At 31.6% G+C, this 57671-nt stretch carries 54 protein-coding genes and 1 pseudogene (1 of these 55 running past the window's edge); 30 read left to right on the forward strand and 25 right to left on the reverse strand.

Annotated features, from left to right (window positions below; all coding sequences use genetic code 11):
* Positions 1 to 134 precede the first annotated feature (134 nt).
* The 4 genes from CD116_RS09820 to CD116_RS09835 form a co-directional block, all read right to left on the reverse strand.
* Positions 135 to 491 carry a DUF4889 domain-containing protein gene (locus CD116_RS09820; protein ID WP_047425851.1) on the reverse strand — a complete coding sequence of 119 codons (357 nt, stop codon included), beginning with the start codon at positions 489 to 491 and terminating at the stop codon, positions 135 to 137.
* Between the two features lie 264 nt (positions 492 to 755).
* Positions 756 to 1178, reverse strand: coding sequence for a pyridoxamine 5'-phosphate oxidase family protein (locus CD116_RS09825; RefSeq protein WP_047529916.1), 423 nt, complete (start codon positions 1176 to 1178; stop codon positions 756 to 758).
* A 64-nt stretch (positions 1179 to 1242) separates the two neighbouring features.
* Positions 1243 to 3348 carry an AraC family transcriptional regulator Rsp gene (gene rsp / locus CD116_RS09830; RefSeq protein ID WP_047529917.1) on the reverse strand — a complete coding sequence of 702 codons (2106 nt, stop codon included), beginning with the start codon at positions 3346 to 3348 and terminating at the stop codon, positions 1243 to 1245.
* A 1493-nt stretch (positions 3349 to 4841) separates the two neighbouring features.
* Entirely contained in the window at positions 4842 to 5225 is a 384-nt protein-coding gene (locus tag CD116_RS09835; protein WP_047549835.1) for a YbgA family protein, read from the reverse strand.
* A gap of 181 nt (positions 5226 to 5406) precedes the next feature.
* Here CD116_RS09835 and CD116_RS09840 point away from each other — a divergent pair, with 181 nt between their 5' ends.
* Positions 5407 to 6849 (forward strand): sucrose-specific PTS transporter subunit IIBC, encoded by a 1443-nt coding sequence (locus CD116_RS09840; RefSeq protein ID WP_047549832.1) that lies wholly within the window; start codon positions 5407 to 5409, stop codon positions 6847 to 6849.
* Between the two features lie 95 nt (positions 6850 to 6944).
* Here the strand turns inward: CD116_RS09840 and CD116_RS09845 are convergent, their stop codons facing one another.
* The gene (locus CD116_RS09845) at positions 6945 to 7889 is read right to left on the reverse strand and encodes a magnesium transporter CorA family protein (protein ID WP_047425861.1); all 945 of its coding nucleotides are present in this window, start codon (positions 7887 to 7889) and stop codon (positions 6945 to 6947) included.
* Positions 7890 to 7934: 45 nt separating this feature from the next.
* Positions 7935 to 8558 (reverse strand): TetR/AcrR family transcriptional regulator, encoded by a 624-nt coding sequence (locus CD116_RS09850; RefSeq protein ID WP_047529919.1) that lies wholly within the window; start codon positions 8556 to 8558, stop codon positions 7935 to 7937.
* A gap of 160 nt (positions 8559 to 8718) precedes the next feature.
* Here CD116_RS09850 and CD116_RS09855 point away from each other — a divergent pair, with 160 nt between their 5' ends.
* From CD116_RS09855 to CD116_RS09875, 5 genes and pseudogenes are all read left to right on the forward strand, one after another.
* Entirely contained in the window at positions 8719 to 9996 is a 1278-nt protein-coding gene (locus CD116_RS09855) for a YhgE/Pip domain-containing protein (RefSeq protein WP_047529920.1), read from the forward strand.
* 201 nt (positions 9997 to 10197) lie between these two features.
* The gene (locus CD116_RS09860; protein WP_001253466.1) at positions 10198 to 10629 is read left to right on the forward strand and encodes a DUF2871 domain-containing protein; all 432 of its coding nucleotides are present in this window, start codon (positions 10198 to 10200) and stop codon (positions 10627 to 10629) included.
* 118 nt (positions 10630 to 10747) lie between these two features.
* A pseudogene (locus CD116_RS09865) lies at positions 10748 to 10846 on the forward strand (hypothetical protein); the annotation flags it as partial.
* A gap of 13 nt (positions 10847 to 10859) precedes the next feature.
* A complete protein-coding gene (locus CD116_RS09870; RefSeq protein WP_047549829.1) occupies positions 10860 to 11894 on the forward strand; it encodes an NAD(P)/FAD-dependent oxidoreductase in 1035 nt (344 codons plus the stop codon).
* A 35-nt stretch (positions 11895 to 11929) separates the two neighbouring features.
* On the forward strand, positions 11930 to 12331 hold the full coding sequence (locus tag CD116_RS09875; protein WP_047549825.1) for a GNAT family N-acetyltransferase: 402 nt from the start codon (positions 11930 to 11932) through the stop codon (positions 12329 to 12331).
* Positions 12332 to 12376: 45 nt separating this feature from the next.
* Here the strand turns inward: CD116_RS09875 and CD116_RS09880 are convergent, their stop codons facing one another.
* Positions 12377 to 13381, reverse strand: a complete 1005-nt coding sequence (locus CD116_RS09880) for an oxidoreductase (protein WP_047529922.1) — start codon at positions 13379 to 13381, stop codon at positions 12377 to 12379.
* A gap of 194 nt (positions 13382 to 13575) precedes the next feature.
* Here CD116_RS09880 and CD116_RS09885 point away from each other — a divergent pair, with 194 nt between their 5' ends.
* Complete coding sequence (locus tag CD116_RS09885; protein WP_047549821.1) at positions 13576 to 14097, forward strand: GNAT family N-acetyltransferase; 522 nt, start codon at positions 13576 to 13578, stop codon at positions 14095 to 14097.
* A gap of 309 nt (positions 14098 to 14406) precedes the next feature.
* Positions 14407 to 15027, forward strand: a complete 621-nt coding sequence (locus tag CD116_RS09890; RefSeq protein WP_047425878.1) for a hypothetical protein — start codon at positions 14407 to 14409, stop codon at positions 15025 to 15027.
* Between the two features lie 151 nt (positions 15028 to 15178).
* Here CD116_RS09890 and CD116_RS09895 read toward each other — a convergent pair whose 3' ends face one another.
* Positions 15179 to 16852, reverse strand: coding sequence for a CDP-glycerol glycerophosphotransferase family protein (locus CD116_RS09895; RefSeq protein ID WP_078101720.1), 1674 nt, complete (start codon positions 16850 to 16852; stop codon positions 15179 to 15181).
* A 316-nt stretch (positions 16853 to 17168) separates the two neighbouring features.
* On the opposite strand from CD116_RS09895, the gene CD116_RS09905 reads away from it, so the two are divergent.
* Positions 17169 to 18767 carry an L-lactate permease gene (locus tag CD116_RS09905; protein ID WP_047549814.1) on the forward strand — a complete coding sequence of 533 codons (1599 nt, stop codon included), beginning with the start codon at positions 17169 to 17171 and terminating at the stop codon, positions 18765 to 18767.
* Positions 18768 to 19148: 381 nt separating this feature from the next.
* Positions 19149 to 20627, forward strand: coding sequence for a malate dehydrogenase (quinone) (gene mqo, locus CD116_RS09910; RefSeq protein ID WP_047549811.1), 1479 nt, complete (start codon positions 19149 to 19151; stop codon positions 20625 to 20627).
* Between the two features lie 114 nt (positions 20628 to 20741).
* On the opposite strand, the gene CD116_RS09915 is transcribed toward mqo, so the two are convergent.
* Entirely contained in the window at positions 20742 to 21824 is a 1083-nt protein-coding gene (locus CD116_RS09915; protein WP_047549807.1) for an ABC transporter permease, read from the reverse strand.
* On the reverse strand, positions 21821 to 22549 hold the full coding sequence (locus CD116_RS09920) for an ABC transporter ATP-binding protein (protein ID WP_047549804.1): 729 nt from the start codon (positions 22547 to 22549) through the stop codon (positions 21821 to 21823). Before CD116_RS09920 ends, CD116_RS09915 begins: the two co-directional genes overlap by 4 nt.
* 132 nt (positions 22550 to 22681) lie before the next feature.
* Here CD116_RS09920 and CD116_RS09925 point away from each other — a divergent pair, with 132 nt between their 5' ends.
* Positions 22682 to 23245 carry a TetR/AcrR family transcriptional regulator gene (locus CD116_RS09925; RefSeq protein ID WP_047549801.1) on the forward strand — a complete coding sequence of 188 codons (564 nt, stop codon included), beginning with the start codon at positions 22682 to 22684 and terminating at the stop codon, positions 23243 to 23245.
* A gap of 174 nt (positions 23246 to 23419) precedes the next feature.
* On the opposite strand, the gene CD116_RS09930 is transcribed toward CD116_RS09925, so the two are convergent.
* The 4 genes from CD116_RS09930 to CD116_RS09945 all read right to left on the reverse strand — a co-directional run bounded on the left by CD116_RS09930 (position 23420) and on the right by CD116_RS09945 (position 26518).
* Positions 23420 to 23875, reverse strand: coding sequence for a DUF3021 domain-containing protein (locus CD116_RS09930; protein ID WP_047549798.1), 456 nt, complete (start codon positions 23873 to 23875; stop codon positions 23420 to 23422).
* A complete protein-coding gene (locus CD116_RS09935; protein WP_078101718.1) occupies positions 23872 to 24315 on the reverse strand; it encodes a LytTR family DNA-binding domain-containing protein in 444 nt (147 codons plus the stop codon). The genes CD116_RS09930 and CD116_RS09935 overlap by 4 nt, the downstream gene beginning before the upstream one ends.
* Positions 24316 to 24477: 162 nt before the next feature.
* Positions 24478 to 25851: a sensor histidine kinase gene (locus CD116_RS09940; protein ID WP_047549795.1), complete on the reverse strand. Its 1374-nt coding sequence runs from the start codon at positions 25849 to 25851 to the stop codon at positions 24478 to 24480.
* Positions 25844 to 26518 (reverse strand): response regulator transcription factor, encoded by a 675-nt coding sequence (locus tag CD116_RS09945; RefSeq protein ID WP_047529941.1) that lies wholly within the window; start codon positions 26516 to 26518, stop codon positions 25844 to 25846. The genes CD116_RS09940 and CD116_RS09945 overlap by 8 nt, the downstream gene beginning before the upstream one ends.
* Positions 26519 to 26652: 134 nt before the next feature.
* Here CD116_RS09945 and CD116_RS09950 point away from each other — a divergent pair, with 134 nt between their 5' ends.
* Together CD116_RS09950 and CD116_RS09955 are read left to right on the forward strand one after the other, a co-directional pair.
* Entirely contained in the window at positions 26653 to 27708 is a 1056-nt protein-coding gene (locus tag CD116_RS09950) for an ABC transporter permease (protein ID WP_047549792.1), read from the forward strand.
* The gene (locus CD116_RS09955; RefSeq protein WP_047529945.1) at positions 27708 to 28373 is read left to right on the forward strand and encodes an ABC transporter ATP-binding protein; all 666 of its coding nucleotides are present in this window, start codon (positions 27708 to 27710) and stop codon (positions 28371 to 28373) included. The genes CD116_RS09950 and CD116_RS09955 overlap by 1 nt, the downstream gene beginning before the upstream one ends.
* A 269-nt stretch (positions 28374 to 28642) precedes the next feature.
* Here CD116_RS09955 and CD116_RS09960 read toward each other — a convergent pair whose 3' ends face one another.
* Entirely contained in the window at positions 28643 to 29614 is a 972-nt protein-coding gene (locus CD116_RS09960) for a YdcF family protein (protein ID WP_047549789.1), read from the reverse strand.
* A gap of 191 nt (positions 29615 to 29805) precedes the next feature.
* On the opposite strand from CD116_RS09960, the gene CD116_RS09965 reads away from it, so the two are divergent.
* The 3 genes from CD116_RS09965 (at position 29806) to CD116_RS09980 (ending at position 33724) form a co-directional block, all read left to right on the forward strand.
* Positions 29806 to 30261: a MarR family transcriptional regulator TcaR gene (locus tag CD116_RS09965; protein WP_000238541.1), complete on the forward strand. Its 456-nt coding sequence runs from the start codon at positions 29806 to 29808 to the stop codon at positions 30259 to 30261.
* Between the two features lie 239 nt (positions 30262 to 30500).
* Positions 30501 to 31883 (forward strand): glycopeptide resistance protein TcaA, encoded by a 1383-nt coding sequence (gene tcaA / locus CD116_RS09975; protein ID WP_047549786.1) that lies wholly within the window; start codon positions 30501 to 30503, stop codon positions 31881 to 31883.
* Between the two features lie 623 nt (positions 31884 to 32506).
* Positions 32507 to 33724: a putative multidrug effflux MFS transporter TcaB gene (locus tag CD116_RS09980; protein WP_047549783.1), complete on the forward strand. Its 1218-nt coding sequence runs from the start codon at positions 32507 to 32509 to the stop codon at positions 33722 to 33724.
* Between the two features lie 194 nt (positions 33725 to 33918).
* Here the strand turns inward: CD116_RS09980 and CD116_RS09985 are convergent, their stop codons facing one another.
* The gene (locus tag CD116_RS09985) at positions 33919 to 34473 is read right to left on the reverse strand and encodes a TetR/AcrR family transcriptional regulator (RefSeq protein WP_047529952.1); all 555 of its coding nucleotides are present in this window, start codon (positions 34471 to 34473) and stop codon (positions 33919 to 33921) included.
* 120 nt (positions 34474 to 34593) lie between these two features.
* Here CD116_RS09985 and CD116_RS09990 point away from each other — a divergent pair, with 120 nt between their 5' ends.
* Positions 34594 to 35241, forward strand: coding sequence for an HlyD family secretion protein (locus tag CD116_RS09990; RefSeq protein ID WP_000738250.1), 648 nt, complete (start codon positions 34594 to 34596; stop codon positions 35239 to 35241).
* A 12-nt stretch (positions 35242 to 35253) separates the two neighbouring features.
* Complete coding sequence (locus CD116_RS09995) at positions 35254 to 37185, forward strand: DHA2 family efflux MFS transporter permease subunit (RefSeq protein WP_047549780.1); 1932 nt, start codon at positions 35254 to 35256, stop codon at positions 37183 to 37185.
* A gap of 292 nt (positions 37186 to 37477) precedes the next feature.
* Here the strand turns inward: CD116_RS09995 and CD116_RS10000 are convergent, their stop codons facing one another.
* Positions 37478 to 38116 carry a hypothetical protein gene (locus CD116_RS10000; RefSeq protein WP_047549776.1) on the reverse strand — a complete coding sequence of 213 codons (639 nt, stop codon included), beginning with the start codon at positions 38114 to 38116 and terminating at the stop codon, positions 37478 to 37480.
* A 207-nt stretch (positions 38117 to 38323) separates the two neighbouring features.
* Here CD116_RS10000 and CD116_RS10005 point away from each other — a divergent pair, with 207 nt between their 5' ends.
* A complete protein-coding gene (locus CD116_RS10005; RefSeq protein WP_047425912.1) occupies positions 38324 to 39247 on the forward strand; it encodes an alpha/beta hydrolase fold domain-containing protein in 924 nt (307 codons plus the stop codon).
* A gap of 119 nt (positions 39248 to 39366) precedes the next feature.
* On the opposite strand, the gene CD116_RS10010 is transcribed toward CD116_RS10005, so the two are convergent.
* Together CD116_RS10010 and CD116_RS10015 are read right to left on the reverse strand one after the other, a co-directional pair.
* Complete coding sequence (locus CD116_RS10010; protein WP_047425915.1) at positions 39367 to 39777, reverse strand: hypothetical protein; 411 nt, start codon at positions 39775 to 39777, stop codon at positions 39367 to 39369.
* Positions 39777 to 40265, reverse strand: a complete 489-nt coding sequence (locus tag CD116_RS10015; protein WP_078101727.1) for a thioesterase family protein — start codon at positions 40263 to 40265, stop codon at positions 39777 to 39779. Before CD116_RS10015 ends, CD116_RS10010 begins: the two co-directional genes overlap by 1 nt.
* A 96-nt stretch (positions 40266 to 40361) precedes the next feature.
* Here CD116_RS10015 and corA point away from each other — a divergent pair, with 96 nt between their 5' ends.
* Positions 40362 to 41309 carry a magnesium/cobalt transporter CorA gene (gene corA, locus CD116_RS10020; protein ID WP_047449511.1) on the forward strand — a complete coding sequence of 316 codons (948 nt, stop codon included), beginning with the start codon at positions 40362 to 40364 and terminating at the stop codon, positions 41307 to 41309.
* Positions 41310 to 41339: 30 nt separating this feature from the next.
* Complete coding sequence (gene fni / locus CD116_RS10025) at positions 41340 to 42389, forward strand: type 2 isopentenyl-diphosphate Delta-isomerase (protein ID WP_047425919.1); 1050 nt, start codon at positions 41340 to 41342, stop codon at positions 42387 to 42389.
* A 40-nt stretch (positions 42390 to 42429) separates the two neighbouring features.
* Here fni and gltS read toward each other — a convergent pair whose 3' ends face one another.
* The gene (gene gltS, locus CD116_RS10030; protein WP_047529749.1) at positions 42430 to 43638 is read right to left on the reverse strand and encodes a sodium/glutamate symporter; all 1209 of its coding nucleotides are present in this window, start codon (positions 43636 to 43638) and stop codon (positions 42430 to 42432) included.
* Positions 43639 to 44091: 453 nt separating this feature from the next.
* Positions 44092 to 44700 carry a DNA-3-methyladenine glycosylase gene (locus tag CD116_RS10035; protein ID WP_047529746.1) on the reverse strand — a complete coding sequence of 203 codons (609 nt, stop codon included), beginning with the start codon at positions 44698 to 44700 and terminating at the stop codon, positions 44092 to 44094.
* Positions 44701 to 45114: 414 nt separating this feature from the next.
* Between CD116_RS10035 and CD116_RS10040 the strand changes: the two genes are divergently transcribed.
* The 5 genes from CD116_RS10040 (at position 45115) to CD116_RS10060 (ending at position 49681) form a co-directional block, all read left to right on the forward strand.
* Positions 45115 to 45735 (forward strand): DUF805 domain-containing protein, encoded by a 621-nt coding sequence (locus CD116_RS10040; protein WP_047549773.1) that lies wholly within the window; start codon positions 45115 to 45117, stop codon positions 45733 to 45735.
* Positions 45736 to 45963: 228 nt separating this feature from the next.
* Positions 45964 to 46863, forward strand: coding sequence for an ABC transporter ATP-binding protein (locus CD116_RS10045; RefSeq protein ID WP_047549770.1), 900 nt, complete (start codon positions 45964 to 45966; stop codon positions 46861 to 46863).
* Positions 46856 to 48088 (forward strand): ABC transporter permease, encoded by a 1233-nt coding sequence (locus tag CD116_RS10050; RefSeq protein WP_047549767.1) that lies wholly within the window; start codon positions 46856 to 46858, stop codon positions 48086 to 48088. Before CD116_RS10045 ends, CD116_RS10050 begins: the two co-directional genes overlap by 8 nt.
* Before the next feature lie 217 nt (positions 48089 to 48305).
* The gene (locus CD116_RS10055; RefSeq protein ID WP_047449514.1) at positions 48306 to 48632 is read left to right on the forward strand and encodes a YnfA family protein; all 327 of its coding nucleotides are present in this window, start codon (positions 48306 to 48308) and stop codon (positions 48630 to 48632) included.
* Between the two features lie 29 nt (positions 48633 to 48661).
* Positions 48662 to 49681 (forward strand): aldose epimerase family protein, encoded by a 1020-nt coding sequence (locus tag CD116_RS10060; protein ID WP_047549764.1) that lies wholly within the window; start codon positions 48662 to 48664, stop codon positions 49679 to 49681.
* Between the two features lie 254 nt (positions 49682 to 49935).
* Here CD116_RS10060 and CD116_RS10065 read toward each other — a convergent pair whose 3' ends face one another.
* Positions 49936 to 50589, reverse strand: a complete 654-nt coding sequence (locus tag CD116_RS10065; protein WP_047529735.1) for an MOSC domain-containing protein — start codon at positions 50587 to 50589, stop codon at positions 49936 to 49938.
* A 171-nt stretch (positions 50590 to 50760) separates the two neighbouring features.
* Between CD116_RS10065 and CD116_RS10070 the strand changes: the two genes are divergently transcribed.
* The gene (locus tag CD116_RS10070; protein ID WP_047549761.1) at positions 50761 to 51447 is read left to right on the forward strand and encodes a ribose 5-phosphate isomerase A; all 687 of its coding nucleotides are present in this window, start codon (positions 50761 to 50763) and stop codon (positions 51445 to 51447) included.
* A gap of 58 nt (positions 51448 to 51505) precedes the next feature.
* On the opposite strand, the gene sdpC is transcribed toward CD116_RS10070, so the two are convergent.
* On the reverse strand, positions 51506 to 52768 hold the full coding sequence (gene sdpC, locus CD116_RS10075) for a peptidoglycan release complex CPBP-like subunit SdpC (protein WP_047549758.1): 1263 nt from the start codon (positions 52766 to 52768) through the stop codon (positions 51506 to 51508).
* 288 nt (positions 52769 to 53056) lie between these two features.
* On the opposite strand from sdpC, the gene hutG reads away from it, so the two are divergent.
* Positions 53057 to 53992: a formimidoylglutamase gene (gene hutG / locus CD116_RS10080; RefSeq protein WP_047425940.1), complete on the forward strand. Its 936-nt coding sequence runs from the start codon at positions 53057 to 53059 to the stop codon at positions 53990 to 53992.
* A 248-nt stretch (positions 53993 to 54240) separates the two neighbouring features.
* Here the strand turns inward: hutG and fosB are convergent, their stop codons facing one another.
* Together fosB and CD116_RS10090 are read right to left on the reverse strand one after the other, a co-directional pair.
* Entirely contained in the window at positions 54241 to 54660 is a 420-nt protein-coding gene (gene fosB / locus CD116_RS10085; protein WP_047529730.1) for a FosB/FosD family fosfomycin resistance bacillithiol transferase, read from the reverse strand.
* 240 nt (positions 54661 to 54900) lie between these two features.
* The gene (locus tag CD116_RS10090; protein ID WP_047549754.1) at positions 54901 to 55773 is read right to left on the reverse strand and encodes a LysR family transcriptional regulator; all 873 of its coding nucleotides are present in this window, start codon (positions 55771 to 55773) and stop codon (positions 54901 to 54903) included.
* Positions 55774 to 55930: 157 nt separating this feature from the next.
* Between CD116_RS10090 and hutU the strand changes: the two genes are divergently transcribed.
* On the forward strand, positions 55931 to 57592 hold the full coding sequence (gene hutU / locus CD116_RS10095) for a urocanate hydratase (protein ID WP_047529728.1): 1662 nt from the start codon (positions 55931 to 55933) through the stop codon (positions 57590 to 57592).
* Positions 57592 to 57671, forward strand: partial view of an imidazolonepropionase gene (gene hutI, locus CD116_RS10100; protein WP_047549751.1) — the 5' end (the start) only. The gene runs 1159 nt beyond the window's last position; only the first 80 of its 1239 coding nucleotides appear in the window; the start codon lies at positions 57592 to 57594; its stop codon lies beyond the right edge, outside the window. The genes hutU and hutI overlap by 1 nt, the downstream gene beginning before the upstream one ends.

Below are 57671 nucleotides of genomic sequence, written 5' to 3' on the forward strand. Positions count from 1 at the left end.
TTAAAGCCATTCAATATGAAGTATTTCATATATATAAAAGCAGCAGTAAAATGATTTCAAATTCGAAATCAACTTACCGCTGCTTTTGCTGTTATATTACCGTGAAACTATTTAAATTATAATTTAAATCACAATTAATGTTTCATATGCATTTTGCCCATGTCATGAATTTTCATCATTAAACCGTGAGGAACGTCATCATGGTCAACTTTTTTAACTTTAACAATTTTATCTGAATCTGCTAATTTATAAACAATTACAAAATCACCCTTTTTAACTGTAACATCTGCATCTGAAGGTAATTTAACATTTTTTTCAATACTTTCATCTTTTTCACTAATCATTTTTTCAATAGTAGTATTATCTTTCATAATTCCATAATATGTATCTTTCTTTCCACCAGTCATCATCATGATTACTAATACAATACATACAATTAACATGATGGCGATTAAACTAATACCAAGACCAAAACCTTTTTTCTTTTTCATGGTTCATCAATCTCCTTAAATGTAGTTAATTCTGTTATACCTAAAAGTGCAACAGTTTGCAAATGCAGTATTTATATTACATAAAATTAATTTAAAAAGACACACCTTAATCACGTTAAATGTGAATAAAGTGTGTCTAAAAAACAATATGTTGAAAATTTAATTGTAAAGATATTAAACACATTAATAATAACAAGTTACTTTAAGTATTTAACATTGTTATAACTAGTCTTCATTAAACTTATTTCCTATAGACATTTTATGTTATAAATCGATTGTGATAGGTGTTTCTAATGATTTGTCATTCATCAATTTAACAGATTGTGGTATCACCTGTAAAACACAAAGTTCTGGATCATCTTTTGAGCTGAAAAAACTTTTATCTTGAGTCTCCCATAACCAATCTACTACTTTTTGATCAGTAACTACTTCTATCGTAGCTTCCATTTCAACGAAACTGCGATTTGTCGTGTCGTTGTAGCCTAACAATACATAGGCTGAAGGGTTTTCTTTAATTTCTTTTACCTTAGCTGAATGAATATTTGTCTTAGTGTACAATGTGAGTCCGTCATTATAGAAAACCATATATCTACTATTAGGTTTATTATTAAATGCAGTTGATAAAACGCCAACTTTTGACGTTGATAAAACCTCTTCTATTGCTTGAATTGCATGTTGCTTACTCATATTATACCATCTCCTTACAATATAAATAGCCTCTAATATAAGATGCTAAACACGAGAGTTTCTTTTAGCTTGGTTTGAAGCAAATATATTTTACTTCATCATGGTTCAACTTAAGTTCGAAAGTTCTACCTGATTCTTCCTGGACGGCAAGTTCTGTTTTAGGATAATTAGTTTTATCTAATTCATCTAATATTTCTTTTTCAATATAGACAAGTTTGTCACTCATTGGCAGCAAATGTTGAATTGAACCATGTTCATGATTTAAAGTCTTAATAATCATTAATGAATCTTGTGGTAGTTCATTATGAAAAATGAAATCTTGTTTTACATCTGACATATAACGATCATTAATTTTATTGAATAATAAGAAGTGGTAATTATTATCTTTACGACTTAATACATAATTATTTGTTATTTCTATATCCTCATTTACAAAAGGTCTGAACATCTTATATAGATGCATTAATGGAAGGGGACTGCCATACTTGTTATATAAAGATATATAATTCGAATGATCATCTAATAATTGATAACTTATTCCGCCACCATAACGTAATAATGCGATTAAATGATATACGATGTCAGACAATTGAATTGGATTTTTACCATCGTTAGTATATTTAAAACCACTTACTGACAGATTGTTATATACAAACTGAGTTGATGATATACCTGAATCTAATATAAATTTTTTGTACTGTTCAAAATGTGTATCAGTCTGATGATAGTGCTGATTTTTAGTAATTAGCTGTTCTGCTGTTTTTGAATTTTCAATATCAATAAAGTAATAATGGAATTTAAGACGGTGCATGACATCATAAACTTGTTCAACAGTTGAATATGTTTCTAAAAATCCATCAACAGTTACACTATACTTGATTTCTTTATTTTTATTTTTAATTTTAAGATGACATAGATGAATTTCTTCAGCTGTCATAGAATTTGAGCAAAATACCAACATGAATTTGACTAGTTTTTTGCTTGTTTTATAATCTTGGTTACCTTGTAAAAAGGTTAAAATCAGTTGTTTCATCGTTTCAAATTGTTGTGTCGATTTGATAGCGATGGCTAAGCCTATATTTTTTTCGAAAAGCTTTTCAAAACATCTATTTAAAAGATTGTAATTGGTTTGACTCACTTCAATATCGTGAATATCATCAATAAAAACGACGGGCTTTGGTAAATGTTCAAAGTTTATATCATAATACTCATTGAAAATAAATTGAAAGAGTTCATTAAAATTACTAAAACGAACAAATACTTTTGCGCGTTGACTTCGATCTTTCGGGTCAAAATCATCTATATTAATATCTGTTGTATTTGTTGCTAGCTGAGCTGTTAAATCAATTTTTGAAATTAACTCAGTAAACTGTGATACGTTATCTTGTTGGAAATGTATTTGCGGTGGTTCTGTAATTTTGGAAACGAGTGAACGGAACTGCTTCGGACTGGAGTTTAAGTAATTTTTAAATTGATTAGCAAAATTTGTATGACTGTTGAAACCAGCCAATTCAGAAACAGTTGTAATAGAATGTTTTGTAGAAAGTAATAAATTGATGGCATTAACGAGTTTGATACTTGTAAAATAATCTTTAAAGTTCATACTCAAATATCGAACGAATAAGTTTGAACAATATGATTCTGAAATGTTACAATGCATCGCAATATCTTTTAAAGATAAATGTGCATCAATATTACTATGAATATAATTTACGCAATCAATAAATACGGGATTACTTAAGGCTATATTCGGTAAATATTCATGATCGATTTTTATAAAAGCTTCTTTAAGTAAAGTGTCAATAATACTTTGTCCGATATTTTTTCCCATTAATGATGAGCTTGTCGGGGTACTTATTAAATCGGCGATTAAAGATTTAATATAGTTACTAGATTGTAGCAAGTGACGATCTAAGTAACCGTTAAAGAAATCCTCGTCGTGCTGGTAAAAATAAAAAACTGGTATCTTTAATTCGATAATATTTTCACCGTGATTGATATTATAAATATCACCGTGGTTGATTAAAATTATATAATTACTTACGTCTTTGGTTTCACCATTAATCGTAATGTTAAGTTTGCTTGTTAGTGAAAATAACACCATAATTTGATTGATATTACGACTTGGTACTGTTGATAATGTATGGTGTATTTTAAGTTGGCATGTCATATTTCTCTCTCCTGCCTAATATATATTGAAATCTATCATTTGAATTTTAAACATGGTATTTTTCAAATCATGGATAGTATAACTATTATAGTTGAATATTTTTGAAAAGGTAATAGTGAAAAATAAAAGAAAATAATGAAAATTACTATGAAAACGCTTATTATTATTCATTGTGCGCAATATAAAAGTAAAATTAGAAAGATAGTAAGCAAATTTTGGAAATTTTCGATAGAGTCTAATTAAATTATTTGGTGCATAATTAATATAGATTTCAAACCTATGTATTTCATAAAACAATACATGACCATTTTGAAGTAATATGCTAATATTTTTTTGATATTCAACTATGTTATAAAAAAAGCATGTTGACCAAAATGGAAGTTTGAATCAAAAATATTAAATGTACCCATTACTTAAATTTTATCGCCATTATTTAAGTTTTGACATACACTTAAGTCATCGAACGCTAGAATTTAGTACGATTGAAATCACTTCTTGTTTATAAAAATTCTTAGTAGCCCTGTTACAAAGTATTCGCTACAAAATTATTCAAACCAACAACAATAACCATCAACTAAGAAATTTTAAACAATCTACAAAATAAAAGCGTTTAAAAAGTTCTGTTTAGAAAAACATCAAGATAAGTATAAACATCTAGAAAAGTGAACATCTAAGAACATCCATCTTGTTATTGCCGTAACAATTAGAATAATCATTAGAAAAGTGCATTAGACAACGAGAATTCACCATCGAGATAATGAGACAACAAGAATTAGCACACAACAATGAATTAACATCTTAGATTCATCATGAGAAAATGCATGACACAACTAGATTTACCATCAAGATAATTCTTAAGCAGCGAAGAATTAACATCTAGAAATGCATAAACAACTTAGATTCACCATCAAGAGATGCGATAAATGATAATCAACTAGAAACGTCACCAAGAAAGTGTACAACATAGAATCAGCATCTAGACATCGCACTAACATCTATGAATCAACATCAAGTATTTTATTAACATCAGAGATAACTTCATCAAGACAGGCATCCACATCTAAGAAACTCATCTAGAATAGCTAACACCTAACATCAAAGAATATTCATCAAGAACAGTAACTAACAGAACTTTTTGACTATATATGAATTAATTATGTTACTAGCTAAATCATCTATTATTAACTTTCACACTCAATTTCTACATCAAAATATCAATTTATTAACAATAGAATTAGCAGCAACAAAATATTACTTAAAATTACTCCCCCGAATTTAAAATATAAACAATGTAATAATTAAGAATATAAATTGATTTATGCAGTAACTAATTAAAGGTGTATGATATCTTCCTAACATCATGAAACGCACTTTAATATAGATATGTACATTTAAAACCTTGAGAGATAGATTAAAGTAAACTTTAGTACAAAGTATGAATTGCTGAACTCCAATGACTACTATTTGTCCGTTACAACTAAAGTTTCAAATGTCTATCTCTTTCTTTTTGTCTTCAAAACACGACTCTCAATTAAGTAACGTACTTTGTATTTAGTAGCTAAATCTGCTAAAAAGTCTAACACAACGCCACTTTCTATCTTTCCGCTAACAAAATCTGATTTGAGCAATTTAGCATACTCTTTTTCATCTTCGTTAGCGCATTTTTTAAAATAACCCCACATATGATCAAACGCATTACAAATACTTCCGATAGTTGGCTCAATTAATAATGCTTCATCAATCATTTGTTGTAATTGATTAAGTGAAATGTCTTTTTTTAAAGCATTTCTAATTGATTGATAGCTTTGTTGACTGTGTAATAATACGTGATACTTTTCTTCGCGCCAAAGCTGTTCGACATAACCACGATCTTTCATAAAACGACCTCCAAATACAAATGTAATATACATATACATGCAAAAGCAAGATTATTGAATGCGTTAACATTAAGGGGATAAGTGAATGTGAAAAATTACCAACACAGTATTGCAAATAATTTTGGAACCGGTTACAATTAAATAGAGTAATGGAACCGGTTCTAATTAGGAGGCTAAATAAATGAACTATAAACAATCCGCAGAAGATATTTTAAATGCGATAGGTGGAGAAGAAAATTTAGACGCAATGGCACACTGTGCGACAAGATTACGATTAGTGTTAAATGACGAAAGTTTAGTAAATGAAGAAGCGCTAAATAATATGGATGTAGTTAAGGGGACTTTTTCTACAGGAGGACAGTATCAAATTATAATTGGATCTGGTACAGTCAATAAAGTATTTAGTGAACTTGAAAAATTAACGGGTAAAGAAGCGTCAACAACTTCTGAAGTAAAAGCCCAATCAGCTAAAAATATGAATCCGTTACAACAATTTGTAAAAATGTTGTCAGACATATTCGTTCCTATAATTCCTGCCATAGTTGCTGGTGGTTTATTAATGGGACTAAATAACATTTTAACTGCAAAAGATTTATTCTTTGCAGGGAAATCATTAATTGATGTATATAGTCAATTTGCTGGTTTAGCAGAAATGATTAATATTTTTGCCAATGCACCATTTACATTGTTACCTATTTTAATTGGATTTAGTGCAGCCAAAAGATTTGGCGGAAATCCATTTTTAGGTGCTGCATTAGGTATGATACTAGTTCATCCAGCACTAATGAGTGCGTATGATTTTCCAAAAGCAATTGAAGCAGGCAAGGCAATACCATATTGGGATGTTTTCGGTTTCCACATCAATCAAGTAGGTTATCAAGGTCAAGTGTTACCTATGCTTGTAGCAGCTTACGTATTAGCTTCAATTGAAAAAGGATTACGTAAGGTAATTCCAACTGTGTTAGATAATCTATTAACACCATTGTTATCTATTTTTATAACAGCATTTTTAACATTTTCATTTGTGGGTCCTATCACTAGACAATTAGGTTACTGGTTATCAGATGGCTTAACTTGGCTTTACGAATTCGGTGGGGCAATTGGTGGATTAATTTTTGGATTATTATATGCGCCAATTGTGATTACAGGTATGCATCATAGCTTTATTGCTGTAGAAACAACACTTATTGCGGATGCGGCTAAAACAGGCGGGTCATTTATATTCCCGATTGCCACAATGTCTAACGTTGCGCAAGGTGGGGCAGCTATTGCAGCATTCTTTATTATAAAACAAAACAAAAAATTAAAAGGTGTAGCATCAGCTTCAGGGATCTCAGCATTACTTGGTATTACTGAACCTGCAATGTTTGGTGTTAATTTGAAACTAAGATATCCATTTATTGGTGCTATAGTTGGATCAGGAATCGGTTCAGCATATATTGCTTTCTTCAAAGTAAAAGCAATCGCATTAGGTACTGCTGGATTGCCAGGATTTATTTCAATTAATCCTGTACATGCAGGATGGTTACACTATTTTATAGGAATGGCGATATCATTTTTAGGTGCCGTTGTAGTAACGTTAGTACTTTCGAAAAGAAAATCAAATAGAGAAATTGTAGAATAACAAAAAGGTATGACAGTTATGGAAATATAAGCGATTACACTTAGAATTAGTGCAATAGACATTATACTTCAGACTGTCATACCTTTTATTTTTAGCTATAATTTTTGTTTACGCCATAAGAAAATACTAACAATTACGACAAGAATTAATGAAATACCTACCACGATAATCCAAGATATATAACTATGATCGTCAATTGGCAACGGTACATTCATACCGAAAAAGCTAAATACGAGTGTTGGTAACGTTAGTAATACTGTGAATAACGTTAATGTTTTCATAATCGTATTCATATCATTAGATAATAAAGAAGCATATGATGTTGTGATGCTCTCTAGGATACGTTGGTGTAACTCAGTTGTTTCGATGGCTTGGTTATTTTCAATGATTAAATCTTCTAGTAATTCTTCATCTTCTTCAAAGCGTTTAATTGCAGGTAATCGGAATAATTTTTTAATAATTGTATCATTACCTTTTAATGCGGCTAAAAAGTATACTAAACTTTTTTCGACTTCCATCAATTTGAAAAGTTGCTTGTTAGTAATGTTATTTTTTAGTTCTTTTTCAATACGAATTCTACTTTTGTTTAATAGTCGTAAGTTACGATTATAATGATCGGCAATAGTAATTAAAATTTCTAAAGCAAATCTGCTGTGAAATTTTAAATTAATATCACGTTTTGGCAAGTTTTCTAAAAATTCATTTTCAGCGTCGCAAACAGTTACTATAAGACCATTACCAATAATAATACCTAGTGGAATTGTCACGAATGATAGTACACTACGATTGGTTGAATTGACAATAGGTAAGTCAATAATGATCAATGAATAACCAGTATCTTCATCATATTCGATACGTGAACTTTCTTCTGAGTCCAAAGGATCACGAATAAAATCTTCAGGTATATTATATTGTTCCATAAGATTTTCAATTTCTTCGCGATCTGGTTCTACTACATTGATCCATGACGCTGTATGATCTAATGGTGTTTTTATAATATGTTTATCTATATCTTCAGAATGTCTGAATGAAGTAATCATGATATATAGTTCCTTTCTAAAGGATTTAGGAAAAGCAAGTATTGCTTATGTTAGTGAATCAAGGTTTGATTTATGCAAACGGTTTTCTGCCATAATTCTTAATGGACCATTAAAAATAATATTATGCACATGTTTAGCTAATTCATCAACTGAAATGGGCTGTTTGTCCATTACCCAATATTTAATGATTGAAATTGTTGCTCCTGAAACATAACTATAAAAATACATCTCTGGAATGCCTCCGATAGTATGATCGATACTAATGTAACGTTGCATATTACCTTTAATATGTTCGTTGATTTTCAACTCTAATTGACTCGTACGTTCCAATTGCAAAATAGTATGATAAAACTCTAAATTATCATGAATATGTTGAAAAATATTTTTAAGTATACGATTTACAAAAGTATTAGCAATGTCTTCAATTGAAGAACCATGTAACAAATCAAATTGCGTATATGTTGATAATTCAGAAATATATTCATCTTCCATATCAGCAAGCAACATATATTTATCTTCATAATGTAAGTAAAATGTTCCTCTATTGATATCAGCGCGAGTTGTTATGTCACGAATGGTAATCTTATCTAAATCTTTTTCTTGTAGTAATTTTGTGAACGCATGTTTGATGGAGGACTTTGTCTTTCTAATTCGCCTATCTTCTTTCAAAAATGAATCAACCTCCTTAATTTATTCAACAATGTGGGCGGATATGTCTATTAATAAACGTATTGATGAACATTGTGTATTGTTTATTCCCACCTACATATTATAATAGACAACATGCGAAATATTCAACACATTGTCTAATAAGGAGGTAATAAATAAAATGAATATATTTAAAAATAAAATGTTATGGATTGCGCCGATAGCAACCATGGTTATCCTTGTTATCTTTTCTTTAGCTTTTTATCCAGCATACAACCCCAAACCAAAAGATTTACCAATTGGTATATTGAATGAGGATAAAGGCACAACGATTCAAGATAAAAATATTAACATTGGTAAAAATTTAGAAGATAAATTATTAGATAGTGATTCTAATAAAATTAAATGGGTTAAGGTTGATAGTGAGAAAGATCTTGAAAAAGATTTGAAAAATCAAAAAATCTTTGGTGTAGCTATTATTGATAAAGATTTTTCAAAAGATGCTATGAGTAAAACACAAAAAGTGGTTATGGATAGTAAAAAAGAAGAAATGAAGCAAAAAGTTGCTTCTGGCGAAATTCCACCACAAGTTGTTCAACAAATGCAACAAAAAATGGGGAATCAGCAAATCGATGTTAAACAGGCTAAATTTAAGACAATTGTAAGCGAAGGATCAAGCTTACAAGGTTCTCAAGTTGCTTCGGCTGTATTAACTGGAATGGGTGATAATATTAATGCCCAAATTACGAAACAAAGCTTAGAAACATTAACAAGTCAAAATGTTAAAGTTAATGCATCAGACATTAATGATTTAACAAACCCTGTTAAAGTAGATAACGAAAAACTTAATAAAGTTAAAGATCACCAAGCAGGTGGCAATGCACCATTCTTAATGTTTATGCCGATTTGGATAGGTTCAATCGTAACGTCTATCTTATTGTTCTTTGCATTTAGAACAAGTAACAATATTAAAATTCAACATCGTATTATTGCATCAGTTGGTCAAATGATATTCGCAGTTATTGCAGCATTTGCGGGTAGCTTTGCTTATATTTACTTCATGCAAGATGTACAAGGATTTGATTTTGGACACCCTAATCGTATTGCAATCTTTGTAGCATTTGCAATTTTAGGGTTCGTCGGACTTATTTTAGGTGTCATGGTATGGTTAGGTATGAAGTCAATTCCAATTTTCTTCATTTTAATGTTCTTTAGCATGCAGCTTGTAACATTACCTAAACAAATGTTGCCTGATAGTTATCAAAAATACGTATACGATTGGAATCCATTCACGCATTATGCAACAAGTATAAGAGAATTATTGTACTTAAATCATCATATTGAATTAAATAGTACAATGTGGATGTTCATTGGATTTATGATTTTTGGTGCTGTATCAAGTTTAGTATCAGCTATTGTTAGAAAACATAGCACAAAACGTACTGAAGTTCCGTCATAATATAATAAATGTAAAAATAGCTATACAAGACGTTTGTAGCGAGCGTCATTGTATAGCTATTATTGTTATTTAGTTTAAAACGATGTTGTACTGGATGAAATAGATTATGTTAAGCGAAAAGGTTGTACGATTTCTTCGCGATTTTGTCACTGTTATAATCATTATAATCGGATATAATGAAAAGGTGAGGGAGGATTCAAAATGCGTAGGTTATTATATTCATTTCTTTTTTATATGATCATAGGGCTATTCAGTGGCTTCTTTTATAGAGAGCTAACAAAAGCATATGATTTTACGGGTACAACTCAATTATCACTTGTACACACACATACACTTATTTTAGGTATGTTTATGTTTTTAATATTATTACCATTGGAGAAGTTATTTAAATTATCAAGTTATTACTTATTCAATTGGTTTTTCTATGTATACAACATAGGTGTTATCGTCACAATAGGTATGATGGTGACTAAAGGATTCTTCCAAGTTACAGGTAAATCATATTCTCCAGAAGCATTTGCGGGATTTGCAGGTATAGGGCATACGGGTATGCTTGCAGGTTTATTATTGCTGTTTTTCTTATTAAGACAAGCAATCCTTAAAGAACCACGTGATGAGTCTTTAAAAAAATAAAATAATTAGAATTGAAAATATACACATCTTTCAAAGAAAACAATTTTGTTTGGAGCTTTGGAAGGTGTGTTTTTTTATAGTGATGAAATCATTTTGATATTTCAAAGCTAACTATGCGATTTATTTTAACAATGCAAGCATTAATAGTATAATGGTTTTAAATGATAATTATTATCAATTTGAGTGCGTTAATGAAAGAAATGAATATAGAGAATCACAGGAGGCACATAATGAAAGACGTAACAATCATTGGTGGCGGTCCGTCTGGTTTGTATGCAAGCTTTTATGCTGGATTGCGAGATATGTCTGTAAGATTGATAGATGTTCAATCTGAATTAGGGGGTAAGATGCGAATTTATCCTGAAAAAATTATTTGGGATATTGGCGGTATTGCGCCGAAACCTTGTCATGAAATACTAAAAGATACAATTAAGCAAGGTTTATATTTTAAACCGGACGTGCATTTGAATGCACGTGTGATAGATATTAGGAAAAAGGCTGAACGTCATTTTGAGGTCGAAACAGAAGCGGGAGAAATATATTCGTCGAAAGCAGTTATCATTGCTATTGGTGCAGGTATTATTAATCCAAAACAATTAGATGTTAAAGGTGTAGAAAGATATCAATTAACTAATTTACATTATGTTGTACAAAGTTACAGACGTTTTAAAGATAAAGATGTTTTAATTTCAGGTGGAGGTAATACAGCATTAGATTGGGCGCATGACATTGCTAAGATTGCTAAAAGTGTGACAGTTGTTTATCGAAAAGAGGATGTAAGTGGTCATGAAGCGATGAAAACTCTGGTGACAGATTTAAATGTGAAATTATGCCCGAAAACACGTATTAAATATTTAGTCGGTAATGATGACGAAACGCATATTAGTGAAGTCGTTTTGGAACATGTTGAAAGTGGTGACACGCAAACAGTTAAATTTGACGATGTCATTATTAGTCATGGTTTTGATCGCTGTAATACATTATTGAGCGAAACATCTTCAAAGTTAGACATGCATGATGATTGTCGTGTTAAAGGGTTTGGCAATACGACAACAAGTATACCTGGTATCTATGCGTGTGGAGATATTGTTTATCATGATGCAAAATCACATCTAATTGCAAGTGCATTTAGTGATGGTGCAAATGCAGCGAACCTTGCTAAAACTTATATTCAACCGGATGCGAATGCAGAGGGCTATGTTTCAAGTCACCATGAAGTGTTTAAAGAAGCGAATAAGACTATTGTAGATAAACATTTATACTGAGTTGATATATTGTATGATGAAAAGTGGGGGAAATGATGGTTAAAGTGATATATGATATTCCGACGTGCGAGGATTATTGCGCATTAAGGGTTAACGCAGGTATGAGTCCAAAGACGCGCGAAGCAGCTGAGAAAGGACTACCTAATGCCTTATTTACAGTAACCTTGTATGATAACGATATATTGATTGGTATGGGTAGAGTGATTGGTGATGGTGGAACTGTTTTTCAAATTGTTGATATTGCAGTTTTGAAAAGTTACCAAGGTCAAGGTTACGGCAGTTTAATTATGGAACATATTATGAAATATATTAGAAATGTATCTGTCGAAAGTACATACGTTAGTCTGATTGCAGACTACCCAGCGGATAAATTATATACAAAATTTGGTTTTATACATACGGAACCAGATTCAGGTGGTATGTATATCAAATACTAAATTAAAAAAGACATCTCGCATAACGGGATGTCTTTTTTACGAATACTATTTATCTACACCGAAATCGATAACGATGCGACCTTTATTTTCATGATTAATTACTTTATTAAGTTGTTCTGGAAGTTCATCAAATGTTATCACTTGCTTAATTTCATGTAAATTTTCAGGCTTTAAATCTTTTGCGAGACGACGCCAAACACGTTGTCTTAATTTCATGGCTGTAAATACAGAATCGATGCCTAAAATATTTACACCTCTTAAAATGTGAGGGAATACAGAGTTAGTATAAGTATTACCAGCAGTCATACCAATAACTGCAATTGAGCCACTATGATTTAAACGCTTAGTAACATAATTTATACCTTCACCACCGACTGGATCTACACAAGCTTGCCAAGTTGATGATGCCAATGGTTTTTTATGATCATCTTCAATAGGAAGTCGGTCGATAACTTCTTTGGCACCAAGTTCAAGTAATTGATTACTAACATCTTGTTTACCTGTACTTGCGATAACTTTATAACCAAGTTCGTTAAGCATGAGTACAGCTAAGGTGCCAACACCGCCTGAAGCACCACGAACGAGTACGGGACCATCTTCAATGTTCATTCCAACTTTTTCAAGTCGTTCAATCGCTAAACCCGCAGTATAACCGGCCGTACCATAAATCATTGCTTCTTCTAATGTTAAAGTATCAGGAAGTTTGATAATCCATTCTGATTTAACCCGCGCATATTCACTAAACCCGCCATAATGGCTGACACCTAAGTCATAACTTGTTACAATCACTTGATCTCCTTGTTGATAACCTGGGACATCTGATTCAACAATTGTACCAGCCAAATCTATTCCTGGAATCATAGGATATGATTTTACGACTGCATTATGATTTTGTGTTGCTAAAGCATCTTTATAGTTTATACCAGAGTAATGTACTTTAATCAGTACATCTCCTTTAGGTAAATCAGTAGGAGACAATTGTTTGAAAGTTGATGTCACTTTACCACTTTCATCCTTATCAATAACAAATGCTTTAAATGTTTCTACCACAACGATACATCCTCTCTTTTTCTCTTTTCAAATACGATCATTTTACTGGAATAAATGTATCATTTATTGATGTTACACACAATAAATACAATTTGTTATTGCTTTGTGTTAATGTATTTTTACATAGTTGCTTAGAAAATGAACTCATGAACAAACATTTTTAAAATAACATAAAGCTCGTTGGAGGGGAAAGTATGACAGGGGAAGTAAAAGTAATTACAGATAAAGATGTGTTGGAGTTAGTTACATTAGCTAAACAAACATTTTACGCTACATTTGGAGAATACTATGATGATAAAGATTTCGAACTGTTTTTTAATGAAAATTATACTGTAGAAAAATTTACACAAGATATTAACCATGTAGATTCATTTCATTATTTTTATCAAGAAGATGGTGCGAATGTTGGTTATATAAAGATGAATATTAATAGTGCTCAAACTGAAGAAATGGGGGAGACCTATTTAGAAGTGCAGCGCATATATTTTTTGGAAGACTTTCAAGGTGGCGGCAGAGGTTCACAATTGATTGCATTGGCCGAAAAAATTGCACAAGAACATGATAAACATAAAATTTGGCTAGGTGTATGGGAACATAATCCTCGTGCGCAAGCATTTTATCAGCGCCATGGATTTTCTGTAGTTGGGGAGCATCATTTTCAAACAGGTGAAGTTACAGACACAGATTTAATAATGGAAAAAGAGCTACAATTCTAGTTGTTTATTGAAAAAGTTCAAAAATAAGGCATTGCGATTTTAATTAGTGCATTAAGTTTTAAGATTTGTGATTAAGTATTTAAAGGAAATGATTAAATGCATAAAAAACATAAAATTCACAAAAATTAAATAATAAAAATTAAAAATTAGGGTATAATAAAAAGAACCTTAGATTGTGGTTGTGATTATTGTGATAATTCAAATCATATTAATGTTGACGTCTTTGGTAACGCGCCATGAAATGATAGACATGGTAGATATGTATTTCAAGCTTTATTCAATGAATTAGAATTATAGGAGGAGATATGTATGAAGAAGTTAGTTACAGGTTTATTAGCAGTGTCATTATTTTTAGCGGCATGTGGTCAAGATAGTGACCAACAAAAGGATAACAACAAAGAAAAAAATGATAAAGCTAAAACGGAACAACAAGATAAAAAAACTAATGATACATCAAAAGATAAAACAGAAAAGAAAGATGATAATAAAGATGTAAACAAAGACAACGATACGAATGATAATCAACAACAATCTAATTCAAATGCAACAAACAATAATCAAAACCAAACAAATAATAATCAAACTAGCAACAATCATGCGACTAATAACCAAAAATCAAGTTACGTTGCACCATATTATGGACAAAATGCCGCACCAGTTGCACGCCAAATTTATCCATTTAATGGTAATAAATCACAAGCATTACAACAGTTACCAAATTTTCAAACAGCTTTAAATGCGGCTAACAATGAAGCGAATAAATTTGGTAGCAATAATAAAGTATATAATGATTATTCTATTGAAGAACATAATGGTAACTATAAATATGTATTTAGTTTCAAAGATCCAAATGCCAACGGGAAATATTCAATCGTAACAGTTGATTATACTGGTCAAGCAATGGTTACTGATCCAAACTACCAACAATAATGTTAATGTAATTATGATGCAAGTTAAAAATTTAAAACGGTAAACTCTATAATATGAATTAGGGTTTACCGTTTTTGCGTATATTAAAGTATAAAGGTTTGCGTTCTATAGTACTTTTAAACCTCATTCACAGCCACTGAGGATTTAAACGCTATTGATTAGATGTCATATTAGACAATATAAGTTGTGAAATTGATTCCAATGGTTGTTCTTTATGTTGTATTTGAGGATATTTAATAACAGGTATTGCCTGGGAAATTAAATTATTAATTAATAATTGTCGGTCTGTATACCAAATTTTTGATAGATGGCGCCAAATATCCTCGTTAATACCTTGTTCCTCAATATATTGACTGTGATTTGGTGTATATAAAGCTACTGTTTTGTCTATAGCCGTCGCATCAAATATTATATTTGAATAATCTGTAATAATAATATCTGACATTAGAATCAAGTCTTGAACACTAAGATATTCTGGTGCGACGATTACTTCTTCCGGTAATATTGATTCGTCAACACCTTGTACAACGACGTGGTAGGCTTTGAATAAAGCATCTGATAGTGGTAATTGTTGCGCACTCACTAATCCAATAGGTGCATATAATAGTATTGGTTTACTATCATCTATTTTAAATGAACTCTTATATTGTTGTTGGATTTTCATTTCATTGCGCTTTTGTGATAAGTACTGTTGTTTAGCGTTACCGTACGCTAAAATATTTGCTTGATGACTTGGGAAAGCAGTTTCATAAAAATGACTGATATCATCAGCAGAATGGATAACATAATCGAATTGCAACCAGCGATTATACCTTTTAGCACGATAAAAAGGTATTTCTAAATTTTGAATAGGTTCTTTACTATCTAAAAATAACTGCATTATTGGTGTGCCTTGATGTAATTGAATTAAAGTACCATTTGGTTGTAATTTTTCAGGTATATCATTTTCAACTAAAACTACACGTGCGCTGTTTATTAATTCATCAGCTTCTTCAGACTTAGGTGATATGAAATGTGGTCCGCGACGATCGTCAGTAACAAAATAACAGGCAGTCATTGGATTATGTTTAACGAAGTAGGTGAATAAATATTTTGAATTACCTATATATTGATAATGATCACCAATAAAAACGATATGATCTTTTAGAGCATTTGGTTGCTTCGTATACAAGCCGAAGTGTTGCAATCGTTTGTTATCAGCACGTTGCTTTGTCATTTTATATAACCATTTAGGTAGCATGAATTTGGTAGAATACAACCAATTATCTGGTGAATTAAGTTGATCTGAATCCTCGATAAAAAGGTTGCGGAAAGGTATAGGATGATGATCAATATATGCCATTTTATTCAAATAAAACTGAGACATCATATCAAAATCTTCAATCGTTTTAATAGCTTCCCATATTGAATCACTTGTAGCTAAAGGTGTTTTGAAATCGAAAATGACGTGACCATCGATTGATAAATCGCCTTTCAGAAGTGTCAATAAAGCTAAATCGAAAATCGTTTCTACTGGGTAATAATGTATTAAATCAAGAGTCTGTTGAATCGCATATATCAAGTTAGGATAATAATTATTGTTTTGAGCCCATTCAGCAAAGTTAATCGATTTTTGTCCGAAATATCGGCAATCATTTTTGTATTGACCATCTATAGTATAATCGACCACGATTGATGTGGGACGCAATTGAACAGCTTCTAACATCGATTGATAAATCATTATCTCATTGGCATATGGAACGACATGTGTATAACCTTCAGACTGAGCTTTCATTAATTGAGATTCAAACTTTTGCATATTAGAAACATTTATCTGTTTAATCATAGCTATAACTTCCATTTCTCATCGTAGTATCATTCTTATTTTATCACGGTTTTATGTAAAATTCATGAATGGTATAAGTAGCTTCATTACATTAAGTACAATTCATTTTGATGAACAGATTTAAAATGAAAAATAAAACAATTAAATGGGAAAGTGATATTGTTAATTGTCTGAAAAAATGGTATATTTTAATTGTGAAAAAAATCACATTAATCTCAATGTTCTGTAAAATGTTATCGATAACAAAATGCTATAGCCAGAACATGATTTTAATGAAGCAATTACACTACTACTTTATGGAAAGAAGAGTCAGCCTATGTTAGTAAATACGTTTAACCCATTTGATAATTTATTATTATCGTCTTTAATTGCAGCAATACCGATTGTACTGTTTTTACTTTGTTTAACTGTTTTTAAAATGAAAGGTATTTATGCAGCCATTACAACACTTGTTGTTACATTACTAATTGCAATACCATTTTTCAAATTACCAGTTGGTATTGCTTCTGGTGCAGTAGTCGAAGGTTTCTTCCAAGGTATCATTCCGATTGGCTATATCGTTATGATGGCAGTATTGTTATACAAAATCACTGTTGAATCTGGACAATTTTTAACAATTCAAGATAGTATTACAAATATTTCGCAAGACCAACGTATTCAAGTTTTACTTATTGGATTTGCATTCAATGCATTTTTAGAAGGTGCAGCAGGCTTTGGTGTACCGATTGCAATTTGTGCACTTTTATTAACACAATTAGGATTTAATCCACTAAAAGCTGCAATGTTATGTTTAGTCGCAAATGCAGCGTCTGGTGCTTTTGGTGCGATTGGTATACCAGTAGGTGTTGTAGAAACATTGAAATTACCCGGAGATGTTTCAGTATTAGGTGTTTCTCAATCAGCAACATTAACATTGGCTATCATAAATTTCATTATTCCATTCTTACTTATCTTTATTATTGATGGCTTTAGAGGTGTTAAAGAAACATTACCAGCAATTTTAGTAGTTTCAATCACGTATACACTTACTCAAGGATTATTAACTGTTTTCAGCGGACCTGAATTAGCAGATATTATTCCGCCGTTATTAACAATGTTAGCATTAGCAGTATTTTCTAAAAAATTCCAACCAAAACACATTTATCGTGTTAATAAAGAGGAAGAAATTGAACCTGCAAAATCACACTCTGCAAAAGCAGTATTACATGCATGGAGTCCGTTTATTGTATTAACAGTAATTGTAATGATTTGGAGTGCACCATTCTTTAAAAACTTATTCTTACCAAATGGTGCATTATCATCATTAGTATTTAAATTCAACTTGCCTGGAACAGTCAGCGAAATTACTCATAAACCATTGGTATTGACTTTAAATATTATTGGACAAACCGGTACAGCTATTTTACTAACTATTATTATTACAATTTTAATGTCTAAAAAGGTTAACTTTAAAGATGCTGGCAGATTATTCGCCGTTACATTTAAAGAATTGTGGTTACCAGTTCTTACAATTTGCTTCATCTTAGCAATTTCTAAAATCACAACTTATGGTGGTTTAAGTGCAGCAATGGGTCAAGGTATTGCTAAAGCAGGAAATGTCTTCCCAGTTCTATCACCAATCTTAGGTTGGATAGGTGTGTTTATGACAGGATCAGTTGTAAATAACAACTCATTATTTGCACCAATTCAAGCCTCTGTTGCACAACAAATTGGTACAAGTGGTTCACTGCTTGTATCTGCTAATACAGTTGGTGGTGTAGCGGCAAAACTGATTTCACCACAATCAATTGCAATTGCAACTGCTGCAGTTAAACAAGTTGGTAAAGAATCAGAATTATTAAAAATGACATTGAAATACAGTGTATGTTTACTAATATTCATCTGTATTTGGACTTTCATCCTGTCATTATTATAAATTTACGACTTAAATATATGATGTATCAATAAGGGTGGGATGTTTAATAGCATCTCACCTTTTTTGATATATAGCTAAAAATCAAAATCTTGCTATTATAATAATGATAGCGCTTTATGTTAAAATAATGAATGAGTAATTAGCAATCAGTGTCAATTGGCTGTTAGCCGTTAAGTTTCATGGTTTTGCCTTTGTCCTATCGCATATAAAGTATATAATTAAAGTAGTTTCGCTATTATAAAATATTGATATACATAGTAGATAGTAATAGAGCATCACTATGGGAACCTATTGAGACACTTTTGATTCAAAGTGGTATTAAATATGTCTTATTTCTCGAACGTTCCATTATTCATTTTAAAAAGGGGGACTGTATTTGTTATGACAACACAACATAGCAAAACAGATGTCATCTTAATTGGTGGCGGTATTATGAGTGCAACTTTAGGAACATTACTAAAAGAATTATCACCTGAGAAAAATATTAAAGTGTTTGAAAAATTAGCACAACCTGGCGAAGAGAGTTCAAATGTATGGAATAATGCCGGTACAGGGCATTCAGCACTTTGTGAGTTGAACTATACAAAAGAAGGTAAGGATGGCACAGTAGATTGTAGTAAAGCAATTAAGATAAATGAACAGTACCAAATTTCAAAACAGTTTTGGGCATATTTAGTTAAAACAGGACAATTAGATAACCCAGGTCGCTTTATTCAAGCGGTGCCACACATGAGTTTTGTCATTGGCGAAGACAATGTAGCTTTTATAAAAAGTCGTGTTGCGACGTTAAAGAAAAGTGTTTTATTCGAAAAAATGAAATTGTCTCAAGATAAAGAAGAAATGAAGTCTTGGGTCCCGTTAATGATTGAAGGTCGTTCATCTGATGAACCAATAGCCTTAACTTATGATGAAACTGGTACAGACGTTAACTTTGGTGCGTTAACTGCAAAGTTATTTGATAATTTAAAGCAACGTGGTGTGGATATTCGATATAAGCAGAATGTATTAGACATCAAGAAACAGGAATCTGGTGCATGGGTAGTTAAAGTTAAAGATTTAGAAACTAACGAAACGACAGTATATGAATCTGAATTTGTATTTATTGGTGCTGGTGGTGCGAGCTTACCATTACTCCAAAAGACTGGAATTAAACAGTCAAAACATATTGGTGGTTTCCCAGTAAGTGGATTATTCCTGCGCTGTACAAATCAAGAAGTGATTGATCGTCATCATGCTAAAGTATACGGAAAAGCAGCAGTAGGTGCGCCACCAATGTCAGTGCCACACTTAGATACACGTTTTGTAGACGGCAAGCGTTCATTATTATTTGGGCCATTTGCAGGGTTCTCGCCTAAATTTTTAAAAACAGGTTCACATATGGATTTAATTAAATCGGTTAAACCCAATAATATCGTAACGATGTTATCTGCAGGTATTAAAGAAATGAGCCTTACGAAATATTTAGTGTCACAATTGATGTTATCTAATGATGAGCGCATGGATGATTTAAGAGTCTTTTTCCCAAATGCGAAAAATGAAGATTGGGAAGTGATTAAAGCGGGACAACGTGTACAAGTAATTAAAGATACTAAAGATGCTAAGGGTAATTTACAATTTGGTACAGAAGTTATTACATCAGATGATGGTACATTAGCAGCATTACTAGGGGCATCACCTGGTGCGTCAACAGCTGTTGATATTATGTTTGATGTTTTACAACGTTGCTATCGAGATGAATTTAAAACATGGGAACCGAAGATTAAAGAAATGGTACCGTCCTTTGGCTATCGCTTAACAGAACATGAAGACTTATATCATAAAATTAATGAAGAAGTGATAAAGTATTTACAAGTTAAATAATAAACGAAACGGTAATTTCTAGTTCAATGGGATAGAAATTACCGTTTTTTAGTTTGAGATATAGAATTTTTAAAACTATAAAGTAGTTACTATACTTAGTATGCTAAATAAAATTTATACCTGTCTGTACCGTTTTAAACCAACAATATTCAATATTATAAAGATTAAGATAAAAATCATTAGAACTAGTAAATCGAACCATATATTACTCCAACCTTGTCCCTTAATCATAATATTGGTTAAAGCATCACCAGCATATCTGAGAGGGAAGAGGTAGCCGATGTTACCTAGCCAATCAGGCATATTTTCAAGTGGGAAAATTCCTGAAAAGAATACCTGAGGGACAGCAACTAGTGGAATAAATTGAATCATTTGAAACTCAGAATTAGCAAACGTTGAAATGAAAATCCCCATGGATAATGCTGTAATAGCTAAACAAATATTAATCAAAATAACATACCATAAACTACCTGCTAAATTAATGTTCAATAAATATATTGAAAATAGGACTATGATTAATGTTTGAATGATTGCGAATATACCATAACCAATCAGATAGCCGATGACGATTTCACTTCGACGAATTGAAGTTGATAATACACGTTCTAACGTACCTGTTGTGCGTTCACGCAATAAAGCTATACCTGATATTAGAAATACAAATAAAAATACGAAGAAGCCCATTAGTACTGGAAACATTTTATCGAAATAAGTACTATCAGAATTACCGTATAAATAGGAATGTGCAACCTTAATATCTTGTTTGTTTGGTGCTTTCATGGTCGGAGGTGCTTTTTCAATTAAATGCTTTATACTGCTTATTTTATCTTGTTGTATAGCTTTGCCAATCATTTGTTTGATCATATTAGATTTGTTAGGGTCTTCATTTGTATAAATGACATGTAATGTTTGATTTTCTTGGTAAATATAACCATCAAGATGATTATTCTCGATTTTAGATTTGATATTTTCATGAGAATGGAACGTTTGAGTTTTTATGTCTGATGATGGCAATTGTTTGGTTATATTTGATGAGACAGATGTATCGATACCAATTTTTAAATCGTTTTCATCACCATTAAAAATAAAATACATTAGCGTCAGTATCAAAATTGGTTCTAGAAACATTAGCGCAAGTGTACGTTTATCACGTAACATTTCTTTTGATACCCGTCTAACAATAGCTAAAATTTTCATGATTGACGAACCTCCTCAGCTTTAATAAATACCGCTTCAATTGTATCTACATTAAATCTTTGTTTTAAATTAGCTGGCGTATCTAAAGCGAATATTCTTCCATCGACGATGAGTCCAACTTTGTCGCAACGTTCTGCCTCATCCATAACATGTGTTGTGATGACGACACTCTTTCCGTTTTGGGTCATTTTCTTGAATTGTTGCCATATATGTTGGCGCAATTTAGGGTCAATGCCTACAGTCGGTTCATCTAATATGATTAATTCTGGTTCTGCCAACAATGTTATTGCTAAAGATAATCGGCGTTTCATGCCTCCTGAAAACTTTGCAACTTTTTTATTTAACGCTTGCTCCAAATTTACTAGAACTACATGTTTTTCAATATTATCTTTTAATTCATTTCCTTTAAGTCCTGATAAACGACCGTAAAACTCTAGGTTTTCATAAGCGGTTAAGTTTTCGTATAATGCATCAGTTTGCCCCATATAGCCTAATCGATTTAAAGCTTTACGATTAGGCATCTTATGAGCGAAAATTTCTGCAGATCCAGAATCTATCTTTTCCATACCTAGTAAACACTTTATTGTTGTTGTTTTACCAGAACCGCTAGGACCTATTAATCCAAGGAGTTCACCTTTATTGATTGACATACTAATTTCGTTTAATACGTGAAGTTTGTTATACGTTTTTACGACGTTATCTAACTTTGCGATAGTTGCTCCCACGACAATCCCTCCTAAATTGATATACATATCACTTTATTTATATATCATCTTAAGCGTATATTAAGGTTGCGAATAAAATATTAATAGATAGTGAACATATTTGCTTTAAGTGTTCAGAAAAAGGTGGGGCATATGGATCAAACAGCGTTTACGGATAGTCGTGTAACTAAAACGATAAATCGCATACATGATGGGATGGTAAATCTATTAAAAACGAAGACATATGATGATGTAACTGTTAAAGATATATGTGAAGCGAGTCAAATAAGTCGGACAACCTTTTATGCACATTACAAAACTAAAGATGATTTTATATACAGCTATATAAATACATCGTTAAAACAAGCTAAAAAGAAATTTCTTATAAATGAAACTCTGTCACAAGCAACATTTTTAAAAAAGATGATTTATTTTTGGCTAAGCGAGGGTCAGCTAATTTTGATGTTATTAGGTGATGAGAGTGCTTATAAATTACATCAAGTCATTAAAAAATCAATACAACAACGTATCGAAATTAATGTTGTACCAGTATTAAACACAAAAATGTTAACGACTAAGGAAAAGTATTTTTTACTTATTTTTATGAGTAATGCAATCATTGGTGTGTTACAAGATTGGGTCAAAAGAGGATACAAAGAGAGCCCTAAAGAAGTAGCTGAAATTATGAATAAAATATTTGAAAATGCATTTCGTTAGGTTTTTATCATGGTACGATGATGTCGTAAAAGATAGTTATAGTTACAATTCAATTTAAGATAGGAAAAACATATTATTCAGTTCATGCGTATTTAAAATAAATACTACATAAAGCTATACATTGCAGAAGAGACTATCTTAATGCAATGTATAGCTTTTATAATTTTAATAAAGTTATTTTAATTGTTTCAGTTGCTTGTTAATAGTGTCTACGTATTTCTTGTTTTTAAAGAATTGAATAATCCAAATCAATGTGTAAACCACAATAAAGATAATTGTAAATATGATTAGGTAATTCATTGTTAGTGGAAACCAACCGGCAAGTATTGCTAAAGGTAAGAATCCGACATACGTTGTTATGAAATGCATTATAGTTACTTTAGTAATACCCCAATCTGTGTATTTAAAGATGAAATCTCCAAGGAAGAAGACGACGCCTATGAGTAACCATAAAATGATAGAAATCAACATTACGGTAGTTTCTGTGAAATGAGTGTAATAAAATATGCCAATAGTAGAATGAGGATTGAGTGGATAATATTTGCCGTCTGAAAATAACATACTAAAGAATAGTGAAAGGGACAAACCAATGATTAAGCTAATAAATAATGAGTTTTTAAAATTTTTCATATTGATAAGCGCTCCTTTATAGATTTTAAATAGCGTCTAGAAGAATAGGTGTAGTGTGCATCTTTAAGATACATGCGTATAAGTCCATTTGGCTCTAATAATAATTTTTCAATGTAATACTTGTTGACGATTTCTGATTTGGAAATGCGAATGAAATGTTGAGGTAATTGTTTTTCTAGTTCGTAAAGACGTAATTTTAATTTAAAATTTTGATTACTTGTAATGGCTGTTACATTTTTATTAATGACTTGGAATGTTATAACGTCTGATACATGAATGATATGGATTTCTTTGTCTATGTATCCGACTAATGTATGCGATTTGTCTAAATCATTGACTGCGTTAATAATGCTTTGAACATGATTATTCATTTTAGGTGCATGTATATCAATATAAGATTCCGTCTCATTTGCATTGATATATAAATTGAGTTTCATCATAGGTTAATGCCTCCTTCAAAATTATTAAACCATAAACGGCTATCGATATATTTAAATGATGTTGAATGGTAGAAATTGAAAGTTAAGTGGCTAGAAATCACTCATCAATATAAAAGCTACCTCCTGAAATAAAAGCAGAAATGTTTTTTCAGGAGGTAGAGATTAATGTGAATTATTTGGCAGTGTAATAGTAAAAGTGGTTACGTATTCGTTACTTTGTGTAAATTGAACTGTACCATGATGCAATTCAATGATTGATTTTGTAATTGCGAGACCTAGACCATTGCTATTATCATGTTTGCTCACTTTATAAAATCGATCAAATAAATGTGCTTCAGTTTGTGGGCTAATTGGTGAACCGTCATTGCTTATTGTGAAAATGATGTTGTTGAGGCTAAGTTGTAAAGTGATGTCAACGGCTCCACCAATATCTGTATATTTAATGGCATTTATTAATAAATTACTCAGTGCTTGATGTAACAAACGTTGATTTCCTAGGAAATTGATTGGTTCTAAGTCAGCTAAAATGATTAACGACTTTTCATCAGCAGCAAATTGTTCATGTCGAATGATGTCTTTAATGAGCTTATCGACTTGTATCTTATCATCGAATGCTAAATGTTGGTGATTATCTAATTCGGATAAGAGTAACAATTCAGTTGTTAATCCACTCAGCTGTGTCGTAATGGTATAAATATCATTTATATATTGTTGTTGTAATGTTTTATCAGAAGTTTGTTGTAGCTCGCTTAATAAATGATGGATATGTGTTAATGGTGTTTTGATTTCATGAGATACATTTTGTACAAAATGCTGCCTCATTTGATCAACTTGTCCCAATGATTTTCTCATCTTATTAAAGTGGTACTGTAATGTTCCAATTTCATCTTTTCGTGTTTGTCTGATAGGTGTTTCAAAATCACCATCAATTAAGCGCTCAGTCGCTAGCTTTAACTTTTGAACTGGACGAATAATTGAATAAGTTGAAGCGATTACTAAGGAAATTGAAATGAATAATAATAATATCAATAATACAGCTAAGAAAGTTCTAAATTCACTAAACGTCTCACCAATATCTGGGCGCATGAATACAGCTAATGATCCTTCTTTTGTTTTAAAATGAACACCAACTGTATTATCTGTCTCATTATCAAAGAAACCAGTCACAAATAATTCAAAGGGTTTATTTTTAATACCATGATAGTCTTTGTTGTTTAATACATCGTTAATCGCTTTTTTAGATAGCGTATCTTCTCTAAAGGGCTCTCCATAAAACGCTTTATGACCTTTTTGATCAATCGTCATGATTTGATAGTTCATTTGTCCTAAATGTTTAAAGTATTGTTGGATATCTGCTGGTTTGGATTCTTGTTCGTATTGTCTTGCTTCTTTAAGTGTCCTCATGATTTTAGCATCATTTGCAGCTTTCAAATTAAAATGATAGTAAACATTGGTTAATACAAAGCTTATTAGTGCGCTAAATAAAATGACTGTAATGGAATAAATTGCAATTCTAGCATAGAGCGTTTTAAACATGATTCTCCACCTTATAGCCTTGTCCTCTTACTGTTTCAATGGTAAGTGTGGCATTTAATTTTTTTAATCTTTGACGTAGTCGCTTAATATGCACGTCAACGGTTCGTTCATCTCCCTCATAATCATAGCCCCATATTTTTTCGATAATATGTTCACGCGAGAAAATTTGTTTAGGATGGGAAACAAGCATAAATAATAATTGAAACTCTTTATTTGGTAATGTCATTGTTTTATTTTCGACTTGGAGTTCCATATATGACTGATTTAAAGTTAAATTACCAACAGTCATTTCCGTATTTGTATTGATATTATATCGGCGTAATACTGCGCGAATTCTGAAAATGAGTTCTTTAACTTCAAAGGGTTTCGTTACATAGTCGTCAGTACCACTTATAAATGCACGTTCTTTGTCACTGAGTGCATCCCGTGCAGTTAACATTATAACTGGTATATCATAATCATTTTTTAATGTATTACATAATTGAAACCCGTCCATACCATCCATCATAATATCTACCACTGCAATATCGACACGCTGTTTTTCTAAAAGTTTTAATGCAGCTTCGCCACTTGGTTGTATGCATGCATCAATGTGCTCTGTTTGTAAATGGCTAGCTACATAATTTAGGATTTGAGGGTCGTCATCGACAACAAGACATTGCACCATAGTTATATACTCCTTATCTTTTTCATTTATTATACATGTAAAATAATTTTGCGTAAAAAACCAATTGTTCATATTGAGTTCACAATTCAATCCTATACTAACTTTAAATTAGAAATAGGGAGAAGTGAGGTAAAGTGAAATTAGCGATTAAAGAGATTAAGTTTTATAAGTTTCGTTATATTTTAATTACTGTAATCATTATGTTATTAAGTATTATGGTGTTATTTATTAGTGGTTTAGCTCAAGGGCTTGGTAGGGAAAATATTTCTTTGTTTGAGCATTTTAAAAATGATCAATATATTGTTCAAAAAATGAAAGAACCGCAAATTGAAAAATCTCAACTTAATGCTGAACAACAACAGCAAATAAAAAATGTAATTCATCAAGAATCGCTTAAAATGAATTTTCAAACATTGAAAATGTCAGACAAAGATCAAGATGTGATTACAATGAATGACGTTAAACAACAACGTTTAAAATTAATAAAAGGGGAGTATCCGAAAAATGAACATGAAGTAGCTATAAACGATAAGTTAGCTGCTGAAAACATTAGAGTCAGAGATAGAGTTCGTTTTAAAAATAATTCAACAACTTATAGAGTGTCAGGCATCTTAAGTGACACAATGTATGCACATAGTTCTATCGTGTTATTGAATAATCAAGGATTCAACGAAATGAACAAAAGAAGCACATCATTTTATCCGGTGAAAAACTTAACTCAACAACAACGTGATAATATTAATAAAATTGATGGTGTCCAAATTGTTAATGAAAATGATTTAACGAACAACATTGCGAGTTACCAAGCAGAACAAGCACCGTTGAATATGATGATTGTTAGTTTGTTTGTCATTACAGCTATTGTTTTAAGTGCCTTTTTCTATGTCATGACAATTCAAAAGATTTCACAAATCGGTATTTTAAAAGCAATTGGCATTAAAACAAGACATTTACTAAGTGCCTTAGTTATACAAATTTTAACGTTAACAATCATTGGTGTAGGTATTGCTGTAGGAATTATTGTTGGACTATCGTTTATTATGCCTGTGACTATGCCATTTTACTTAACAGTTGAAAACATTGTATTAATGGTAGGGTTATTTATCGTAGTCGCAATTATAGGTGCGACATTATCATTCATCAAATTATTTAAAGTTGACCCTATAGAAGCAATTGGAGGTGCGGACTAATGACTTTGATAGTGAAAGATATTGTTAAAAATTTTGGGGAAGGTTTGTCAGAAACAAAAGTGTTGAAAGGTATTAATTTTGAAGTGAAACAAGGAGAGTTTGTAATCTTAAATGGTGCATCTGGTTCTGGTAAAACAACTTTACTTACAATTTTAGGTGGGCTATTGAGTCAAACGAGTGGAGAAGTTTTTTATAATGATGCACCATTATTTGATAAACAGCATCGGCCTAGTGATCTAAGGTTGAATGAAATAGGTTTTATTTTTCAATCTTCACATTTAGTACCTTATTTAAAAGTAATTGAACAATTAACATTAGTAGGTCAAGAAGTGGGTATGTCTAAACAAGAAAGTTTAACAAGAGCTACAGAGTTATTACAAAATATTGGTTTAGGACATCGTTTGAATGTATTTCCCCATCAATTATCTGGTGGCGAAAAACAACGCGTTGCGATTATGAGAGCTTTTATGAATCATCCTAAAATTATTTTAGCTGATGAACCAACTGCAAGTCTTGACGCGGATAGAGCGACAGAGGTAGTAGAAATGATAAGTCACCAAATTAAAGAACATCAAATGACTGGAATTATGATTACTCATGATAGAAGATTGTTTGAATATGCAGATCGAGTTATCGAGTTAGAAGATGGGAAAATAACTGATTAGTTATGTGAATCAAACTCCGAATGACAATTATTCAAAGGATTTGCACTTCAATATCATTGATAGAATATGATGTGGAAATTCGACAAAAATATATCGTAATTGCGAGAAATTATAACAAAGTAAAAAAAGACAATTCCTACCAGGATTATAGGTAGGAATTGCCTTTTTTATTTTATGATACATATCATAATGGCTTTAAAATGTAATGGCTGTTAGGTATGATTGACGCAATGTTGGAAACAACATATAATGATAGTTTGCTTGTCAACTTATTGGCTATAAATAAATGCACAATAAAAACTTATAAACCAACTACTTGCACAATAAAGTGTGAGTAATAATTTATATTGATACATCACACCTAGATAATCTTTAATAAGAGCATGTAAGAAAAAGTGGTACGGTGTATGGCTACCGACACCATCGACAGATAAATTGAGTTTTTGAGCCAATCGCAGTGCTCGCAAGATATGAAATTGACTTGTTACACAAACGATTTTAACTTTCTTTGAGAAAAATTTTGCGATGATTTGTTTAGAATATAAAAAGTTTGTGTATGTATTTATTGAGTGGGATTCTATTAAAATATCAGCTTCATTCACGCCTTGAGCAATCAAATAACGTTGCATAGCTAAGGCTTCGGGAATTGGTTCATCAGGTCCCTGACCGCCGGAAACTAATATTTTAGTTGATGACGTTTGAATTTGATAGATAGTAAGTGCACGATTTAAGCGTGCGGCGAGCATCGGTGTTACAGATTCAGTGAAAATACCAGCGCCTAACACAATAATTACATCAACCTCATTATTATATGGTCGATGGCCATAAGATGCTGTCCAAATGAGATAACAAATAAAGGTTAATAACAGGGAAATGCATAGTATAACTAACCACATAGATAAACCTTTCACAATAGGTGACTGAATCGTACTTATAAATAGAAGTGCTGATGTGTAGAGTACGAATTTATATGAAAAAGATAATAATTTTTTAATAAATAAGTGACCAGAAGTATGAGAAAATAAGTATCTATGTTTAAGTAGCATGATAATGCTGACTATTAAAAATGTTACAAACATAGACCAAGGGATAGTATAGGTCATGATGCTATAGATGAGTGACAAAAATATGGCTATAACAACGGAAATGTAGCATGTTAAATTCAACGTTAACGTGTTGTTAAAAAGTAACGGACAAATAACGCTGAGTATAAATATTGATAATAATAAATTCAATAACATACTGACACCTCGTTCTTAAGAAATATAACTATAAATTTAGATGATTTATTTCATTAAAGCAAGAAGAACGACGCTACAAGTAAGTCTTACTTTGTTGTACTATATAAGCCGATATTTTTGTATATTTTAGATGTGCGATACAATGATTGCTGAGGATACTTTATAAAAATAGTAATTAGGGAGAAATCATTATGGTAAAACATTTACAAGACCATATTCAATTTTTAGAGCAGTTTATAAATAACGTTAATGCATTAACTGCAAAAATGTTAAAAGATTTACAAAATGAATATGAAATTTCATTAGAGCAATCCAACGTATTAGGTATGTTGAATAAAGAACCTTTGACAATTAGTGAAATCACGCAAAGACAGGGTGTAAATAAAGCAGCAGTAAGCAGACGTATTAAAAAGCTGATAGATGCAAAATTAGTTAAGTTAGATAAACCAAACTTAAACATAGATCAGCGATTAAAGTTCATAACGCTAACAGATAAGGGTAGAGCGTATTTGAAAGAACGTAATGCGATTATGACTGATATTGCGCAAGATATCACGAATGACTTAAAATCTGAAGACATTGAGAATGTTAGACAAGTATTGGAAGTCATCAATCATCGTATAAAAACATATAGCAATCATAAATAGAGTTTTGAAGGTGTTCAAATATAAGACTAAATATGTATGTATTGAACGCCTTCTTTTTAGTTATAATTGAGAGAGTACTTTCATTAATAATGTAATAAGGTACAATTCTAAAGTAAAGTTAATCATTTCTTGAATTGTATTCTTGCGATAATATTTGTAAAATAATAATGGTAAAATAATAAAATAATTTTTGGAATATACATATAACAATTGAAGCGGAATGGAATTGAGGTGAAAATATGAAATCTTGCCCGGAATGTGGACGTCAAGTGAAAGAGGATGCAGAAATGTGTTCTCATTGTGGATATAAATTTGATAGTCGTCTAGCATTATATAGAAAATCAACCGATGAAGATATACAAACGAATAACATCAAGATTAGAAAAATGGTGCCTTGGGCAATTGGTTTCTTCATAATAATCCTAATCATTATATTGTTCTTTTTATTACGGAATTTTAATTCACCAGAAGCGCAAACTAAAATTTTAGTAAATGCGATTGAAAATAATGATAAACAAAAAGTAGCAACCTTATTAAGTACTAAAGACAATAAAGTCGATTCTGAAGAGGCAAAAGTATATATACGGTATATTAAAGATGAAGTTGGTCTTAAACAATTTGTAACAGATCTTGAAAATACAGTTCATAAATTGAATAAAAGTAAGACAAGTGTGGCTTCTTATATTCAAACAAGGTCAGGACAAAATATTTTACGTGTTAGTAAAAATGGCAGACGTTATATCTTCTTCGATAATATGAGCTTTACAGCACCTACCAAACAACCAATTATAAAACCTAAAGAAAGAACTAAATATGAATTTAAAGCGGGTGGAAAGAAAAAGATTGTTGTAGCTGAAGCGAATAAAGTTACACCGTTAGGTAACTTCATACCAGGCAAATATAGAATTGCTGCTATGAAAGCAACAGAAAATGGTGAGTTTCCAGGACATTTAAAATTTGATTTCCGTCAAAGTAATTCTGAAACCGTAGATGTTACAGAAGATTTTGAAGAAGCTAATATTTCAGTAACTTTAAAAGGTGATACAAAATTAAAAGATAGCTCTAAAAAAGTAATAATTAATGATAAAGAAATGGCATTTTCAAGTTCAAAAACATATGGACCATATCCTCAAAATAAAGATATTACCATTTCGGCTTCAGGTAAAGCGAAAGATAAGACATTCACAACACAAACTAAAACCATTAAAGCAAGTGATTTAAAATATAACACAGAAGTAACATTGAACTTCGACAGCGAAGATATTGATGATTATGTAGAAAAGAAAGAAAAAGAAGAAAATAGTTTGAAATATAAATTGATTGAATTCTTCGCAGGATATTCTTTAGCAAATAATGCAGCATTCAATCAATCTAACTTTGATTTTATATCATCATATATTAAAAAAGGCTCTTCATATTATGATGATATAAGAAAGCGTTTATCAAAAGGAAGATTAATGATGATTAGTTCACCTCAAATTTTGGATGCTGAACAGCATGGTAATAAAATAATGGCAACTGTCCGATTGGTAAATGAAAATGGTGAAGAAATTGATAAGAAATATGAACTTGAACAAGGTTCGGAAGATCAATTACAACTAATTAAGACAACAGATAAATAAACGTTGTGAGACAGAAATGATAAAGATTCATTAATGATTCTTTATGTAGTTAGTGGTTCTTGGGAGTGGTACAGAAATGATAAAGAACCACTAATGATTTATTATGTAGTGGTTCTTACACATTAGCCACAGCTAATGTGTACTTAAAAATAGGAATACATGAGTAAAACTCATATATAAGAAATACTAATTTCTAAATAAAAAGTATTTCTTTATCGTCGTCCCACCCCAACATAGAAGCTGACTTTTCGCCACTATGTTGTGGCCCCCCTGACTAGAATTAAAAAAAGCTTGTTACAAGCGCATTTTCGTTCAGTCAACTACTGCCAATTTAACATTGTAGAGCCTAGGACATTGACTTATGTCTCAGACTCACATGAAGCTATACACATAGATATCCTTTCTAAGTATTTACAAATAGCGTGAATCACTTTGAAAGGATTATTTGTGTGTGAAACAATTATATTAAGGTTAACAATGCTTTGTGACATTTTATTTTTGAACTTTAAAAGATGAAAATGTCACATACAAATAAAGCAAGTAATGCTAATATAAATGGAATATTAAGTATGTAACGAATCGTTGTTTTACTAAAAAATATATAAAGTAAAGGTGGTAGTAATATGAATGACTTAACAAATTTTAATAAGCGCTCGCCTATATTTATTATTATTTTAGGCGCTTTAACTGCCATAGGTGCGTTATCAATAGATATGTTTTTACCAGGTTTACCAGATATAAGACATGACTTTCAAACTACAACATCAAATGCACAGTTAACATTATCTATGTTTATGATTGGCTTGGCATTTGGAAACTTATTTGCTGGTCCGATTTCAGATTCTACAGGACGCAGAAATCCGCTCATTATAGCGATGATTATATTTACATTGGCGAGTTTAGGAATTGTTTTCGTTCATAATATTTGGATTATGATTATCTTAAGATTTATTCAAGGTGTGACGGGTGGTGCAGCTGCCGTTATTTCTAGAGCTATTGCTAGTGATATGTATAGTGGTAACGAATTGACAAAATTTATGGCATTATTAATGCTTGTAAATGGAATCGCACCAGTTATTGCACCAACTTTAGGTGGTATTATTTTAAACTATTCTATTTGGAGAATGGTGTTCGTAATTTTGACAATATTTGGGGTTATCATGGTTGTCGGATCAATTTTAAAAGTACCTGAATCTTTAGCTATGATAAGTCGTGAATCCCATGGCGGACTAAAATCAATGTTTAAAAATTTCAAAGTTCTATTGAAAACGCCACGTTTTGTATTGCCAATGCTCATCCAAGGTATGACCTTTGTAATATTATTTACTTACATATCTGCATCACCATTTATTATTCAAAAAATTTATGGTATGTCAGCTCTACAATTTAGCTGGATGTTTGCAGGTATAGGTATAACATTAATTATTTCTAGTCAGCTCACAGGTTATTTGGTTGATTATGTGAATCCTCAAAAATTAATGAGGATAATGACGGTGATTCAAATCATGGGGGTATTATTAGTAACTTTAACTTTGCTTAATCACTGGAATTTTTGGATACTAGCAATCAGCTTTGTGATATTAATCGCACTAGTGACAGGGGTTGCGACGCTTGGATTTACAATCGCTATGGATGAAAGTAGTAGTGGTCGAGGAAGTTCATCAAGTTTGTTGGGATTAGTTCAATTTTTATTCGGTGGTATTGCTTCGCCATTAGTAGGAATTAAAGGAGAAGAAAACCCAATGCCATATATTTTTATTATTGTAATTGCAGCTGTGTTACTTATCATTTTACAAATATACAATATAAAAGTATTTAAAACAGATAAATCAACAATGTAGCGTTGCAATAATGTTGAAATAGAGTACCATGTATTCGTGTTCTAAATATAACTTAATTACTACAAAAATGCCGAGACCTTATTTATTAGTGGGAATCTCGGCATTTTTGTAGTTAAAAGCGGTACTAGGAAGTTCTATATATCATGTATGTCATTTAGGTTAAGTTAAATTGGCTTGTATAATAGTGGTTCTATTTATGGATTTTGAAGTTTAATCGTATTAGCCAATAAAATAGAAGCGACTTCCTCAGGTGATTCTTGGCATCCACTTGAAAGCCAATTTATGAACACACCAGCTTGACCACCAATGATGTATGTGACATAAAGCTGTTTATTCGTAACGGTTGAACTATAATCGCTAACAATTTGTTGATAATAATCTCTCGCTAAATTCACATAGTCTATGAATAATGTTTTCATTGGATAAGTGACTAAAATGTCCTTGAAAAATTGCTCGTTGCGTTTAATATATTTTGCAATAATAATGAAGAATTTATAAAGTTTGTGTTTATCTTGTTTAATATTATCGAAATTATGATGTAGTGCACGGAGAAGAAAATGAAATTTTTCTTTATGTTTTGAATTGATGGTTTCCAATAAATCATATTTATCTTTATAGTAATCATAAAACGTAGAACGATTAATATTGCTATATGCACAAATCATTTTAGTGGATATTTCTTGGAAAGGGTATTCAGCCATCAAATCAACAAGTGCATTTTGAATTTCTATTTTGGCTTGTCGTTTCATATTGTTACACCTTTGTGAATTTTAACCAACACTCTTATAAAAATTGTTGGTGTTTTTTTTATTGTCATGTCTCTATAATAAATAAAGTGAATTTTAAAAGCAAATAGGAGGAAATGTTTCATGAAGAAGATGATATTAATTAATGTCATTACAGTTGTTGTGTTATTAGCAATTGGGATTGCTGGCTTTTATTTCTGGAATAAAACAACAAGCTATGTAACAACTGATAATGCAAAAGTAAATGGCGATCAAATTAAAATAGCAAGTCCTGCATCTGGACAAATTAAATCACTAAATGTTAAACAAGGTGACAAACTTGATAAAGGTGATAAAGTAGCAACTGTTACAGTACAAGGTCAAGATGGAGAAACAAAAGATATGGATCTTAAAATGCCACAAAAAGGTACAATTGCTAAATTAGATGGTATGGAAGGTTCAATGGTGCAAGCTGGTAACCCAATCGCTTACGCATACAATTTAGATGATTTATATGTAACTGCAAATATTGACGAAAAAGATATTAAAGATGTTGAAGTAGGTAAAGATGTTGATGTGACTATTGACGGTCAAAAAGCTTCTATTAAAGGTAAAGTTGATAGTATTGGAAAAGCAACTGCTGCAAGCTTTTCATTAATGCCATCATCAAATAGTGATGGTAACTACACTAAAGTTTCTCAAGTAATACCTGTTAAAATTACTCTAGAATCAGAACCGTCTAAACAAGTTGTTCCTGGAATGAACGCTGAAGTAAAAATCCATAAAAATTAAGGGGGTCATTAAATGACTACGACCTTCATTATTAGCTACATTATTTTAGCGCTCATTATTGTTGGGGTTATCAATTTATTTTTAATAAGATCAAGAAAAAAAGGCAAACGCCAACAAAAGGAACAACAATTTACGACACGTCAATCAAATCAATCTAAATTTAAAGCTAGTGATTTAGACAAAACATCTGATCAATCGCTACAACGTATGACGCATGAAGAAATGCGCGTTGACAATCAAGATGATCATAACCAAGTTAGTCTAAATGGTCATATAAAGGGGCCTGAGAAAGATCAAGAAGCATCCACTAATACTAATGATGAGGAAGCAGTTGCTGCTAAAAATCCTAACTCAGAAGAATACAAAGTGAATGAAAAAATTAAAAAAGAACATAAAAACTTTATTTTTGGTGAAGGTGTTTCACGCGGTAAAATATTAACGGCATTATTGTTCGGTATGTTTATTGCGATTCTAAACCAAACATTATTAAATGTTGCTTTGCCAAAAATTAATACAGAGTTTAATATTTCCGCTTCAACAGGGCAATGGTTGATGACAGGATTTATGTTAGTAAATGGTATTTTAATACCAATAACAGCGTACCTATTTAATAAATATTCATATCGAAAATTATTTTTAGTTGCGTTAGTACTCTTTACAATTGGTTCATTAATCTGTGCAATTTCAATGAATTTCCCAATTATGATGGTTGGGCGTGTATTACAGGCCATTGGTGCAGGTGTATTAATGCCATTAGGATCAATTGTTATTATTACAATTTATCCACCTGAAAAACGTGGTGCTGCAATGGGGACAATGGGTATTGCAATGATTTTAGCACCAGCTATTGGTCCAACATTATCAGGTTATATCGTACAAAATTATCATTGGAATGTGATGTTTTACGGTATGTTCATTATCGGGATCATCGCAATTTTAGTTGGTTTTGTATGGTTTAAATTATATCAATATACTACAAATCCAAAAGCTGATATTCCAGGTATTATCTTCAGTACGATTGGTTTCGGTGCTTTGTTATATGGTTTCTCAGAAGCTGGAAACAAAGGTTGGGGTTCAGTAGAGATAGAATCAATGTTTGCTATCGGTTTTATCTTTATCATTTTATTCGTTATTAGAGAACTAAGAATGAAATCACCAATGTTGAATTTAGAAGTATTAAAATTCCCAACATTTACATTGACAACAATTATTAATATGGTTGTAATGTTAAGTTTATATGGCGGTATGATTTTATTACCAATTTATTTACAAAATTTACGTGGATTCTCAGCGTTAGATTCTGGTTTGTTACTATTGCCAGGTTCTCTAGTTATGGGACTACTTGGACCATTTGCAGGTAAATTGTTAGATACTATTGGTTTAAAACCATTAGCAATCTTCGGTATTGCTGTAATGACTTATGCAACGTGGGAATTAACTAAATTAAATATGGATACACCATATATGACAATTATGGGGATCTATGTACTTCGTTCATTTGGTATGGCATTTATAATGATGCCAATGGTAACTGCAGCTATTAATGCGTTACCGGGACGACTTGCCTCTCATGGTAATGCGTTCTTAAATACGATGCGTCAATTAGCAGGCTCTATAGGTACAGCAATCTTAGTTACTGTTATGACAACACAAACAACACAACATTTATCAGCTTTTGGGGAAGAGCTAGATAAAACGAATCCGATTGTTCAAGATCATATGCGTGAGTTAGCATCACAATATGGCGGACAAGAAGGCGCAATGAAAGTATTACTACAATTTGTAAATAAACTAGCAACGGTTGAAGGGATTAATGATGCATTTATAGTTGCAACGATATTTAGCATCATCGCCTTAATTTTATGTTTGTTTTTACAAAGTAATAAAAAAGCAAAAGCTACGGCTCAAAAGTTAGAAGCAAGCTCAAATAACAATCATGAATAAATTGAATTAAATTAATTGAAGTGTGACTAATCAAAAATTATGTTGTGGGGGCATGATTTTTAAAGTATCGGTGCCAGATATGGTTATCGATACTTTTTTATTTGTAAAACTTTGAATTAGTCAGTTGGCGGAATAATAAATAATGTCATTTACAGAAAAAGTTATTAATACAAGAAAAGCGGTGCAGGACTGAGCATAAAGAAAAAGCAGTGAAAATCACTTTATATAAAAAATGATTTTACTGCTATAGTTTTTCAGGAATTATGTCCAATCCTTAAACTAATTTATATCATTATTTTAAACGAGGCATGCGATTACGGAAGAATAAACTTATAACAAGTAAACCGATGCTACAGCCCAGTAGAATAATACCGTTATGAATAGCGTCAGCTTCTGTAATCACTTGATCTGGTGGTACATTTAAATAATAGCGTTTTAAAGCATCTGCAATTTCTTGTGCAAGTGCTTTAATAATATAACTGAAATACAATGTAATGACTAACATAATTGCTAACACTAAAATATTCACTACTTTTAGAACCGTGCGATTAAATACAATTGTCAGTATTGTTATGGCTAGGCTGACAATACATAAAATAAAGAAGCCGTTAAAAACTAAAATTAAGCGATCGATTCCTTGTTGTAAATCAGTGATATTACCCAAGTTTATATTCAATTGATTCATTTTTCCAATTGTCTCGTTAAAATTTTTAATACCATCAAAATCTACAGATTCTTTGGTAAAGACAATATTAAAAATAGGCTGTTTCCACATGCTGTATCCAGCGATTGCGGTTAATATAACAACAATGATTTGAATAATCATGCTTACCAATGAACGCTTTTTCTTGCCATATCGCTTACCGCGATGAATATTCGGTTGTTGAAATGTCTCATCAAATGATTCTAATCGTTGATTTGGATTTGTCATGCAAGGCACCTCCGTATAAAGTTCTTTTCTTTACTTATCAATATGTCTAGTTGTCTGTTATAATGATGAAAAATCACTATTCAATTGTAGTCATAAATTTGAAAGTGAAAAAGAAAATATCTTCTACATTATATACTTTTTTTGGCAAAGAATGTAGGGGATAGACAATCATTGGATACATAAAATATATAAAGGTAGGTAAAGATATTGATTAGAAACCGTGTTATGAATAGCGTTGTGAATAAATATTTACTTCACAATCGTTCTATTATGTTTAAAAATGATCAAGATGTTGAAAGATTTTTTTATAAACGAGAAATTGAAAATCGAAAAAAACATAAGCAACCATCAACTTTAAATGTTAAAGCAAATTTAGAAAAATTATCTTTAGATGATATGCAGGTATTTCGCTTTAATTTTAGACATCAAGTTGATAAGAAAATTTTATACATTCACGGTGGATTCAATGCATTACAACCATCACCGTTCCATTGGAGATTGTTGGATAAAATTACTTTAAGTACTTTATATGAAGTGGTACTACCTATATATCCAAAGACACCAGAATATCACATTGAGGATACTTTCAAAGCAATACAACGTGTTTATGATCAATTGGTATCGGAAGTTGGTCATCAAAACATTGTAGTCATGGGCGATGGTTCAGGTGGTGCACTAGCATTATCGTTTGTCCAATCACTATTAGATGCGCGTAAGCCATTACCAAATAAAGTGTATTTAATTTCACCCATTTTAGATGCAACGTTATCTAATAAAGATATATCGGAAACATTAATTGAGCAAGATGCGGTGTTAAGTCAGTTTGGTGTTAATGAGATTATGAAAAAGTGGGCAAATGGTATTTCATTAACAGATAAGCGGGTTTCACCTATAAATGGCACAATCGTCGGGTTACCACCAGTGTATATGTTTGGTGGAGGCCGTGAAATTGCATATCCTGATATGAAATTATTCGAACAAATGATGATACAGCATCATCAATATATAGAGTTTTATGATTATCCTAAAATGGTTCATGATTTTCCTGTTTATCCAATCCGTCAATCGCACAAAGCTATTAAACAAATTGCTAAATCAATAGACGAGGATGTTATTCAAAATAATCAATAATAAAAGAGAAACCCAGTTATGATAAATTCAAGTTAGAAGATATTTGGCTTGAAACTATAACTGGGTTTTATTGATTGTTTAATTGATAGAAATTAGAATTCGTTGTAACGATGATTTTATTATGAATGAAAATCACCAATGAGCGTGTTTATATGTGTAATTATAAAGTATTGTCCTTTAAGTTGATAAAATTGATTTAAAAAGTTATCAAATTGACGCGGTATGTCATTTAGTTCTGCAAAATTAAACGTTTCTTCATGATTGCGATGCGTTATTTTGTTTTGGAATTTATCATAAAGTTCTAGGAACTGTTGGTCTTCAAACTGTTGCTCTACAATTGTCATTATATTATCAATTGCTTGTTTTTGACCTTGGACGTAAGCCATATGCATGCCACGCTTAAGTAGTTGGTTAGCTGGTCCATTAATAAATAGACCTTTTTGTGCATTTAGTTCTGTGAGCTCATACTTCACATCATCTAATAAATCTAATAATTCAATATGAATTTTTTGTTGTAATGCATCTGTCATCATAATGCTCCTTTATGAGGGATTGCTATTTTATGACCCAATTGTTCAGGCCAAGTGATAGTAGGTTGATTTCTATAATACTCTTCAATTTGTGATATAAATGATTCTGGAAATGCATCAGAACGACGTGTTTGTTGGTTAATTCCCATCATCATAACTTCGTTTGTTGATGCTAGTTTACCATCTTCTTTAGTTAATGTTAAAAATAAATGCAAACGTTTATAATCATAGTCATAAATATACAGAGTGACGGTAAATGTATCATCAAGAGATAATTCTGAAAGATAAGTTGTATGCTCTTCTAAGGTGAATAAGGTGAATTTTAAATGATCACGTTCTTCTAAGGACATGCCATGACTGTAGTTAAATAGATTAACAACATGACTGAAAATGATATTATAATTTGCATCATGCATATGGTTGTTGTGATCAATTAAATCAGTTGTTACAGTTTGGGTATGCGTAAAAAGTTGTTTGATAATAACCAGCTCCTTAGTGACTATCATACTAAAATAAATTGTGACATACACGTTATTTAATTCGTGATAAAATAATAATGAATTCGTTGTTTAGGGGGAGAATGGATGGCTTTAACGATACGGTATCAAACAGCACATCAACCATTAAGAGTGGTTGATCATGTAGAAGATGTACCAAAAGATGCAACAATTATTTGGTATGACTTTGATGTACCGAATGAAAAAGAAAATGAATGGTTTAAAGCACACTTTAATTTTAATGATTTAGAAGTGGATGATGCAATCAATGGCATGCCACGCGCTAAATATAAATCTTATAAAGATTATCAGTATGTTGTATTTCATAGTATTATTGGTGCAGACTATTCACCAATCGCGTTAAATATTTTTATACAAGACAATATATTAGTCACATATCATCATCAAACTTTAGAATCGTTAAACAAAGTTGTCTATAAATATATGAATACATTAGATCCGGAATTGGATTGTGCAGATGTTGTTATTTTAATATTAGATATGATGGTGGATAAATATTTCAACTTTGTATACTCACTTGAAGATAGTGTCTACAATTTTGAAGACCGTCATGTCGATGATCGATTCAATAAAATGGTAATGGATAGTGTATTCAAGTTGCGCTCTGACTTGATTAAAGTAAAACGTGTCTTGTTTCCGATGCAAGAACTCATTGATACAATGAAACAAAATGGTGACTTAATTATAGATGATAAACACTCGTTATATATACAGCATATCGATGATCACTTGATTAAACAACGTAATATCATTAGAACAGCACAAGAAATGACAAATGAGATTCGAGAGAATTTTGAATCATACACTTCATTTAGAATGAATAATATTATGCAAGTACTAACATTAGTATCGGTTATTTTTTCACCATTAACATTCATTGCAGGAATTTATGGTATGAACTTTGTAAATATGCCAGCCTTACGTTTACATTATGGTTACTATATTTGCTTAGCTGTAATGTTCGTCATAGCTGTTGTATTAGTAATCTTTTTCAAACGTAAAAAATGGTTTTAAATTAGAAATGATGAAAAGGTAGGTATGATCATGAGTGATTTTCAAAGAGAACAGAGAAAAAATGAGCACGTTGAAATAGCAATGGCACAATCTGATGCATTACATTCAGATTTTGATAAGATGCGCTTTGTACACCATTCAATTCCGTCAATCAATGTGGAAGATATCGATTTGACGTCACAAACACCTGATTTAACGATGGCATATCCGATATACATCAATGCAATGACGGGTGGTAGTGAGTGGACGAAAAATATCAATGAGAAATTAGCGATTGTAGCGAGAGAAACTGGTTTGGCTATGGCAGTAGGATCTACTCATGCGGCATTAAGAAATCCACGAATGGCTGAAACATTTACAATAGCAAGAAAAACAAACCCTAATGGCACAATATTTAGTAATGTTGGTGCAGATGTTCCCGTAGATAAAGCGTTAGAAGCGATAGATTTGTTAGAAGCACAAGCATTACAGATTCATGTCAATTCGCCTCAAGAACTTGTCATGCCAGAAGGAAACCGAGAATTTGAGACTTGGTTAGATAATATAGCTGCGATTGTAGCACGTGTATCTGTTCCGGTTATTGTAAAAGAAGTTGGGTTTGGTATGAGTAAAGAGCTAATGCACGATTTACAACAAATTGGTGTTAAGTATGTTGATGTTAGTGGCAAAGGTGGTACTAATTTCGTAGATATTGAAAATGAACGTCGTGCAAATAAAGATATGGATTACTTATCTTCATGGGGACAATCTACAGTCGAATCATTACTTGAAACAACTGCTTATCAAGGTGAAATGTCAGTATTTGCTAGTGGTGGTTTACGTACACCACTTGATGCAATTAAAAGTTTAGCTCTTGGTGCAAAAGCAGCAGGGATGTCACGTCCCTTTTTAAATCAAGTTGAAAAGAATGGTATCACTCATACAGTAGAGTATGTAGAATCATTTATAGACCATATGAAAGCAATTATGACGATGTTAAATGCTAAAAATATAGATGATTTAACACAAAAGCAACTCGTGTATAGTCCTGAATTAATGTCGTGGATTGAACAACGTGGTTTAAATATACATCGAAGATAGTACAAAAAGAGGAGGCGAACACCTCCTCTTTTTATAGTGTTTAACTAAACCATTGAATGAATCCCATAATGACGATAACGCCAATTAAATCGATTAGGAATGCTCCTACTATAGGAACTACTAAATATGCTTTAGGTGAGTTACCATATTTTTTAGTAATAACATCTAAATTTGCCATGGCATTTGGTGTAGCTCCTAGTCCATGTCCGATAAAACCGCCAACCATAACTGCAGCATCATAATCTTTTCCTAAACCTCTAAATAAAATTAAGACAGCAAATAAAATCATAACGATTACTTGGACTAAAACGATAATAATAAGAGGTATAGCGAGTTTGTAAATTTCAGTAAGTTGAATGCTCATTAAGGCAAGAGATAAGAATATACCTAATGCAACATCACCAATTTGATTAGTGATTTTTAAATCGACAATATTGAAGTTGAAACTTTCGGATATATTTCTAACAATAACAGCAACGAATAATGAGCCAACATAAATTGGAACATTAATACCAGTTTGATCTGTAAATAAATGACTAAAATAGCTTCCTACTGCCATACAGAAAACTACGATTGTAAATTGAATAAAGAATACTTCAGTTCCATTATATTTACTATGTAAATGTTCGTTATAAGTTACTTGACTATAATCTTTAAACGTATCATCACTATGTTGAGGCTTTAGATTATAACGTTTAATTAAAAACTTAACTACTGGTCCACCTATAAGGCCACCGAATACAAGACCTAAAGTTGCAGCTGCAAGTGCTGCTGTTAATGCTGAATCAATACCCAGTTCTTGAATTGTTTTGCCATAAGCAGCAGCATTGCCATGTCCACCTTCCATAGACATTGAACCGGCAGTTAATCCCAGTAATGGCTTAATATTCAATACTTTAGCTAGTGATACACCAACTAAATTTTGAATGACAGAAATGATGGCACAAAACATAAAATAAAGCAGTAAAACTTTGCCACCAAGTTTAAACAATTTTAAAGATGCACCAAGTCCGATTGTAGTAAAGAATGCTAACATAAAGAAATCTTGAATGAACGAAGCATCTAATTTAATCTTAACCATACCAAATGAATCTAAAGCAGCAACTAAAATAGCAAAGATTAACCCACCAATTACTGGTGCAGGTATACAAATGCGTTTTAAGAAGTTGACATGATTGACGATAGCCTTACCAAGTAAGTAGAGTACGCAGGCTAAACATAATGTTGTAATTGCATTTAGTTCTATCATTTTATAATCCCCCTTGCTAAATATCCCTCGCCCTAAAGTAATGTGCTTGAAAATGTAAGCGCTGCAAAAGGGCGCTTTTATCATTATACATGCGATAAATCAATATTTCTAGTTTCCGAAAATAATAGAATTAATATTAATACATAAAAGTTTAATAATTATAAAGGATTATATTGATATATTTTCACAATTAAGAGCAAGTTTCTAGTAAAGGGAGGTTCTAAAGAAAGATGAATAAAATAGAAAGTCAACCCAGGTCGGGACAAAAGCGTTTAGGATTTGAGCAGAACCGAACGATGAGCAAAATTGTTTTCCAAATTTTGTCGAACCGTGAGAGTTTCTGTCGAAAATCCTGCTTTTGGGACGCCGTTAATCGTTTCCCAGAGCACAAAAACTTTATGTCGCAACCTCGACTTTTAGGTAGATAGTTTTCATTTGCTATTAAAAATATATTTACTTCCACGTATCTTCGGGCAACATACAATCTGATTTACGCATGCGAGACACAAATGGGTTTCCTTTTACTGTGTAACGTAATGCTTTATGTGTCCAGTCGCCCTTATTTGGAATACCAATTCGTGGACTTGCAATAATATCTTTAGGATATTTACGGTTCTTTGTATCAATGGATAATCTACAATCATTTAGCGTTGCACCATCGATAGAACGTGGGATGTTAAATGCTTTCGTCCATTTTCCAGGGCCATTCGTTACGTCGTATCCTTGCTTTCCTCTATTGCGAAACATAACAGACAAACCATCTTCTGGTTCGATGGCACGGATGAGTACACCTTCTGGTATGCCTTCAGATTTAGTCACAAAATTTATGAGCAGATGTGTATGCATCACATGCGCATAAATTGTTCCGCCACGCTTATATAGAGATGTGACTTTAGGTGTTACTTTACCATTAAATCCATGAGCAGCAAGATCATCAAATCCTAAGTAAGCTTCTGTTTCCACAATATAGCCAGTATAAGTTTGTCCCTCATCTTGATAGATTACTTTAACACCTAAAAGATTTTTAGCAATTTTTCTCGTATCATTATTAACAAAATCCATATTATTCTCCTTGGTAATTATATGATTAATTTAAATAAAATTGAAAAACATATTTTTATTGTGGTAAATGTTTGTTAAACTAGTATTGTTAAGAATTATAAAAATATTAAGTATTTACTTTGAGGCTGATATTTAAATAACTAATATAATGTCAAATTTCGATGAAACTAGTTAATCATAGTTTGTTATTAGTATAATTAACCTTGTGTTTACTTTCAAATGGGGTAAAGCAGTGATTAACATATTTAATGAACTTGTAATTCGAAATAGTGATATAAAAGATTTAGCTTCAACTATGTGTTTTGTGTATGTTGGATTTTGCTGAAGTGAATTGTCTAGTTAATGAATCAAATACTTCATGACAGTAATAATGATTAAAAATATAAATATGATTAATGAAAGGGAGAAATTGCAATGGAACAATTACCTCAAGTAGGATTTATGAAATCATTCGTATTATTTTGGAAAAATTATATTAATTTTACGGGAAGATCAAGACGTAGTGAATATTGGTATATGATGCTATGGCACTTAATATTTTTACTTCCTGCTTTCTTCGTGTTCCTTATGGGTTTTATATTTGTAGGTATAGGTGAAGAAATAGATGGTGATGTAATATCTGTTTTTGGTGTGTTTATAATAATAATTACAGTTATTTATATGCTTCTCTATTCTTTAGCAACGTTTATTCCCAATTTGGCATTAAGTGTCCGAAGATTCCATGATATATCAAGAACAATGGTATTACCAATTATAATGTTTGCATATAGTATTGTATTCTCTGTAGTTGTGCAGTGTATCGAATCATATTATGATAATGATTTTATGTTTATGCCAATTGGAATTGTTATTTTGTTAGTACTTCTTTATCTTATTTATTTTGGACTTACAGTTACAATGATAGTATTCCTATGTTTCGACAGTAAGCCAGCAAATAAATATGGTGAAAGTCCAAAATATCCATCTACAATTAAAAATCAACCAGAGACATCTGAAACACCAGAAACACCGAAAGAAACAGAAAATCAATTGTAATGATATAAATATCTCAGCAGATTGTTGCTGGGATATTTTTTTACTGTGATATGTAAAGGTATGAAAGGTATTTTTCCATTATTAAAGATTCTAAATATGTCATGAGGTAAATATGAGTCATTTCCAACCTTGAGAATTTAAAAAATAAACAAACTTTAAAAATATTGTATGTAAAGTGTATAGAAATGTTATATTAAGGTAAATAGCTATTATTTTAGGAGGCAAAAGATGGGACTTGTAATTGAACATGTTACAAAACGTTTTGGTAAGATGACGGCAGTAAATGATATTTCGCTAGAATTAGAATCAGGCAAGATGTTAGGCTTTCTAGGTAGAAATGGAGCAGGTAAAACAACAACATTTCGCATGATTTTAGGGTTAAGTGAACCAACTGAAGGTTACATTACTTATAACGGTAAAAAACTAGATAAAACGATGTATAATCGTATCGGTTATTTACCTGAAGAACGCGGCTTACATGCGAAAATGACAGTCGAGGATGAATTAAAATATTTAGCAACTTTAAAAGGGATGTCAAAGAAAGACATTCAAAGTCAAATGACATATTGGCTGGACCGTTTTGACATTACTGAAAATCGAAAAAAGCGTATCGATAGCTTATCGAAAGGGAATCAACAAAAGATTCAACTTTTAGCAAGTATGTTACATAAACCGGAATTACTCATTTTGGATGAACCATTTAGTGGTTTAGATCCCGTCAATGTTGAACTGTTGAAAGAAGCAGTTAAAGATTTAAATGGTTGGGGTAGTACGATTGTTTATAGCTCACATCGCATGGAACATGTCGAAGAATTATGTGATGACGTATGCATTTTAGATAAAGGTAAATTAATTGTGTCAGGTGATATTCACCATGTGCGTTCATCTAATGGATACCAAAAAGTTGTAATTGAATCAGACACACCTATACCAGATTTATCACAAATAGATGGCATTATTCAAAGTGAAAATATTAAGCAGGGCATACGCTTAACAATTGAAGATGAAGCGGTAGCAAAAAATATTTATCAAATTGTAACACAACAAGGATATGTTAAACGATTCCAAGTTGTAGAGCCATCATTGCAAGATATATTCATTGCGAAAGTAGGTGGCAAGGATGAATAAGTTTTGGGCGACATTCAGTTTGACTTATATTAATAAAATTAAAGCAAAATCATTTATTATTTTTATGGTTTTAGTTGCAGTCTTAATGATAGGTCTTTCAAATATCGATAAGATTATAAATATGTTTGATGATGGACCGGATAAAATTGGTGTGGCAGCACCGAATGAACAAATTTATAATGCATTTAAGCAGCAGGGAAAAACATTTCAAAGTGATATTAAATATACAAAAGTCTCTAAAGATGATGCTGAAAAGCAAGTGAAAAACCATAAACTCGATAAAGCTTATGTTATTAATCTGAATAAAGATAACACATTACAGGCGACCATTATAAGTGAGAAACGTGTAAGTAAAGAGGATACACAAAAAGTGACTGCTTTATTAACAACAATTCAAACGAACTTTGTTGCTACCGAATTAAATATTAATAAGCAAGACTTACAAAAGTTACAAGCACAAAGTAAAGTTAACAATAAAATTGTTTCTAAAGATGAAGTTGATAAAGTATCTGAAGGACAAAAAATTTTTAACTATGCATTGGCATATGGCATTATCTTTTTAATGTTCTTTATTATTTTAAATTATGCATCTCAAATAGCAATGGAAATTGCTAGTGAAAAAACATCGCGTGTGATTGAAATGATTATTACTAGCATTTCTCCAGTTCAGCATATCTTTGCTAAAATTTTAGGTGTGATTGCAGTTGCGGTAACACAAATTATGTTAATAGTAATGATGGCAGTTGTATGTATTTATGCATTTGATTTAAAAGACTTACTTAAAGGATTTAATGTTGAAATGAATCAATTATCTTGGCAAATTATTATTATTGGCATAATAAGTAGTATTGTTGGAATCATGGCGTTTGTCTTATTAGCAGCAATTCTCGGGTCATTGACATCTAGAATTGAAGACTTGAATCAATCTTTAATGCCACTGACATTAATAGGAATGATTGCATTTTATATTGCGATATTTACGATTAATAATCCTGATGGAAAACTTGCTATAATTACAAGTTACATTCCATTTTTTGCGCCGTTTCAATTAGTAGTACGTGCCCAAACTTCAGCGCTTCAAATACATGAAGTAATTATTAGTTCATTAATCTCAATTGCAATGGTAGCAGTCTTATTGTGGATGGCAATTAAAACATATAAAGATTCAGTACTGACTTTTGAACGTGGATTATTTAAAACATTTAGACGTGTTTTCAAACAATAAAATACATTAAGAGTAACACACATTTTTCGTATAAATCGATGATGTAAGCGTGTTACTCTTATTTTTTTGAATTTATCTATAGAATAATGCTTAAAAAAGTGTACAATATGTATGTGAAAATGAACTTTTTAAATGGGAATGTGAAGTAATAAGTTTTAATAATAAGTAAAATACAAATGATTGAATGTCTTTTGGAACTACATGATGGAGTGATGTAATGTTATATCCGATTTTTATATTTATATTAGCAGGAATATGTGAAATAGGTGGGGGATACCTTATTTGGCTGTGGCTTAGGGAAGGACAGTCATCACTATTTGGTCTAATAGGTGGCATTATTTTAATGTTATATGGTGTTATTGCAACATTTCAATCATATCCAACATTCGGTAGAGTCTATGCTGCATATGGTGGTGTGTTTATTATTATGAGTTTGATTTTCGCTATGATTGTTGATAAACAAATGCCAGATAAGTATGACGTTATAGGTGCAATCATTTGTATTGTAGGCGTTTTAGTAATGTTGTTGCCCAGCAGAGCTTAAACGTGTGTGTTTAGAAGGGAGAAGTAAAAATGATAGTTGAAGTTGAGCATCAAAGACATGGTGTAGATTTAATCAAAATTGATAATGATGAAACTAAAATTATTTTTACGAATTATGGAGCGAGAGTAGTATCTTGGAAATATCATGATAATAATATTGTTTTGGGGAATGTTGTTGAAGCAGATGAATTCTATCACAATAATCCATTTAAATTTGGAGCTTCAATTGGTAGGTATAGCGGGAGAATTGACAATGCTAAATTCCAGTTGAATAGTAAGCAATATCAGTTAGAGCAAAACAATGGAGAACATCATTTGCATGGCGGATGTAACGGTTTGGATAGTAAGTTGTTTGATTATGAAATTAGAAATGAAATTGCTCAAATTAAAGTGATTTTTAAAACTGTGTTGAAATCAGCAGATGATTATTTTCCAGGTGATGTAAATGTAACGATTACACATATTTATGACGCCGATCATCAATGGTCTATTGAATATGAAGCAGTTGCTACAGAAGATACATTATTTAGTCCTACAAATCATGTCTATTTTAATTTGAATAGAGATAATAATGTAGTTGATAATCATCGTATTTCTAGCAAGCAGTTGAATATGTATTTATTAGATGATCGAAACATTGTTACTGGTGAAGTTCTCGATTTACATGAGGTATTTGAACATAATAAAATCAAGTTAAGTGATATTTTTACGTCGCAACATCCACAACTAAGTGAACAGATGACAAGTTTTGGTGGTTTAGACCATCCATTTACAGTTGGTGAACATAAGATGTTTGTTGAAAATCATGAATTTTCATTAGAGGTAGATACAGATATGCCACATGTTGTATTTTTTACTTTTAATCATCCTGATGAATGGGAAAGTTCATTTAATATTTATAAACCACACTCTGGCTTTACGTTGGAAACACAATTTTTACCAAATGATATTAATTTACATGGTGATACGGCGCCATCCATTTTAAAAGCTGGCGTAGTATTTAATTCGACAACTAGTTTCCGCATCCAAGAAAAAGTTGATAATGAATAAAGTCCTTATTGGCTGTCTAATAGCTTCAATTGAAGTTTGAACTATTCGTTTGCCACATAGTTATTTGAAGTCAAAAGGCAGTAAAATTTTTAAGTACGTTAATATAAGTGGAATACTTTATATAAATATAGGAATCAACACTACGACATGGTGGTATTTAAAATGGTAGTATTGCTAATGAACTATCATTTAATGTCGAAGTGGATTCCTTTTTTTATCGTGTTTATTTGACTTTGAAACAAATTTATAATTGATTATTTTAATGTTTTATCATACATTTTTTGAAGTTTTTCGCGTCGTGTAGGTGATAAGTAAGGATTATTGAGTGCTTGTAAGAGCATTGTTTGGTTTTGTCTGTCGTTATAATATAAGTGATTCAATTGCTGAATCGACATACGATGTTCAATTGGTGCCTCTTTAATTAAATGCAGTTGATCATTTGGAGTAACATATCCTTGCTTTAGTACACGAAAATAGAATCCTGTTTTTCCAGAAGTAGACATGCGCTTTACTAAATCAGGGATATTATACTTTGCTTGTATTTTCCAACAAGGTTCTCGGATTTCGGAAACCTCGATAACTGCTTCGCCTAATTGATATTGATTGCCGAAGAAAACATCGGCTTCGTCTAAATTTTCAAATGTTAAATTTTCTCCAAACATGGCATAGGTGGGTAATTCAATATTGTCATTAAGATACATATTATAGTTATGTTTGCTAAATCCACAAACAGCTTTATGAGGACCTCCATGGTCTTTATATGCTTGCTCATCGCCTGTAAAGCCCATAGTTGATAACCATGTTCTTTCTTTAATTGGGGTTTTATCTAATGCTGAGCGCATGGGTTTTTTAGTGCTATAAGGTAAATCTTGTATTTTCCCAGTCGATATTGCACGAATTGCTATCATGTCATTCTCCTTAGAATAAAGTTTAAAATATATTGTACTATAAAATCTTTATTTTTATACGAATGTTGATTGAATTGTTTTTAAAAATGTTAGAAATAAGGGTATGTTAATTTATACTGGTCATGTAAAATATTAATTGAATAGATTACAGAATTATGGGAGGCTATCCGCATGAAAGATGTCAAAGCACTTAAGTTAATGACGTTGGATGATGTTTTAAGCCAAATCAATGGTGATATGGTACTTGGAATTGGTACAGGAAGTACAATGGAATTGCTTTTGCCCAAAATAGCGGAACTAATTAAAAATCGAGGTTACAATATTACTGGTGTTTGTACTTCAAATAAAATTGCATTTTTAGCTAAAGAGTTAGGCATTAAGATATGTGAAATTAATGATGTAGATTATATTGATTTAGCAATTGATGGTGCAGATGAAGTGGATCCGTCTTTAAATATTATTAAAGGTGGTGGTGGTGCTTTGTTTAGAGAAAAAGTTATTGATGAAATGGCATCGCGCTTTGTTGTAGTTGTTGATGAAACTAAAATAGTACGATATTTAGGAGAAACTTTTAAGTTGCCAGTAGAAGTGGACAAATTTAATTGGTATCATATTTTACGTAAAATTGAGTCATATGCTGATATTAAAGTAGAACGTCGTGTAAATGAAGATGTTGCTTTTATAACAGATAATGGCAACTATATTTTAGACTGTCAACTTCCAGAAGGTATTGATCCATATCAATTCCATGAATATTTAATTCATTTAACTGGTGTATTTGAGACAGGTTATTTCTTAGATATGGCAGATCAAGTTATTGTAGGTACACAAGATGGTGTGAAAATTTTAGGAAAATAATATATAAAAAGCGCTTGCTATCATCTTTTAAAGTGATGATTTAGCAAGCGCTTTGCTATTATTTGTTTGTGTCTGATGATTGTTCTTCAGTCTTTTCGATATGTTTTTCTGCATCGATTACAACTGATGAACGACGATCATCTTTATAAGTTGAAGGTTCTTTTAATGCCTGATTTTCACCTTCATTTGCATAGTTTGTATCAACTTCACTTTGAATGTTTTTGTCTTGATTTGCTGATTCAATTGCTTCTGGAGCAATTACACTTTCTGCGTTTTGAGTTGCTACAGATTGATTTTTTGAATTATCTACTTCTGATGTTGGATTATCCTCTAGATTCACATTTGCTTCTTCATCTGATGTAGTTACATTATCGTGTTTAGCAATATCAGCTGTTATTGCAGTTACTGCACCCGCATTTGCAGTTGTTTCTGCTTTGTGATCTTGAGTAGTAGCAGTGTCGTCTTTTATGATTTCTGCTTTTGTTTCATCATTGATATGGTCTAAATAATTATTAGGTTCAACTTCATCAAGACTTCGTTTCGTTGTTAAGTATACAATACCTCGGATAATTAAACTTAATCCAATGTATGCTACCGCAACGATTGCTGTTGAAATCGCAATGACTTTCATTGAAAATAAGTCGCCGATTTCTTCACTAAACAAGAAAACAAGTCCAAATGTCATAGAAGCATGGAATGTAGTTGCAATATAAATTGTACGTCCTTTTGTAGCTCTTATTAATTCACCAAGTATCATTGAGAATGAAAATGTATAAAGGAAATTATAGGCTGCAAATTCTGTACCGTATGTTGTATTTGCTGAGAAAACAGAATAAATCAAACCAACAACGATACTTGCAAAGAATGTGTTCATTTTCGTTTCAACAATATTTTGCAAGTATGAACGGAAACCAAATTCTACTACAAAGGCCATTAAAATATGACCGATTAGTATGTGTGTGATAGGTACCGATAAATCTGTTGATTGTAATAAGATAAAGCTATCAGCAAAGGTATTAAAGCTATACATTCCAATAATCAAAATAATTAAAGGTAGAATTAAAGCTAATAAAATACGCTCAATAACTTTTAAACTTAGTGTGAACTTTAAACCTGCAAGTTGAACTTTTTTATATTTGAAAACGAGTATACAAATGATTGCAGCAATCAAAGGTGCTAAATCAGTAACTTCAAATATAAAGTGTTTTACACCAATTTTAGACTGGAAATCTCTAAGCATAATGGATAGAGCCATTGTTATGACAAAGAAGACGAAAATAGTCAATGCCCATTGAAAACCAGAAATTTTATTGTTTTTCATTATATGTAACCTCCATTAGGTAACAAGCAAAATATCTTTTAGTAACAATTATACATATTACAAGCCAATAGATAAATTGTCTATGTCAATATTAATGAAAATGTAATAGTCTTGACGTATTTTATTAATATTAATCGCGAAACTATCCGTTATTGTCTAGGAAATAGGGGTAAAGGTTATTTAGATAAGTAAATAAACATTTGAATTTAACTATGAATTGAATTCAAAATTTAAATTACGTTATACTTTAACTATTAAAATGCCACTTGAATAAGAGGGGGAAACGCTGTGTATAAGCTAGGTGAACCAAACTTATGGACTGGAAGATTAGATAGTGAATCAGACCCGAAAAAATTTAGACATTTTCAAACAGTAACGTTTCAAGATTTGTCAGTAGTGAAAAAAAAGGCATCGCCATCTGGTGTAGGAATATTAGGTTATGCCGTTGATGAAGGTGTTGCTTTGAATAAGGGGCGTATTGGTGCAAAAGAAGGACCGGATGCGATAAAACATGCATTTGCTGGATTGCCAGATTTGAATCAATGTGAAACTTTAGTCGATTATGGAAATGTTTATCATGATTACAATGAACTCATTGATACACAAAAAGAATTTGCGTCACTTGCAGCAAAATCAATCGTTAATCATAGGCAAACATTTTTATTAGGTGGTGGACATGATATTGCTTATGCTCAATATTTAGCAACTCGAAAAGTTTATCCAACACAGTCAATCGGTGTAATTAACATTGATGCGCATTTTGATACTCGTGCTGAACAACAATCGACATCTGGTACGAGTTTTAGACAAATATTAGAAGAGGATGACAATACCGATTACTTAGTTCTTGGTATAGCTCAAGGCGGTAATACGCAAAGTTTATTTGATTATGCTAAAGAGAAGAAGATTGATTATGTCTTTGCAGATGAATTATTAAATCACGTATCGCCACCTATTAAAGATATGATTGAGCGGTTTATACATGAACATGACATCATTATGTTTACAATTTGTATGGATGTCATTGATAGTGCATTTGCACCAGGAGTAAGTGCGCCCGCAGTATTAGGTTTGTACCCGCATACGGTCTTTGAATTGGCTAAACGAATTATTCCTAGTGATAAGGTGACTTCTATAAGTATTGCAGAGATGAATCCGACATATGACGCAGACAATAGAACTGCAAAGCTCGTTGCTAATTTAGTGCATCACTTTTTAAAATAATTTTATAAATATTATATGTAATGAGATTTGTGGTAAAGGTAGTATGTGTCAAATTCATATTAGTAAGTATATAAGCATTGTTATGTTTGAAAGATATTAGCAGTAAGAAGATTTCTGATTAGAAGTCATCTTACTGCTAGTTTTTGTTCTTTGGGTATTGTATGAATAATACAAGAAGGTTATTGGAATTGTTCCTCGTGATTGATGACCATAAGTTTTAAGCAGAATTCAAATTTTTTAATGACGACTTACTTATAAAAAGTCATATGTGGTTTAGTACTTTTATAATAATTCAGTCTATTTTCAAGTGTGCCAGTATGTAATTCAAGCTTATGACCATCAGGGTCAGTAAAGTAAATTGATTGCTTATCTCTAACATCTCTGACTCTGCCTTCTAAGATATTTACTTTATTATTTTTTAATCTTTGATACCAATAATTAAATTCATTTTCATCTATAGTAAAAGCTATATGTGTATATGAAAGTTGAATTTCATTACGTGGGATATCTTTTTCTTCGTTTAATGCAATCCATAGTCCTGCAATGTTGAAATAAGCAGTTTTATTTCCGCTTAATAATAACTCGCCACATAAAATATCTTTATAAAAATGTATAGAATTGTTTAAATTACTAACTGAAAAACATATATGATTAATTGATTTTAACAACGTGTTCACTTCTTTCTTAGCATATTAAAAACAAACTGTTTTGCATAATTATATTGAAACGTCACATATGCTCTTATACAGTTGACTGTGCAACTGTATAAGAGGCTCTAATAACTAAAATTAAGAACAAATGGTTTACAGTTGGCTACGCAACAGCATAAGAGGCTCTAATAACTAAAGTTAAGAACAAATGGTTTACAGTTGGCTATGCAACAGCATAAGAGGCTCTAATAACTAAAGTTAAAGACCCTCTAAATATTCTTGGCACTGTTGAACGAAAGTATGCACTTGTTCTGAGTGTTTGCGCTTTTTATGGTAATTTATATATATTTTCCGTCCTAAATTGGGGCGAATTTTTTTATATTCTAAATTAGAGGTGTTAAATGATTGGTAATAAAACCTTGGTATTATTGCATAACCTAAACCGAGATGAACAAATCCTACTGCAGATTCGAATCGATCTGTCTCTACAACCACATTTGGTCGAATGTTTCTTCTATTAAAATAATCATCTAAATGTTTTCGTACTTGTGAATTTTTATTTGGCAAAATGAGTGGCAGGTTTTCAACGTCGACCCAACTTTGATTATTAAATGTTTCTTTAGGTGCTAAAACAATATAAGACTCTTCGTATAATGGAATTGATTTTATATCTTCATGGGTAATTTTTTCGTTCGTTAAAGCTAAATGTATATCGAAGTTTAATAAACATTCAATAGATTGATATTTATCATGTATTTCGTATAAGCGGTACTGTTGTTCTGGATAATCTGAGTGGTGTTTGCGGATTAAATTAGCAATCCATTGATTGGTAGATTCTAGAGTTCCAATTTTAATTCTTGGTTCTGATGTAACGTTTAAATCGTACATTTTTTCCATTGTAGAATGGTATTGTTGAACCAATTCGATTGCATAGCGGTAAAATTGAATGCCTTTTTCAGTAATTTTGATATCTTTAGTTGACCGTGTAAATAAGTCATAACCTAAATCTGCTTCCATCTTTTTAATAGTTGCAGTTAAAGATGGTTGGCTAATATGTAAAAATTGAGCAGCTTTTGTAAAACTATTGTATTTTACGATAGCTAAGAAGTATTCTAACTGAATAATTTTCATTGGATTATGCTCCTTTATTTATAGATTTAAGCTATGAATAATTAGTTTATTTATATTTGTTGGTTATATTTTAACATAATATAATGAATATTGAGGATAAAAGTGTAAGCGTTTTAATTTGATAACCAAACTTCTTAAATGAACAGGAGCGAATTTTATGAGAAAAATTCAAGCAAAAAAAGGTTTAAGTATTGAATGTAAAGGTTGGGAACAAGAAGCAGTTCTTAGAATGCTATATAACAATTTAGATCCAGAAGTTGCTGAAAGGCCTGAAGATTTAGTAGTTTATGGCGGAATTGGTAAAGCTGCACGTAATTGGGAATCATTTGAAGCAATTGAAAAAACGTTACGTGAATTAGAAGCTGATGAAACAATGTTAGTACAATCCGGGAAACCAGTTGCTGTATTTAAAACACATGAAGAGGCACCGCGTGTGTTAATTTCAAACTCAGTATTAGTACCAGAATGGGCAAACTGGGATCACTTTAATGAATTAGATAAAAAGGGCTTAATAATGTATGGACAAATGACAGCTGGTAGTTGGATTTACATTGGTTCCCAAGGAATTGTACAAGGTACTTATGAGACGTTTGCAGAGTTAGGTAACCAACATTTTAATGGAGATTTAGCCGGTACAGTAACATTGACAGCTGGTTTAGGTGGTATGGGTGGTGCACAACCACTTGCAATTACAATGAACCATGGTGTTGCAATTTGTGTTGATGTTGATGAAACACGTGTTGATAAACGAATTGATACGAAATATTGTGATGTTAAAACAGCTGATTTAGATGAAGCATTAAAATTAGCACAAGAAGCGAAAGAACGTGGTGAAGGACTATCCATTGGATTGGTTGGCAATGCAGTAGATATTCATCAAGCGATTTTAGATAAAGGGTTCAAAATTGACATTATTACAGATCAAACAAGTGCTCACGACCCATTAAATGGATATGTGCCACAAGGATACTCTGTAGCAGAAGCGAGAGAATTGCGTGAAATAGATCCTAAAAAATACGTAGAACTTTCTCAAGCATCAATGGCAAAACATGTTGAATTAATGCTGGAATTCCAAAAACGAGGAGCTGTGGCATTTGATTATGGAAATAATATTCGTCAAGTGGCATACAATAATGGTGTAGAAAATGCTTTTAATTTCCCAGGATTTGTACCAGCTTACATTAGACCATTATTCTGTGAAGGTAAAGGGCCATTCCGATTTGCTGCGTTAAGTGGTGATCCGAAAGATATTGAACGCGCCGATGAAGAAATGCGTAAACTTTTCCCGGAAAATGAAAAGTTATTAAGATGGTTAGATTTGGCTGAAGAAAAAATCGCATATCAAGGACTACCATCTCGTATAGCTTGGTTAGGCTATGGCGAAAGAGCGAAAATGGGCTTAGCATTAAATAGACTTGTACGTGACGGCGAAATTTCAGCACCAATTGTTATTGGACGAGATCATTTGGATGCAGGATCAGTTGCGAGTCCAAACCGCGAAACGGAAAGTATGAAAGATGGCAGTGATGCAGTTGGTGATTGGGCTGTATTGAATGCTTTAATTAACACAGCAGCAGGTGGTTCATGGATTTCATTCCATCATGGTGGCGGTGTAGGAATGGGTTATTCATTACATGCTGGTATGGTTGTTGTTGCTGATGGTACAGAACGTGCTGAAAGAAGGTTAGGACGCGTTCTTACAACTGATCCAGGTATGGGTGTTGCTAGACATGTTGATGCAGGTTATGATATTGCGATTCAAACAGCTAAAGAAAAAGGCATTCATATTCCAATGATTGATGAAGCAGGTGATAAATAATGAATGATTTAATAATAAATCATATAGCAGAACTGATTTTACCAAAATCAACAGATAAACCATTGAAGGGTAAAGAATT

It is taken from the genome of Staphylococcus schweitzeri, from assembly GCF_002902405.1.
GTDB lineage: Bacteria > Bacillota > Bacilli > Staphylococcales > Staphylococcaceae > Staphylococcus > Staphylococcus schweitzeri.

Bases quoted from the DNA above. Each gene is read 5' to 3' on its own strand.
- CD116_RS09935 (WP_078101718.1), bottom strand. From the start codon at position 24,315: ATGATGAAACTCAATTTATATATCAATGCAAATGAGACGGAATCTTAT.
- CD116_RS09895 (WP_078101720.1), bottom strand. From the start codon at position 16,852: ATGATTAAACAGATAAATGTTTCTAATATGCAAAAGTTTGAATCTCAA.
- CD116_RS10050 (WP_047549767.1), top strand. From the start codon at position 46,856: ATGAATAAGTTTTGGGCGACATTCAGTTTGACTTATATTAATAAAATT.
- CD116_RS10010 (WP_047425915.1), bottom strand. From the start codon at position 39,777: ATGACAGATGCATTACAACAAAAAATTCATATTGAATTATTAGATTTA.
- CD116_RS09870 (WP_047549829.1), top strand. From the start codon at position 10,860: ATGAAAGACGTAACAATCATTGGTGGCGGTCCGTCTGGTTTGTATGCA.
- CD116_RS09885 (WP_047549821.1), top strand. From the start codon at position 13,576: ATGACAGGGGAAGTAAAAGTAATTACAGATAAAGATGTGTTGGAGTTA.
- CD116_RS09965 (WP_000238541.1), top strand. From the start codon at position 29,806: ATGGTAAAACATTTACAAGACCATATTCAATTTTTAGAGCAGTTTATA.
- fni (WP_047425919.1), top strand. From the start codon at position 41,340: ATGAGTGATTTTCAAAGAGAACAGAGAAAAAATGAGCACGTTGAAATA.
- CD116_RS10000 (WP_047549776.1), bottom strand. From the start codon at position 38,116: ATGACAAATCCAAATCAACGATTAGAATCATTTGATGAGACATTTCAA.
- CD116_RS10055 (WP_047449514.1), top strand. From the start codon at position 48,306: ATGTTATATCCGATTTTTATATTTATATTAGCAGGAATATGTGAAATA.
- CD116_RS09905 (WP_047549814.1), top strand. From the start codon at position 17,169: ATGTTAGTAAATACGTTTAACCCATTTGATAATTTATTATTATCGTCT.
- CD116_RS09890 (WP_047425878.1), top strand. From the start codon at position 14,407: ATGAAGAAGTTAGTTACAGGTTTATTAGCAGTGTCATTATTTTTAGCG.
- rsp (WP_047529917.1), bottom strand. From the start codon at position 3,348: ATGACATGCCAACTTAAAATACACCATACATTATCAACAGTACCAAGT.
- CD116_RS09875 (WP_047549825.1), top strand. From the start codon at position 11,930: ATGGTTAAAGTGATATATGATATTCCGACGTGCGAGGATTATTGCGCA.
- CD116_RS09930 (WP_047549798.1), bottom strand. From the start codon at position 23,875: ATGAAAAATTTTAAAAACTCATTATTTATTAGCTTAATCATTGGTTTG.
- CD116_RS10090 (WP_047549754.1), bottom strand. From the start codon at position 55,773: ATGAAAATTATTCAGTTAGAATACTTCTTAGCTATCGTAAAATACAAT.
- CD116_RS09915 (WP_047549807.1), bottom strand. From the start codon at position 21,824: ATGAAAATTTTAGCTATTGTTAGACGGGTATCAAAAGAAATGTTACGT.
- CD116_RS10045 (WP_047549770.1), top strand. From the start codon at position 45,964: ATGGGACTTGTAATTGAACATGTTACAAAACGTTTTGGTAAGATGACG.
- CD116_RS09820 (WP_047425851.1), bottom strand. From the start codon at position 491: ATGAAAAAGAAAAAAGGTTTTGGTCTTGGTATTAGTTTAATCGCCATC.
- CD116_RS09955 (WP_047529945.1), top strand. From the start codon at position 27,708: ATGACTTTGATAGTGAAAGATATTGTTAAAAATTTTGGGGAAGGTTTG.
- CD116_RS10060 (WP_047549764.1), top strand. From the start codon at position 48,662: ATGATAGTTGAAGTTGAGCATCAAAGACATGGTGTAGATTTAATCAAA.
- CD116_RS09995 (WP_047549780.1), top strand. From the start codon at position 35,254: ATGACTACGACCTTCATTATTAGCTACATTATTTTAGCGCTCATTATT.
- CD116_RS09855 (WP_047529920.1), top strand. From the start codon at position 8,719: ATGAATATATTTAAAAATAAAATGTTATGGATTGCGCCGATAGCAACC.
- hutU (WP_047529728.1), top strand. From the start codon at position 55,931: ATGAGAAAAATTCAAGCAAAAAAAGGTTTAAGTATTGAATGTAAAGGT.
- CD116_RS10040 (WP_047549773.1), top strand. From the start codon at position 45,115: ATGGAACAATTACCTCAAGTAGGATTTATGAAATCATTCGTATTATTT.
- CD116_RS09985 (WP_047529952.1), bottom strand. From the start codon at position 34,473: ATGAAACGACAAGCCAAAATAGAAATTCAAAATGCACTTGTTGATTTG.
- CD116_RS10065 (WP_047529735.1), bottom strand. From the start codon at position 50,589: ATGATAGCAATTCGTGCAATATCGACTGGGAAAATACAAGATTTACCT.
- sdpC (WP_047549758.1), bottom strand. From the start codon at position 52,768: ATGAAAAACAATAAAATTTCTGGTTTTCAATGGGCATTGACTATTTTC.
- CD116_RS09835 (WP_047549835.1), bottom strand. From the start codon at position 5,225: ATGAAAGATCGTGGTTATGTCGAACAGCTTTGGCGCGAAGAAAAGTAT.
- CD116_RS09845 (WP_047425861.1), bottom strand. From the start codon at position 7,889: ATGATTACTTCATTCAGACATTCTGAAGATATAGATAAACATATTATA.
- CD116_RS09960 (WP_047549789.1), bottom strand. From the start codon at position 29,614: ATGTTATTGAATTTATTATTATCAATATTTATACTCAGCGTTATTTGT.
- tcaA (WP_047549786.1), top strand. From the start codon at position 30,501: ATGAAATCTTGCCCGGAATGTGGACGTCAAGTGAAAGAGGATGCAGAA.
- CD116_RS09945 (WP_047529941.1), bottom strand. From the start codon at position 26,518: ATGGTGCAATGTCTTGTTGTCGATGACGACCCTCAAATCCTAAATTAT.
- corA (WP_047449511.1), top strand. From the start codon at position 40,362: ATGGCTTTAACGATACGGTATCAAACAGCACATCAACCATTAAGAGTG.
- CD116_RS09990 (WP_000738250.1), top strand. From the start codon at position 34,594: ATGAAGAAGATGATATTAATTAATGTCATTACAGTTGTTGTGTTATTA.
- gltS (WP_047529749.1), bottom strand. From the start codon at position 43,638: ATGATAGAACTAAATGCAATTACAACATTATGTTTAGCCTGCGTACTC.
- CD116_RS09825 (WP_047529916.1), bottom strand. From the start codon at position 1,178: ATGAGTAAGCAACATGCAATTCAAGCAATAGAAGAGGTTTTATCAACG.
- CD116_RS09940 (WP_047549795.1), bottom strand. From the start codon at position 25,851: ATGTTTAAAACGCTCTATGCTAGAATTGCAATTTATTCCATTACAGTC.
- CD116_RS10070 (WP_047549761.1), top strand. From the start codon at position 50,761: ATGAAAGATGTCAAAGCACTTAAGTTAATGACGTTGGATGATGTTTTA.
- mqo (WP_047549811.1), top strand. From the start codon at position 19,149: ATGACAACACAACATAGCAAAACAGATGTCATCTTAATTGGTGGCGGT.
- CD116_RS10035 (WP_047529746.1), bottom strand. From the start codon at position 44,700: ATGGATTTTGTTAATAATGATACGAGAAAAATTGCTAAAAATCTTTTA.
- CD116_RS09925 (WP_047549801.1), top strand. From the start codon at position 22,682: ATGGATCAAACAGCGTTTACGGATAGTCGTGTAACTAAAACGATAAAT.
- CD116_RS09840 (WP_047549832.1), top strand. From the start codon at position 5,407: ATGAACTATAAACAATCCGCAGAAGATATTTTAAATGCGATAGGTGGA.
- CD116_RS09860 (WP_001253466.1), top strand. From the start codon at position 10,198: ATGCGTAGGTTATTATATTCATTTCTTTTTTATATGATCATAGGGCTA.
- CD116_RS09980 (WP_047549783.1), top strand. From the start codon at position 32,507: ATGAATGACTTAACAAATTTTAATAAGCGCTCGCCTATATTTATTATT.